This is a genomic window from Micromonospora sp. NPDC049175 (genome assembly GCF_043197345.1).
Taxonomy (GTDB): domain Bacteria; phylum Actinomycetota; class Actinomycetes; order Mycobacteriales; family Micromonosporaceae; genus Micromonospora.
Genome location: NZ_JBICSY010000008.1, coordinates 1 through 56,285 on the forward strand (window position 1 = coordinate 1; position 56,285 = coordinate 56,285).

51 protein-coding genes and 4 tRNA genes (1 of these 55 running past the window's edge) are annotated in these 56,285 nt (G+C 70.2%); 34 read left to right on the forward strand and 21 right to left on the reverse strand.

Translation table 11 applies throughout. From position 1 onward, the window contains the following. Positions 1–387: GDP-mannose 4,6-dehydratase (locus tag ACGFH8_RS27375; RefSeq protein WP_393372455.1), on the forward strand; the 387-nt coding region annotated here is incomplete at its 5' end. A 77-nt stretch (positions 388–464) separates the two neighbouring features. On the opposite strand, the gene ACGFH8_RS27380 is transcribed toward ACGFH8_RS27375, so the two are convergent. Next, positions 465–1,769: a sugar transferase gene (locus tag ACGFH8_RS27380; protein ID WP_393373071.1), complete on the reverse strand. Its 1,305-nt coding sequence runs from the start codon at positions 1,767–1,769 to the stop codon at positions 465–467. A gap of 344 nt (positions 1,770–2,113) precedes the next feature. Next, a complete protein-coding gene (locus ACGFH8_RS27385; RefSeq protein WP_393372457.1) occupies positions 2,114–3,181 on the reverse strand; it encodes an LCP family protein in 1,068 nt (355 codons plus the stop codon). Between the two features lie 251 nt (positions 3,182–3,432). Between ACGFH8_RS27385 and ACGFH8_RS27390 the strand changes: the two genes are divergently transcribed. Then, complete coding sequence (locus ACGFH8_RS27390; protein WP_393372460.1) at positions 3,433–4,251, forward strand: MOSC domain-containing protein; 819 nt, start codon at positions 3,433–3,435, stop codon at positions 4,249–4,251. Positions 4,252–4,366: 115 nt separating this feature from the next. Continuing rightward, entirely contained in the window at positions 4,367–5,353 is a 987-nt protein-coding gene (locus ACGFH8_RS27395) for an expansin EXLX1 family cellulose-binding protein (RefSeq protein ID WP_393372463.1), read from the forward strand. Between the two features lie 4 nt (positions 5,354–5,357). Here ACGFH8_RS27395 and ACGFH8_RS27400 read toward each other — a convergent pair whose 3' ends face one another. The 4 genes from ACGFH8_RS27400 to bcp all read right to left on the reverse strand — a co-directional run bounded on the left by ACGFH8_RS27400 (position 5,358) and on the right by bcp (position 7,474). Further along, a complete protein-coding gene (locus ACGFH8_RS27400; RefSeq protein WP_393372466.1) occupies positions 5,358–5,885 on the reverse strand; it encodes a GNAT family N-acetyltransferase in 528 nt (175 codons plus the stop codon). 91 nt (positions 5,886–5,976) lie between these two features. Beyond that, a tRNA-Leu gene (locus ACGFH8_RS27405) sits at positions 5,977–6,059 on the reverse strand. Continuing rightward, positions 6,045–6,968, reverse strand: coding sequence for a hypothetical protein (locus tag ACGFH8_RS27410; protein ID WP_393372469.1), 924 nt, complete (start codon positions 6,966–6,968; stop codon positions 6,045–6,047). Before ACGFH8_RS27410 ends, ACGFH8_RS27405 begins: the two co-directional genes overlap by 15 nt. A gap of 29 nt (positions 6,969–6,997) precedes the next feature. After that, positions 6,998–7,474 carry a thioredoxin-dependent thiol peroxidase gene (gene bcp / locus ACGFH8_RS27415; RefSeq protein WP_393372471.1) on the reverse strand — a complete coding sequence of 159 codons (477 nt, stop codon included), beginning with the start codon at positions 7,472–7,474 and terminating at the stop codon, positions 6,998–7,000. 414 nt (positions 7,475–7,888) lie between these two features. On the opposite strand from bcp, the gene ACGFH8_RS27420 reads away from it, so the two are divergent. From ACGFH8_RS27420 to ACGFH8_RS27435, 4 genes are read left to right on the forward strand one after another with little or no spacing between them, the layout of a single operon-like run. Beyond that, positions 7,889–8,605, forward strand: a complete 717-nt coding sequence (locus ACGFH8_RS27420) for an energy-coupling factor ABC transporter permease (RefSeq protein ID WP_393372474.1) — start codon at positions 7,889–7,891, stop codon at positions 8,603–8,605. Beyond that, a complete protein-coding gene (locus ACGFH8_RS27425; protein WP_393372477.1) occupies positions 8,602–9,051 on the forward strand; it encodes a PDGLE domain-containing protein in 450 nt (149 codons plus the stop codon). Before ACGFH8_RS27420 ends, ACGFH8_RS27425 begins: the two co-directional genes overlap by 4 nt. A 15-nt stretch (positions 9,052–9,066) precedes the next feature. Beyond that, positions 9,067–9,837 carry a cobalt ECF transporter T component CbiQ gene (cbiQ, locus tag ACGFH8_RS27430; protein WP_393372480.1) on the forward strand — a complete coding sequence of 257 codons (771 nt, stop codon included), beginning with the start codon at positions 9,067–9,069 and terminating at the stop codon, positions 9,835–9,837. Continuing rightward, a complete protein-coding gene (locus ACGFH8_RS27435; RefSeq protein ID WP_393372483.1) occupies positions 9,834–10,592 on the forward strand; it encodes an energy-coupling factor ABC transporter ATP-binding protein in 759 nt (252 codons plus the stop codon). The genes cbiQ and ACGFH8_RS27435 overlap by 4 nt, the downstream gene beginning before the upstream one ends. 83 nt (positions 10,593–10,675) lie before the next feature. On the opposite strand, the gene ACGFH8_RS27440 is transcribed toward ACGFH8_RS27435, so the two are convergent. Genes ACGFH8_RS27440 through ACGFH8_RS27455 form a run of 4 tightly spaced genes read right to left on the reverse strand, consistent with a single transcriptional unit; the run spans position 10,676 to position 13,638 of the window. Then, on the reverse strand, positions 10,676–11,782 hold the full coding sequence (locus tag ACGFH8_RS27440; RefSeq protein ID WP_393372485.1) for a hypothetical protein: 1,107 nt from the start codon (positions 11,780–11,782) through the stop codon (positions 10,676–10,678). Continuing rightward, positions 11,782–12,498, reverse strand: a complete 717-nt coding sequence (locus ACGFH8_RS27445) for a DsbA family protein (RefSeq protein WP_393372488.1) — start codon at positions 12,496–12,498, stop codon at positions 11,782–11,784. Before ACGFH8_RS27445 ends, ACGFH8_RS27440 begins: the two co-directional genes overlap by 1 nt. Then, on the reverse strand, positions 12,491–13,015 hold the full coding sequence (locus ACGFH8_RS27450) for a MauE/DoxX family redox-associated membrane protein (RefSeq protein ID WP_393372491.1): 525 nt from the start codon (positions 13,013–13,015) through the stop codon (positions 12,491–12,493). The genes ACGFH8_RS27445 and ACGFH8_RS27450 overlap by 8 nt, the downstream gene beginning before the upstream one ends. Before the next feature lie 32 nt (positions 13,016–13,047). Further along, a complete protein-coding gene (locus tag ACGFH8_RS27455) occupies positions 13,048–13,638 on the reverse strand; it encodes a sigma-70 family RNA polymerase sigma factor (RefSeq protein ID WP_393372493.1) in 591 nt (196 codons plus the stop codon). A gap of 203 nt (positions 13,639–13,841) precedes the next feature. On the opposite strand from ACGFH8_RS27455, the gene ACGFH8_RS27460 reads away from it, so the two are divergent. The 3 genes from ACGFH8_RS27460 to ACGFH8_RS27470 all read left to right on the forward strand — a co-directional run bounded on the left by ACGFH8_RS27460 (position 13,842) and on the right by ACGFH8_RS27470 (position 17,480). Continuing rightward, positions 13,842–15,509 (forward strand): copper resistance CopC/CopD family protein, encoded by a 1,668-nt coding sequence (locus tag ACGFH8_RS27460; protein ID WP_393372496.1) that lies wholly within the window; start codon positions 13,842–13,844, stop codon positions 15,507–15,509. A gap of 17 nt (positions 15,510–15,526) precedes the next feature. Next, on the forward strand, positions 15,527–16,264 hold the full coding sequence (locus tag ACGFH8_RS27465) for a YcnI family protein (RefSeq protein ID WP_393372499.1): 738 nt from the start codon (positions 15,527–15,529) through the stop codon (positions 16,262–16,264). Positions 16,265–16,415: 151 nt separating this feature from the next. Beyond that, positions 16,416–17,480, forward strand: coding sequence for a hypothetical protein (locus tag ACGFH8_RS27470; RefSeq protein WP_393372502.1), 1,065 nt, complete (start codon positions 16,416–16,418; stop codon positions 17,478–17,480). 32 nt (positions 17,481–17,512) lie between these two features. On the opposite strand, the gene ACGFH8_RS27475 is transcribed toward ACGFH8_RS27470, so the two are convergent. After that, positions 17,513–18,805 carry a glycosyltransferase family 87 protein gene (locus ACGFH8_RS27475; RefSeq protein WP_393372505.1) on the reverse strand — a complete coding sequence of 431 codons (1,293 nt, stop codon included), beginning with the start codon at positions 18,803–18,805 and terminating at the stop codon, positions 17,513–17,515. A gap of 66 nt (positions 18,806–18,871) precedes the next feature. Here ACGFH8_RS27475 and orn point away from each other — a divergent pair, with 66 nt between their 5' ends. Both orn and ACGFH8_RS27485 read left to right on the forward strand, forming a co-directional pair. Further along, the gene (gene orn / locus ACGFH8_RS27480; RefSeq protein ID WP_393372508.1) at positions 18,872–19,468 is read left to right on the forward strand and encodes an oligoribonuclease; all 597 of its coding nucleotides are present in this window, start codon (positions 18,872–18,874) and stop codon (positions 19,466–19,468) included. A gap of 96 nt (positions 19,469–19,564) precedes the next feature. Beyond that, a tRNA-His gene (locus ACGFH8_RS27485) sits at positions 19,565–19,637 on the forward strand. A 116-nt stretch (positions 19,638–19,753) separates the two neighbouring features. On the opposite strand, the gene ACGFH8_RS27490 is transcribed toward ACGFH8_RS27485, so the two are convergent. Together ACGFH8_RS27490 and ACGFH8_RS27495 are read right to left on the reverse strand one after the other, a co-directional pair. Then, positions 19,754–21,043, reverse strand: coding sequence for an Ig-like domain-containing protein (locus ACGFH8_RS27490; protein WP_393373074.1), 1,290 nt, complete (start codon positions 21,041–21,043; stop codon positions 19,754–19,756). A 252-nt stretch (positions 21,044–21,295) separates the two neighbouring features. Next, positions 21,296–22,570 carry an Ig-like domain-containing protein gene (locus ACGFH8_RS27495; RefSeq protein WP_393372511.1) on the reverse strand — a complete coding sequence of 425 codons (1,275 nt, stop codon included), beginning with the start codon at positions 22,568–22,570 and terminating at the stop codon, positions 21,296–21,298. A gap of 188 nt (positions 22,571–22,758) precedes the next feature. On the opposite strand from ACGFH8_RS27495, the gene ACGFH8_RS27500 reads away from it, so the two are divergent. Beyond that, positions 22,759–22,834: transfer RNA gene (locus ACGFH8_RS27500), tRNA-Lys, on the forward strand. 404 nt (positions 22,835–23,238) lie between these two features. After that, positions 23,239–23,919, forward strand: coding sequence for a YdcF family protein (locus ACGFH8_RS27505; protein ID WP_393372514.1), 681 nt, complete (start codon positions 23,239–23,241; stop codon positions 23,917–23,919). Between the two features lie 5 nt (positions 23,920–23,924). Here the strand turns inward: ACGFH8_RS27505 and ACGFH8_RS27510 are convergent, their stop codons facing one another. After that, a complete protein-coding gene (locus ACGFH8_RS27510) occupies positions 23,925–25,151 on the reverse strand; it encodes a helix-turn-helix domain-containing protein (RefSeq protein ID WP_393372517.1) in 1,227 nt (408 codons plus the stop codon). Between the two features lie 369 nt (positions 25,152–25,520). Here ACGFH8_RS27510 and ACGFH8_RS27515 point away from each other — a divergent pair, with 369 nt between their 5' ends. The 6 genes from ACGFH8_RS27515 to ACGFH8_RS27540 all read left to right on the forward strand — a co-directional run bounded on the left by ACGFH8_RS27515 (position 25,521) and on the right by ACGFH8_RS27540 (position 31,875). Continuing rightward, positions 25,521–25,868 carry a hypothetical protein gene (locus ACGFH8_RS27515; protein WP_393372520.1) on the forward strand — a complete coding sequence of 116 codons (348 nt, stop codon included), beginning with the start codon at positions 25,521–25,523 and terminating at the stop codon, positions 25,866–25,868. Continuing rightward, entirely contained in the window at positions 25,865–27,001 is a 1,137-nt protein-coding gene (gene amcB, locus ACGFH8_RS27520; protein ID WP_393372523.1) for a cyclophane-forming radical SAM peptide maturase AmcB, read from the forward strand. The genes ACGFH8_RS27515 and amcB overlap by 4 nt, the downstream gene beginning before the upstream one ends. Then, positions 26,998–27,180 carry a multiple cyclophane-containing RiPP AmcA gene (gene amcA, locus ACGFH8_RS27525; RefSeq protein WP_393372526.1) on the forward strand — a complete coding sequence of 61 codons (183 nt, stop codon included), beginning with the start codon at positions 26,998–27,000 and terminating at the stop codon, positions 27,178–27,180. Before amcB ends, amcA begins: the two co-directional genes overlap by 4 nt. Positions 27,181–27,241: 61 nt before the next feature. Further along, on the forward strand, positions 27,242–27,904 hold the full coding sequence (locus ACGFH8_RS27530) for a pentapeptide repeat-containing protein (protein ID WP_393372529.1): 663 nt from the start codon (positions 27,242–27,244) through the stop codon (positions 27,902–27,904). Positions 27,905–28,392: 488 nt separating this feature from the next. Further along, positions 28,393–28,548 (forward strand): hypothetical protein, encoded by a 156-nt coding sequence (locus ACGFH8_RS27535; RefSeq protein ID WP_393372532.1) that lies wholly within the window; start codon positions 28,393–28,395, stop codon positions 28,546–28,548. Positions 28,549–28,566: 18 nt separating this feature from the next. Continuing rightward, positions 28,567–31,875, forward strand: coding sequence for a type 2 lanthipeptide synthetase LanM family protein (locus ACGFH8_RS27540; RefSeq protein WP_393372535.1), 3,309 nt, complete (start codon positions 28,567–28,569; stop codon positions 31,873–31,875). On the opposite strand, the gene ACGFH8_RS27545 is transcribed toward ACGFH8_RS27540, so the two are convergent. After that, on the reverse strand, positions 31,868–34,534 hold the full coding sequence (locus ACGFH8_RS27545; RefSeq protein ID WP_393372538.1) for an ATP-binding protein: 2,667 nt from the start codon (positions 34,532–34,534) through the stop codon (positions 31,868–31,870). The two genes, ACGFH8_RS27540 and ACGFH8_RS27545, sit on opposite strands and share 8 nt — an antisense overlap. A 522-nt stretch (positions 34,535–35,056) precedes the next feature. Here ACGFH8_RS27545 and ACGFH8_RS27550 point away from each other — a divergent pair. Next, positions 35,057–35,968, forward strand: a complete 912-nt coding sequence (locus tag ACGFH8_RS27550; protein WP_393372545.1) for a BTAD domain-containing putative transcriptional regulator — start codon at positions 35,057–35,059, stop codon at positions 35,966–35,968. Between the two features lie 71 nt (positions 35,969–36,039). Here the strand turns inward: ACGFH8_RS27550 and ACGFH8_RS27555 are convergent, their stop codons facing one another. After that, complete coding sequence (locus ACGFH8_RS27555) at positions 36,040–36,204, reverse strand: hypothetical protein (RefSeq protein ID WP_393372548.1); 165 nt, start codon at positions 36,202–36,204, stop codon at positions 36,040–36,042. 12 nt (positions 36,205–36,216) lie between these two features. Here ACGFH8_RS27555 and ACGFH8_RS27560 point away from each other — a divergent pair, with 12 nt between their 5' ends. Further along, positions 36,217–39,201 carry a glycoside hydrolase family 3 C-terminal domain-containing protein gene (locus ACGFH8_RS27560; protein ID WP_393372551.1) on the forward strand — a complete coding sequence of 995 codons (2,985 nt, stop codon included), beginning with the start codon at positions 36,217–36,219 and terminating at the stop codon, positions 39,199–39,201. Positions 39,202–39,529: 328 nt separating this feature from the next. Beyond that, positions 39,530–39,605: transfer RNA gene (locus ACGFH8_RS27565), tRNA-Lys, on the forward strand. A 14-nt stretch (positions 39,606–39,619) separates the two neighbouring features. Here ACGFH8_RS27565 and ACGFH8_RS27570 read toward each other — a convergent pair. Continuing rightward, positions 39,620–40,720, reverse strand: coding sequence for a hypothetical protein (locus tag ACGFH8_RS27570; RefSeq protein ID WP_393372553.1), 1,101 nt, complete (start codon positions 40,718–40,720; stop codon positions 39,620–39,622). A gap of 250 nt (positions 40,721–40,970) precedes the next feature. On the opposite strand from ACGFH8_RS27570, the gene ACGFH8_RS27575 reads away from it, so the two are divergent. Further along, the gene (locus tag ACGFH8_RS27575; RefSeq protein ID WP_393372555.1) at positions 40,971–41,540 is read left to right on the forward strand and encodes a kinase; all 570 of its coding nucleotides are present in this window, start codon (positions 40,971–40,973) and stop codon (positions 41,538–41,540) included. Positions 41,541–41,556: 16 nt separating this feature from the next. On the opposite strand, the gene ACGFH8_RS27580 is transcribed toward ACGFH8_RS27575, so the two are convergent. Together ACGFH8_RS27580 and ACGFH8_RS27585 are read right to left on the reverse strand one after the other, a co-directional pair. After that, entirely contained in the window at positions 41,557–41,931 is a 375-nt protein-coding gene (locus ACGFH8_RS27580) for a type II toxin-antitoxin system VapC family toxin (protein ID WP_393372557.1), read from the reverse strand. Then, complete coding sequence (locus ACGFH8_RS27585; RefSeq protein WP_393372559.1) at positions 41,928–42,182, reverse strand: type II toxin-antitoxin system Phd/YefM family antitoxin; 255 nt, start codon at positions 42,180–42,182, stop codon at positions 41,928–41,930. Before ACGFH8_RS27585 ends, ACGFH8_RS27580 begins: the two co-directional genes overlap by 4 nt. 176 nt (positions 42,183–42,358) lie before the next feature. Here ACGFH8_RS27585 and ACGFH8_RS27590 point away from each other — a divergent pair, with 176 nt between their 5' ends. Both ACGFH8_RS27590 and ACGFH8_RS27595 read left to right on the forward strand, forming a co-directional pair. Beyond that, on the forward strand, positions 42,359–42,826 hold the full coding sequence (locus ACGFH8_RS27590) for a hypothetical protein (RefSeq protein WP_393372561.1): 468 nt from the start codon (positions 42,359–42,361) through the stop codon (positions 42,824–42,826). After that, entirely contained in the window at positions 42,819–43,733 is a 915-nt protein-coding gene (locus ACGFH8_RS27595) for an alpha/beta fold hydrolase (RefSeq protein ID WP_393372563.1), read from the forward strand. Before ACGFH8_RS27590 ends, ACGFH8_RS27595 begins: the two co-directional genes overlap by 8 nt. Before the next feature lie 44 nt (positions 43,734–43,777). Here ACGFH8_RS27595 and ACGFH8_RS27600 read toward each other — a convergent pair whose 3' ends face one another. Then, positions 43,778–44,647 (reverse strand): hypothetical protein, encoded by an 870-nt coding sequence (locus ACGFH8_RS27600; protein WP_393372565.1) that lies wholly within the window; start codon positions 44,645–44,647, stop codon positions 43,778–43,780. A 351-nt stretch (positions 44,648–44,998) separates the two neighbouring features. Here ACGFH8_RS27600 and ACGFH8_RS27605 point away from each other — a divergent pair, with 351 nt between their 5' ends. The 5 genes from ACGFH8_RS27605 (at position 44,999) to ACGFH8_RS27625 (ending at position 51,113) form a co-directional block, all read left to right on the forward strand. Then, positions 44,999–47,698 carry an RICIN domain-containing protein gene (locus ACGFH8_RS27605; protein ID WP_393372568.1) on the forward strand — a complete coding sequence of 900 codons (2,700 nt, stop codon included), beginning with the start codon at positions 44,999–45,001 and terminating at the stop codon, positions 47,696–47,698. 147 nt (positions 47,699–47,845) lie between these two features. Beyond that, positions 47,846–48,610, forward strand: a complete 765-nt coding sequence (locus tag ACGFH8_RS27610) for an ABC transporter ATP-binding protein (protein WP_393372569.1) — start codon at positions 47,846–47,848, stop codon at positions 48,608–48,610. Then, a complete protein-coding gene (locus tag ACGFH8_RS27615) occupies positions 48,610–49,338 on the forward strand; it encodes an ABC transporter permease (protein WP_393372571.1) in 729 nt (242 codons plus the stop codon). The genes ACGFH8_RS27610 and ACGFH8_RS27615 overlap by 1 nt, the downstream gene beginning before the upstream one ends. A 21-nt stretch (positions 49,339–49,359) precedes the next feature. Further along, positions 49,360–50,511 (forward strand): sensor histidine kinase, encoded by a 1,152-nt coding sequence (locus ACGFH8_RS27620; RefSeq protein WP_393372574.1) that lies wholly within the window; start codon positions 49,360–49,362, stop codon positions 50,509–50,511. Then, on the forward strand, positions 50,508–51,113 hold the full coding sequence (locus tag ACGFH8_RS27625; protein ID WP_393372577.1) for a response regulator: 606 nt from the start codon (positions 50,508–50,510) through the stop codon (positions 51,111–51,113). The genes ACGFH8_RS27620 and ACGFH8_RS27625 overlap by 4 nt, the downstream gene beginning before the upstream one ends. Before the next feature lie 39 nt (positions 51,114–51,152). On the opposite strand, the gene ACGFH8_RS27630 is transcribed toward ACGFH8_RS27625, so the two are convergent. Continuing rightward, complete coding sequence (locus tag ACGFH8_RS27630) at positions 51,153–52,340, reverse strand: DUF1996 domain-containing protein (RefSeq protein WP_393372579.1); 1,188 nt, start codon at positions 52,338–52,340, stop codon at positions 51,153–51,155. Between the two features lie 335 nt (positions 52,341–52,675). Between ACGFH8_RS27630 and ACGFH8_RS27635 the strand changes: the two genes are divergently transcribed. The 3 genes from ACGFH8_RS27635 to ACGFH8_RS27645 form a co-directional block, all read left to right on the forward strand. After that, a complete protein-coding gene (locus tag ACGFH8_RS27635; RefSeq protein ID WP_393372582.1) occupies positions 52,676–54,895 on the forward strand; it encodes a peptidase M6 immune inhibitor A in 2,220 nt (739 codons plus the stop codon). Between the two features lie 125 nt (positions 54,896–55,020). After that, positions 55,021–55,317 carry a DUF6582 domain-containing protein gene (locus ACGFH8_RS27640; protein ID WP_357250826.1) on the forward strand — a complete coding sequence of 99 codons (297 nt, stop codon included), beginning with the start codon at positions 55,021–55,023 and terminating at the stop codon, positions 55,315–55,317. A 63-nt stretch (positions 55,318–55,380) separates the two neighbouring features. After that, positions 55,381–56,285, forward strand: partial view of an aromatic acid exporter family protein gene (locus ACGFH8_RS27645; protein WP_393372586.1) — the 5' portion only. It continues 337 nt past the right edge of the window; only the first 905 of its 1,242 coding nucleotides appear in the window; the start codon lies at positions 55,381–55,383; its stop codon lies beyond the right edge, outside the window.

Sequence of the window (56,285 nt, forward strand, 5' to 3'; positions counted from 1 at the left end):
CTCGACGGCGGCACCGTCCCCCTCTACGGCGACGGCGCCAACATCCGCGACTGGCTGCACGTGCACGACCACTGCCGCGGGATCGCCCTGGTCCAAGACAAGGGCCGCGCCGGCGAGGTCTACAACATCGGCGGCGGCACCGAGCTGACGAACAAGGAACTCACCGGCCGACTCCTCGACGCCTGCGACGCCGACTGGGACCGCGTCATCCCCGTCACCGACCGCAAGGGCCACGACCGCCGCTACTCCCTCGACATCACCAAAATCCACAACGAGCTCGGCTACACCCCCAGCATCACCCTCGACGCCGGCCTCGCCGACACCGTCACCTGGTACCGCGACAACCGCACCTGGTGGGAACCCCTCAAGACCACACCCACCGCATGAACTGACAACGCCGCGGGTGGTGGCGCCGACGATGCGGACTCCGTCGGCGCCGCCACCCGCGGCGTTTCGGCGTCTGGTCAGCGACCGCCGGCGCGGAAGACCTCCGAGACGGTGCGGAGCACCACCTTGACGTCCAACCACAGCGACCAGTTCTCGATGTAGTAGTTGTCGAACCGGGCCCGGTCGGAGATCGGGGTGTCGCCGCGCAGGCCGCTGACCTGGGCAAGGCCGGTGAGCCCGACGGGGACGCGGTGACGTGCCGCATAGTCCGGGTATTCGGCCGAAAACTTCTCCACGAAGTACGGCCGCTCCGGCCGAGGGCCGACCACGCTCATGTCGCCGCGCAGGATGTTCCACAGTTGGGGCAGCTCGTCCAGCGAGGTCCGGCGCATGAACCGGCCGATCGGGCCGACCCGGTTGTCGTGCGCGATGGACCAGTTGGTCTGGGACTCCTGCTCGTTCACAGGACGCATCGAGCGGAACTTGATGACCTTGAACGGCTTGCCGTACCGGCCGATCCGCTCCTGATAGAAGAAGATCCCGGGGCCACCATCGATGAACGTGGCGAGGGCGCAGAGCAGCAGCACCGGGCTCAACAGCAGGAGCGCGAACCCGGCGAAGAACATGTCGGACGCCCGCTTGATGGCCCACCGGGGGCCGCTCAGCGTGATGTCGCCGATCTTGACGATCGGGAACGCGCCGATGTGGTCGGGGTAACCGCCGTGGGAGCGCGAGCCCCACAGGCGCGGCACGGCCCAGAGATCACAGCGCGAGCTGCGGGGCTGCAGCAGGGTCTCCATGAGCGTCGACTCGTCGCAGTCCGGGTCGGCGATGACCAGGACTTCGCACTCCGTCAGCCGGACGAGGTGCTCGAGGTCCGTCATCGTCCCGCTCAGCGCGAGCGCCGCGTTGTTCTGGCGTGACGGAGCGTCGACACAGCCGACGAACCGCAGGCCGTACTGAGGGTAGCGACGCAGCAACCGGGCGATCTCGAGGCCGATCGGCCCGCCGCCGACGACGAGGGCGTTGTGCTCCGCCCACCGACGCTTGCGGGACAGGACGGTGAAGGACCTGCTTGCCGCACGTCCGAGGATCACCAGCAACGCCGACACCGCGACGTCGCGCATGAACCCGCTGACATACGTCACGGAGGCGTGGCGTTCCGCAGCGATGATGGCCACCACCGAGGCGGCGGCCAGCAGCCGTCCGCAGAGGCTCGGCAACTCGTCGAGGATGCTCACGTGACGGCGCGGCCGGTAGAGGCCGCCGGCCGCGAACAGGGCCACGGTCAGGACGGCGTTGGCAAGCGTCCCGCGCCAGTAGCTCTGGCTCAGCAGCAGCGGAGCGATCAGCGCGACGGCGTCGACGGGCGCATTCATCATCCACGCCCGCAGCCACCGGGTGCGCGACGAGGTGCGCGACCTCGCGTACGGCAGGACGGCGGTGGTGCCCAGACCGGGCACCTCGACCTTGGCCTGCGCCCGAACCCCGGGCGCCCTCGTCTGCGGCACGGGTGGGGCGCCCCCGTAGAGGCGGCCCTCGTCGCCCGGCACGTCAAGATCGTCCCCGCCGACGGGCGGCGTGGACGAATGGCTGGTCGCCGGATGGCCTGACACTAGTGGACCTCCCCGTAAAAGCCCTCGGTCATGCGTCCCGACCAGAAGGGCGACCGAACTCTACGATCGACCGGGTCGTGCCACCATAGCCGCCAAGCCAGTTCCTTCTCCTACTTTGCGGCGGCAAGGATTCCCGGAACGTTGTCGTTGCGGACCGCATCGAAGACCTTAGCGGCCTTTTCCTTGTCGGCCAGCACCACGCTCTCGGTGCCCATCATGCCGGTGCCCTTCACCGGGCAGGTGAGGAACGTCAGGTTGCCGCTGCGCAGGTCACGCATCTCGGAAGCAAGGTCCACAAGGTTCAACTTCTTGTCCACGGCGACCGCGTCCGCCGTCGCCTTGACGAAGGAGTTGAGCTTGGCCGGGTTGGCGAGCGTGCCGCCGGACGCCGCCTTGTCCAGGATTGCCTTGATCACCTGCTGCTGGTGCTTGATCCGGGCGAAGTCGCCGTCGGCGAAGGCGTGCCGTTCGCGTGCGTAGTCAAGCGCGGCCGCCCCGTCCATCTTCTGCCGTCCGGCCTTGAACGTCCGGCTGCCGTTGAGCGCGTACAACGTGGTGAAGCCCTTCTCCACGTCCACGTTGATGCCGCCGAGCGCGTCCACGATCTCCTTGAAGCCGCTGAAGTCGACGATCGTCACGTGGTCGATCCGTACGCCGGTGAACTTCTCCACCGTCTGCACGAGCAGCGGCACGCCACCCCACGCGAACGACGCGTTGATCTTCGCGTCCTTGCCACCCCGGCCGCTCGAGGACTTCGGCACGTTGACCCAGGTGTCCCGGGGGATCGAGATGAGCTGGGCGCTGGACCGGTCCTTCGGAAGGTGGGCCACGATGATCGTGTCGGTGCGGGAGCCGGACTCGTTGTCCGGATCGCGCGAGTCGCTGCCGAGGATCATGATGTTCATGGCGCCCTTGGCGTTCTCACCCACCTGCGGGCGATCGGCCTCCGGCACACCGTCGAAGGCGTCGACGCGCTCGATGCCGGAGTTGATCGAACGGAAGTACAAACCGCCCGCGATCATCCCGCCACCGCCGAGCAACGCCAGGACCACGAAAGTGATCAAAGCGACCTTTTGCCACCGGGGGCGTCTCGGACGCGCCTTCTTCGTGGGCTCCGATGGTTGCTGCGCCGCGATGAACTGGGTCTCGGGCTCCGCGTACTCTTGGCGATACTGCATGCCGCGATGCTACTGATTCCCGGTTACGGGGATGTACCCCCGTCCGGGTCGTTGGGTCCCGCATCCCGACCGAAACTCCTCCGGCGATCGTTGCGGTGAACCTGCTGTGAAGCAGCGGTGGACACCACGCAACCGCGCCGAGCCGTCGCCCGCACGCCATTCACCCCGGTCGCCGCCTTGCCGAAGCGGCCGGGAGAGCCCCGCCGACCACTGGTACCCCGGCGACGGGATCGACGTGGCATGGTAGCCAGGTGCGGCTCAGGTCGATACACACGTACCCCGTCAAGGGCTGTCACCGGCTCGACCACGACGGCGCGTTCGTGCAGCCGTGGGGCCTGGCCGGCGACCGGCGCTGGATGGTCGTGGACGCCGACGGCGTCGGCGTCACCCAGCGCGAGGCCACCCGGCTGGTCGGCTTGCACGCCACCGTGCGCCCCGGAGGTCTGTCCCTGCGCGCCGACGGGCAGCCCGACCTCGACGTGCCGGAGCCCCCCGACGGCGCACCGGTCCCGGTGCGGACCTTCCGCCACCGCACGATCCCCGTGCCGGCCCTGCCGGCCGGTCGAGCGGCCGACGACTGGCTCGGCGCGCTGCTCGGCCGACCGGTCCGGCTGGTCTGGCTGGGTCGGCCGACCCGCCACCTGGCCGCCGGGGACCGCGAACACGACACCGGTGACCAGGTCAGCTTCGCCGACGCCTACCCGCTGCTGCTGACGAACACCGCCTCCCTCGACGCCCTCGACACCTGGCTGGCCGAGGCCGGCGAGGAACCGGTGCCGATGACCCGGTTCCGGCCCAACCTGGTGGTCGACGGGGCGTCGGCCTGGGCCGAGGACGACTGGGTCGGCCGCTCGCTGCGCATCGGTGACCTGCGGTTCCGCGCCGCCGGGCCGTGCGGCCGTTGCGTGGTGACCACCACCGACCAGGAAACCGGGGTACGCACGACGGAACCGCTGCGCACCCTCGGACGACACCGCAACGTCCGGCAGAAGCTCCTCTTCGGACTGCACCTGGTGCCGCTCGACACCGGCCACCTGGCGGTGGGCGCCCCGCTCGTCATCGCACCCTGACCAGGCTCGACCGCGATCGGCACGTGGAGCGCGCCGATCACCGTCCGTCACTGCTGTCTTAGCTTTGGCTTAGCCGGCTTGTCCGCCCACGTCCCGTTCCGGCAGCATCGCCGACGTGACGGACGTGAGCGTTGTCGACATCGACCTGGACCATGCTCCCGAGCAGCCGCAGGCGTCGTCGTCCCGCTCGACGCCCTGGCTGGTCGCGGCCGGCGTCACAGTCGTCGCGGCCGCCCTGGGACTGTCCCTGACCCTGCGATCCGGCGCCGCCCCGGCCTGCGCCGCCGGCCGGACCCTCGCCGCCGCGCCGCCCACCGGCACCGCCACGCACAGCGGCAAGGCCACCTTCTACGACTCGAACGGCGCCGGCGGCAACTGCTCGAACCCCGCCGCACCGACCAACAAGCTCTACGTCGCGCTCGGCCCGACCGAATACTCGGCGGGTGCCGCCTGCGGTGGCTTCCTCGACGTGACCGGCCCGAAGGGCACCGTCCGAGTGCTGATCATGGACCAGTGCCCGGAGTGCGCCCCCGGGCATCTCGACCTGTCCCGCGAGGCGTTCGCCCGGATCGCCGAACCGGTCCAGGGCCTCGTTCCGGTCACCTACCGTGCGGTGGTCAACCCGCCGCTGCCCGGTCCGCTCACCTTCCGGATCAAGGAGGGGGCGTCGCAGTTCTGGTTCGCCGTCCGGGTCGGCAACCACGGCAACCCGCTACGGTCCGTCGAGGTCCGGCAGGGTGACAGCGGCCCGTGGCGCTCGGCCGCCCGGCAGGACTACAACTACTGGCTGATCGCCTCCGGCGCCGGCGCCGGCCCGTTCACCCTCCGCATCAGCGACGTGTACGGCAACCGCGCCACCGCCAGCGGCATCCGGATGGCGCCCGGCCAGGTGCAGAACAGCACGGTCCGGATGTACGGGGGCGGCCCGGTCGCCGCCACGCCGCGACCGTCCGCGTCGGCCCGACCGCCCGCCAACCGACCCGCTGCCGGTACGCCGACACCCGCCCGCCGCCCGGTCGAGGTGGCGAAGGCGAGCGCGCCGGCCACCGGCACGCCGAGCGCCCAGCCGGCCGCGGCCAACGCCCGCTGGTGCGGTGCCTGACCGCTCAGTCAGTAGGCGTCAGGTCCAACCACATCAGGATCTCGTCCCGGTCGTCACCGGGCGCCACCCGCAACGCGCCCGGCAACCTGCCGATCTCCCGGTAGCCGAGGCGGCCGTAGAACCTGTCCAACCCCAACCCGTCGCGGACCGTCACGTGCAGCGCCTCGTGGCCGAGTCGCCTGCCCAACCGGGCGGCCTCGACCATCAGCGCCGAACCGTAACCGGTGCCCTGGGCGTCCGGGTGGACCATCACCCGCTTCAACACGCACCAGTGCGCCTTCAGCGGGAAGCGATTGTCGGTGAAAACCAGCAGGGCTACCAGCCGATCGCCGGCGTAGCCGACAAGCAGGCGGTCCGATCCGTCGGCGATGCCGGCGAAGGTCGGATCGGCGAGCACGCGCACGTCGGAGGCGGTCACTGGTGGAACGAAGCCGACCGCGCCGCCGGCGTTGCTGACGTCCGTCCAGAGGGCGACGATCTCGGCGCACAGGCGTGGGGTCAGGTCGGGGTCGAGGACGAAGCGCAGACTCACGCTCGCCATCCTGACCCGCCGGCCAGGCCCGCGACCCTCGACAGTGACACGCCCGACAAGCCCGGGCTGGGGCGGGTGCGTGCCCGACCTGTGCGGGAGAGGGGATTCGAACCCCCACATCCTTCCGGATACAGGTTCCTAAGACCTGCGCGGCTGCCGTTACGCCACTCCCGCCAACGCCCTGAGTCTAGAACGTCTGGCTTCGGCGGTGTTGAGCCCGGCCTCCCGGAGAATGGTCGAGACCGTGCCGTGGCTCACCCTGCATCCGCCGTCGGGCAGGTTGCGGAGAATGCCGGACAGTCTCTTCGGCCCGACCTCTGGATGCGCCAGCGCCTGTTCTATGACCGTGTCACGATGGGCCCTCGAACGCCAACTGCGATGGGGCCGTGGTCTCAGGACGCCGTCCTGCTCAAGTCTCCGCCGAACCTTGTAAAGATAGGCCGAGGGCCAGCCCACCTGCCGTGCCGCCTCCAGGGCCGTCATCTGCTGTGCGTCAATTCGACCGAACAGGTCGACGATCTCCTCCGGCGTGGCCGGTCGGCGATCGGAGTCGGCCGTCTCGGGTGAGCGCTGCTCCCCATCGCCCGGCTCCACGTGGATGGCGAGATCAGGAGTTCGGTTTCGCCGGCCAGCATAGGTCGCGGTCTGACTGTGACAGTTCGGACAGAGAAGGCGAAGGTTCGGCGGCCGATTGTCCAGGAAATCGCCGTTGATGTGATCGACGTGCAGGGTGAGTGAAGCGCCCCGCCACACTGGCCCAATCCCGCACCCCTCGCACTCCTCCGGCACGCCGAGTGTGCGCAGCGCCCACTTCAACCGCACGCCTGGTGTCCGGCGGGACCCTTCTGGCAGCACGACCAGGAGTTGTGCGGATGTGGTGCGCCGCTCACCCCGCCGGCCGATGCTGTGTGCACTGCCGGTGAAATGCGAGGTGTCGATGCCGAACCTCTTCAGCTGACGACTGATGTGCGCGTGCGAGCCGCCGCTGACGCGTACGCCGAGCAGCCGCATCACCTCGGTGATGTTGCGCGCGGCGGCGGCTGCGGCGGCCAGCGCCTCCGGCGTGTATTTGTAGCGAACCATTGACGGACCGTAGCGGCCCGGTGTGACAGTCAGTCCAGGCCGAGGTCGCGGCGGAGCTTGGCGACGTGTCCGGTGGCCTTGACGTTGTAGAGCGCTCGCTCGATCTTGCCGTCGGCGTCGATCACGAACGTCGAGCGGATCACGCCGGTGACGGTCTTGCCGTACAGCTGCTTCTCGCCGTACGCGCCGTAGGCGGTCAGCACCGCCCGGTCCGGGTCGGACACCAGCGGGAAGGTGATCGCGTCGCGCTCGCGGAACTTCGCCAGCTTTGCCGGCTTGTCCGGGGAGATGCCGACGACCTCGTAGCCGGCGGCCTGGAGCGAGGCGAGCGAGTCGCGGAAGTCGCAGGCCTGCTTGGTGCAGCCGGGGGTCATCGCGGCCGGGTAGGCGTACAGGACCACCTTGCGTCCGCGCAGGTCGGTGAGGGAGAGCTGGTCGCCGGTGTCGGTGGCGAGGGTGAACTCGGGCGCGGGGTCACCGGGGGAGAGGCGGTCGGGCGTGGTCATGGCCCGACGATACCGCCGGCCGGGCGGGTGCCGTCGACGGCGACGCGCGGCGGCCACGACCCGCCTGCCGATCGCACGGCCACCTGCGAGCCCTGTCGTCGTCACCGGCTGGTGATCGACTCGTCGTCCGGGAAGCCGGGGCGTCTCGGGGTCGCGGACACCCCGACTTCAAGGAGGGCGAGTCGATCACGTCGTTGACGTCCCGGGTTTCAGGATGGCGGGTTGATCACGTCGTGGACGTCCCGGACTTCAGGATGGCGGGTTGATCATCCGGGTGACCGAGCGCCGCCGGGTTTGGTCGGCCGAAAGGTGATCATCACCTCGCGTTGTTGCCAGGCTCTGGCAACAACGACTCATGGGAAATAGGCTGACGCTCGCTGGCCCGGTCGGGCCCACTGACGTGTGGGAGGTCGCGTGGAAACACGTGCGATGCACATCTCGAACGGGATCATCGACGGTCCCGTGGCGGCGATCTTCGCTGCGCTCGCTCTTGCCGCGCTCACCGTCTGTGTCCTGCGCGGCCGGCGCGACCTGGACGACCGGCTGGCCCCGATGGCGGGCCTGGTGGCCGCGTTCATCTTCGCCGTCCAGATGCTCAACTTCCCGATCTTCACGGCCGGCGTGAGTGGTCACCTGCTCGGCGGCGCGCTCGCCGCCATGCTCGTCGGCCCGTGGGTCGGCGCCCTCTGCGTGTCCGTGGTCCTGGTGGTGCAGGCACTGATCTTCGGTGACGGCGGCGTGGCGATGCTCGGCCTCAACATCACGAACATGGCGCTGCTCGGCACCGCCGCGGCGTACGTGCTGATCGCGGTGCTGCTGCGGGTGCTGCCCCGTACGCGGGCAGGTCTGGCCGTGACCGCGTTCGTCGCCGCGACGCTCAGCGTGGTGGTCGCGTCGCAGGGCTTCGTCCTGCAGTACTGGCTGGGCGGCACCACCGACCTGGGGAGCAACCTGACCGGTCTGGCCGGCACGATGGCCGGCGTCCACCTGCTGATCGGCATCGGCGAGGGCCTGATCACCGCGACCACCGTGCTCACCGTCGCGAAGGTGCGACCCGACCTGGTGTACGCGCTGCGCTCGCTGCGCGCCCCCGCCGCCCCCGCTGTCCCGGTCGCTGGAGGTGTTCGATGAAGAATCGCTCGTGGGTGTTCCTGGCCGGTGGCCTGCTGGTCGCCCTCCTGCTCGCCGGGGTGGTGAGCAACTACGCCTCGTCCCACCCGGACGGGCTGGATTCGTCTCTGCTCAAGGGCTGCACGGTCGACGCCGACGACAACATCGTCGGCGGTAGTTGCCCGGCTCAGCAGGCCCGCGACCACGAGTTCGCCGACAGCCCACTCGCCGACTACGGCGTGCGCGGCGTGTCCAACAGCTTCGTCTCCACGGGCCTCTCCGGGGTGCTCGGGGTGCTTGTCACATTCGCGATCGGCGCTTGTGGGTTCTGGCTGCTGCGCCGCCGAGGCGTCACGCCGTCCAACGGAGCCACGCCCGACGGCACGACGCCGTCCGACGGAGACACGACGACACCCGCCGAGGGCGACGCCGGCGACGTCCGACGCCGCGCCGACGCGACGAGCTGAGCAGGGGTACGCGCGATGGGTGCCGGTCACGGGCACGTGCTGTACCGCGAGTCGGACTCGCCGGTGCACCGGCTCCCGCCCGAAGTCAAGATCGTGGCGATGGTGGTCTTCACCATCGCCGTGGTGGCCACCCCGCGTACGGCGTTCTGGGCCTTCGGCGCGTACGCCGTGCTGGTGGCGGTCGTCGCGGCGCTGGCCCGGGTGGGGCCGCGGTGGCTGCTCAGCCGGGCGCTGATCGAGCTGCCGTTCGTGCTGTTCGCCGTGGCGCTGCCGTTCCTCGGCACTGGCGAGCGGGTCGAGGTGCTGGGCCTGCGGCTGTCCGAGGACGGGCTGCACGGCGCGTGGAACATCCTGGCCAAGGGCACCCTGGGTGTGCTCGCCTCGCTGTTGCTCGCCGCGACCACCACCACCCGGGACCTGATCGTGGGGTTGGACCGGTTGCGCTGCCCGCAGGTGCTCACCCAGATCGCCACGTTCATGCTGCGCTACCTCGACGTGCTTGTCGGTGAGGCGCGGCGGATGCGGGTGGCCCGGATCTCCCGGGGCGACGATCCGCGCTTCCTGTGGCAGTTGCGCGGTTTCGCCGCCGGGATCGGGGCGTTGTTCCTGCGCGCGTTCGAACGTGGTGAGCGGGTCTACCTGGCGATGCTGTCGCGTGGTTACACCGGGCGGATGCCCGCCGTGTGGCAGGGCGACGGTGCCGCGAGCGCCGGTCAGTGGTTGGTCGCGTCGACAGTGCCGGTGTTGGCCGCCTCCATCGCCGCCACCGCCGTCGTGCTGTCATGATCGGTGTCGTGCAGACCGCTCTCTCGCTGGACGTTCGTGGCGTTCGGTACGCGTACCCGGATGGGCACGTCGCCCTGCACGGGGTGGACCTGAGCGTGCCGCGCGGCGAGCGGGTGGCGCTGCTCGGGCCCAACGGCGCCGGCAAGACCACGCTTGTGCTGCACCTCAACGGGATCCTCGCCCCGACCGAGGGCAGCGTGAGCGTCGGTGGCCTGACGGTCACGCCGGACCGGGCCACCCTGGCCGAGGTGCGTCGCCGGGTGGGCATCGTCTTCCAGGACCCGGACGACCAGTTGTTCCTGCCCACGGTGGCGGAGGACGTGGCGTTCGGGCCGGCGAACCTGGGTCTGCGCGGGGCGGAGTTGGCCGCCCGGGTGGACGAGGCGCTCGACGCGGTGGGGATGGGTGCGCACCGCGACCGGGCCCCGCAGCACCTCTCCTTCGGGCAGCGCCGCCGGGTGGCGGTGGCCACCGTGCTCGCCATGCACCCGGAGATCCTGGTGCTCGACGAGCCTTCGTCGAACCTGGACCCGGCCGCCCGTCGTGAGCTGGCCGAGATCCTGCGCGGCCTGCCGGTGACGTTGCTGATGGTCACGCACGACCTGCCGTACGCGGCGGAGCTGTGCGAACGATCGGTGATCCTGGACGGCGGCCGAATCGTCGCCGACGCCCCCACCCCAGCCCTGCTGAACAACGCGCCCCTGCTGGCCCAACACCGCCTAGAACTCCCCCAAGGCTTCACCCCAAACCCCTAACCCCCACCCCACCCCCACCCCGCCTCCGTTGATCATGAGGTTATTGCGCTTCACCCGGCGTGTCGGGGGCAATAACCTCATGATCAACCGGGGCCGGTGGGGCCGGGTGCGGTGGGGCGGGGTGCGGTGGGGGCGGGGGTTCTAGGGGCGGCGTGTAGGCGGAGGACTCCTGCTGCTGTTGCTCCGGTGCCGGTGATCAGCACCAGCGCGACCATCACCCGGGCGACCTCGGCCGGCCAGGGGACCGGGGCGATGGACCGGGCGAACACGGCGGCGTTCGCCGCACCGGCGAACAGTGCCACGCAGGCCCCGGCCAGCGTCACCGCGAAGTCGGCGGCCGGTCGGCGGGCCAGCGCGTACCACCCGGCGGCGATCGCGCCGAGGCCGGTGAGCAGCGACCAGATCTGCCCCGACAGCAGCCCGAGCAGCACCCCGCCCACACCCTGGGCGCCCGCGTCCAGCTCCCGTCCCACCGGGTACCCGACGGCCACCACGCCGCCGACGATCAGCAGCGCCCCGAGCGCGGACAGCGCGCGAGCGCCGGCCGGGGCCGCGGCGGCGACCAGGCCGAGCGCGCCCACCGCGAGCAGCCCGACGATCGTCACCGCCCACCAGGTGTAGGCGTCCGGCGGCGGCACCCAGTCCAGCGTCCCGCCGATCGCCACCGGGTCGGCGCCGTCCCGCAGGGGGATCGTCCAGTCCCGGACCCGGTGCTCCCGGTCCGGTGCGGCGCGGACCGCCGCCGGTGGTGCCGACTCCTGCCACAGCGCGCGCTGGTCGTGCCAGCGCACGGTGGTCCCCTCGGCGATCCGCCGCCAGGTCGGCGGGGCGGCCGGGTCGGCCTCGGCCGGGAGCGCGGTGTCGCCGGCGATGGTGCGGTTGAGGTAGGTGGCGGGGGAGCGGCTGTTCTCGAAGACCCCGTCCGGGGTGACCCGCAGGTACGGTTCGCCGGAGTAGCCGATGACCTCGACGGCCCGACCGGTGTCGTTCGTCAGCTCGAGTCGGGCGCCCGCCTCGACGACGCGTACCTCCAGCCCTGGCCGCTGCGGCGTGACCCCGGTGGTCCGGGTGCGGTAGTCGGTGCCGTCGGGGGCGTCCGCGCCGTGCGCGGCGGCGGGGGCCGCGGTGAGCAGGGTCGCCACGCCGGCGGCGGCGGCGACCAGGCCGGCGCGAGCCAGCAGGGTACGCATCACTTGCCGGCCGCCGCCACGGCCGCGCTGAGGCTTTCCGGGGTGGGGCTGGTGAGTGGCTGACCGTTGACCATGACCGTCGGCGTGCCGGTGACCTTGCTCCGGCCGGCCTCATCGGTGACGTGTTCGGTCCAGGTCTTGTACGTGCCGTCCTTGACGCAACCCCCGAACGAGCCCCGATCGAGGCCCACGCCGGTGCCGATGTCGATCAGCTGGTCGTCGGGGAGCCCGGCGCTGCCCTCCGGCGGCTGCCTGTCGAAGAGCGCCTTGGCGTACTCCCGGAACTTGCCTCCCGCCGCGGCGCAGCCGGAGGCGGCCGAGGACCGGGAGGAGTATTCGGTGGTGGAGAAGCGGTTGAGGAACGCCACCGGGTGGTAGACCACAGTCGCCTTGTTGTCGGCCACCAACTGCTCGAGCGTCGCCCCGGTGGCCTGCTCGAACTGCTTGCAGACCGGGCAGAGGAAGTCCTCGTAGACGTCGACGGTGACCGGGCCGCCACCGGTGACGATGCCGGTCCCGGGGCCGTTGGCGCCGGGTGGTGTGGTGAAGGTGTCGGAGCGCTGGTTGGACCAGGCGACCCAGCCGACGACACCGGCGATGACCAGGACGACGACCGCCGCGGCGGAGACCCAGATCGTGCGGCGACGCCGTCGTTCGCGGGCGAGCTGCTCGCGGACCACCCGGGCGGAGTCCCGCTTGCCCTTGCGACTACTCATCCTCGTCCTCCACAGCGGGTTCGCCGGACAGCCACCCGTCCACCGATACCGGTGTACGTGGCCAGATCAGCAGAAATCCGGCCAATACCAAGAATCCCAGGTCCCGAAGGATCTCCGGGAGGTAACTGGGTGCCTGCCCCTCGCCCAACTGCCCGCCGCTGCCGAAGCAGCCGCAGTCGATGGCCAGCCCTCGCGCCCAGGCCGAGGCGATCCCCACGACGAAGACCACAAGCAGCGCGGCCGACACCCCGGCGACGAGCCGGGTGGCCAGCCCGAGCAGCAACAGCACGCCCAGCGCCAGCTCGACGAAGGGCAGGGCCGCGCCGATCACCGTCGCCACGTCGTACGGCAGCACCTGGTACGCGTTGACGGCACGCCCGGAGGCGGCGAGGTCACCGACCTTCGACGCGCCGGCGACGAGCCAGACGGCGGCGAGGCCGAGCCGTGCCGCCGTGCCGAGCCAGGGCCGGACGACCGGCCAACGGCCGACCCGGGGGGAAGGTGCAGTCACGCTCATTTGTCGTCCCGTCTGCGCCGGAAGTTCCCCGGTCAGCCGGTCAGGGCGTCGCCGACCGCCTCGACCAGCTCGTCGCGGGCCCGGGCGACCCGGGAGCGGATGGTGCCCACCGGCACCCCGACGACGTCGGCCGCCTCGGCGTAGGACAGGCCGAGCAACTGGGTGAGCACGAACGCGGCACGCCGCTCGGCGCTGAGCCGGCGGACCAGGTCCGCCGCGCCGAACTGACCGGCCGGGTCCGGGTGCGGGCGGTCGGTGTACGCGTTCGCGGCCAGCCGCTCGTCGAGCCGCCGGCGGCGGATCACCGTGCGCAGGTGGTCGGCGCAGGCCCGGCGGGCGATGCCGAGCAGCCAGGTGCGGGCGCTGGAACGACCCTCGAACGCGGGCAGGGCCCGAAACGCCCGCAGGTAGGTCTCCTGGGTCAGGTCGTCGGCGCTGTCCGGGTCGACGAGCGCGGCGGCGAACCGCCAGACCTCGGTCTGGGTCAGCCGGACGAACGCCGCCTGGGCGCTCGGGTCACCGTCGCGGGCGATCAGTGCCCACTCGGTCGCCGGGTCCCGGGCGACGTCACCGGCCGGCTCTGCCGGACCGGCGGCACCTGTGTCACGCGGGACGGGGATCACGACAAATCAGGTTACGCGGTACCCGACGCAGCGTCACGGTCCTTCGGCGCCTGGATGGTCTGCACCACGTCGGGAACTTTCTCGGCACCCGGACCGACTACCTGCTCATGACACGCGATCCCCTCCCGCGCGGCGCTGGCGGCTGAGCAGCGTTGAACCCTTTGCCCGACTCGGGTCGCCGAGATCCACACGTGTCGGCGACCATGGCTGGCATGACTGTCGCCCCCCGCCGCTGGATCACCCGGCTGGCTGCCGCCGCAGGCCTGCTGGTCGCCGTCGTCGCCCTGTTGATCGCGCCAGCCACCCCGGCCAGCGCCCACGCGGTGCTGGAAAGCACCAGCCCGGCCACCTCCTCCGTGGTGCCGAGCGCGCCGTCGGAGGTGGTCCTGCGGTTCAGTGAGTCGGTCCGCAAGGTGCCCGGCAAGATCAGGGTCATCGCGCCGGACGGCTCCCGTGCCGACCGGGGTGAGCCGTCCTTCGACGGCGGCGCGGTGCGCATCCCGGTGGACCCGGCCGGCGAGCGCGGCACCTACCTGGTCAGCTTCCGGGTGATCTCCGCCGACAGCCACCCGGTGTCCGGGGCGTTCACCTACTCGGTCGGCGCGCCCTCGACGCCGCCCGTCGACTCCGGCACGGACAGCCGCGCCAACCCGGTGGTGGGTACGGCGGTCAAGGTGGCGCGTTTCCTCGGCTACCTCGGTCTGGTGCTGCTGGTCGGGCCCGCGCTTGTGCTCGCCGCGCTGTGGCCGCGACGGCTCTCCCGGCGGGGGCCGGCGCGGCTGGCCTGGACCGGCCTCGGCCTGGTGACCGTCGCCACCCTCGCCGACCTGTGGTTGCAGGTGCCCTACACGGCCGGCGGTGGTCTCTTCGAGGTGACAGGTGAGGGGTTCGGCAGTGTGTTCGGCAGCACCTTCGGCGCCGCCCACCTGATCCGACTCGGCCTGTTGGCGGCCTCCGTCTTCCTGCTCCGGCCGCTGCTGACCCGGCCGGCCGGCCGCACCGACGCGAGCATCCTGGCCGTGCTCGGCGGCGCCGCCTTGCTGACCTGGCCGCTGGCCGGGCACCCGGCGGCCTCCCCGGCGCCGGCGGTCTCCGTGGTGGTCGACGCGGTCCACCTGGGCAGCATGGCGGTCTGGCTGGGTGGTCTGCTGATGCTCGCCACGTTCCTGCTACGCCAGGCCGACGAGCGGGAGCTGGGCGCGATCCTGCCCATCTGGTCGCGCTGGGCGGCGCTCGCCGTCTCGGCGCTGCTGCTGGCCGGCACCGTCCAGGCGCTGATCGAGGTGGCCACACCGCAGGCGCTGATCGAGACCACGTACGGGCGGCTGCTGCTGGCCAAGATCGGGCTGTTCGCGGTGGTGATCGGCGTGGCCGCGTACTCCCGGCAGTTGGTGCGACGACGCGTCGCGGCGCAGCGTCCGGCGCCGGTCCGCCGGGCGGTCTGGGTGGAGTTGGCCGTCACCGTGGTGGTGCTCGGCCTGTCCGCCACGCTCGTGCAGACCACGCCCGCCCGCACCGCCGTGGCCGGATCGTCGTCCAGCACCGAGGCCGGCCTCTTCAGCACCAAGCTGTCCAGCCCGCTCGGCGACATAGAGATCGAGGTGAGCCCGGCCCAGCGGGGCAACAACACGGTGCACCTGTACGCGTACGACAAGAACAACCTGCCGTTGCCGGTGGTGGAGTGGAAGGCGACCGCGGCGCTGCCCTCGGCCGGGATCGAACCGATCGACGTCCCGCTGCTGCGGTTGACGGACAACCACGCCTACGGCGACGTCAGCCTTCCGGCCGCCGGCGACTGGCAGATCAAGATCACCGCCCGAACGACAGACATCGACCAGGCCACGGTGACCGCCACCGTGCCGACCCGTTAGAGAGGCTCGCGAAACCCATGACCCGATTCCGGCGTACCGCAACCGCCGCTGCCGCCCTGGCGTTCACCGCCGCCGCCACCGCTGTGCTCGGCTTCGCCGGACCGGCGTCCGCGCACGTCACGGTCAACCCGAAGGAGGCGGCCCAGGGCGGGTACGCCCGGGTGGCGTTCCGGGTGCCCAACGAGAGCGACACCGCCTCGACCAACAAGATCGAGGTGACCCTGCCGGAGAACGCCCCGGTCGGCTCGGTGTCGACGATGCCGGTGCCCGGCTGGACGGTCGCGACGGAGAAGCGCAAGGTGGACCCGCCGATCGAGGTGCACGGCAGCCAGCTCACCGAGGCGATTTCCAAGATCACTTGGACGGCCACCGGCGACGCGGCGGTGAAGCCCGGCCAGTTCCAGGAGTTCCCCGTCTCGATGGGACCGCTGCCGAAGGTCGACTCGATGGTCTTCAAGGTCCTGCAGACCTACTCGGACGGCGAGATCTCCCGCTGGATCGACCCGCCCACGCCGGGCGCCGAGGAGCCGGAGCACCCGGCGCCGGTGCTCACCCTGGCCGCCGCCGCGGCGCCGGCAGGCTCGGCCCCGGCCAGCGCCGCCGCCGTGTCGTCGCCCGACGACGACGATGACGACGACGGCAACGGGCTCGCGGTCGGCCTCGGTGTGGCCGGTCTCGTCGCCGGGCTGGCCGGTCTGGTGCTGGGCGGGCTGGCGTTCTCCCGAACCCGTCGGGAGCCGGTCACCACGTCCTGACCCCCGTCCCACCCGCTGGCCCGCCGGAACGTTCCGGCGGGCCAGCGCGCTTTCCGCCGTCGGACCCTGCGGTGCCGTGGATATCCCCTGATCACCGCGCCCACGTCGGTAAGGTCGGCCGAGTATCTGGCTACGGAGGGAGACGGTGCGAATGCGTGTCGTGCGGGCGATCGTCGGTGTGCTGCTGGTGGCCATGGGGATTCCGGCGCTGTTCGCCGGTGGCGCGTTGTGGTTGGTGACACGACACGCCGATCCCGACGGGGCCTTCTCCGCCCGCTTCGAGACGGTCCGCACGCCCGGTCACGCGGTCGTGGTCACCGACCTCGACCGCCTGCTGCGCCAGGAGGCGCCATTCGCGCGTACCGGGCAGACCCGGCTGCGACTGGACGCCCGCACCGCGGACGGCCCGGCCTTCGTGGGGCTCGCGCCCACCGCCGAGGTGCGTAGCTGGCTGGCGCCGGTGCCGCACGCAGTGGTCCGTCGGGTGGCGCTGGCCCGGGGCCCGCTGCCGGTTCGGTTGGACCCGGTCGATCCCGCCGCTGGTGGCCCGGTCGACCCGGCCGCCGTCGTGCCGGTCGGCCCGCCGGCTCGGCCGTCCTGGGTACGCCAGGGTGTCGGCTCGCTGCAGTGGAGCGCGGACGACCTGGCCGGTGAGCCCATGAGCCTGGTGTTGATGCGCCCCGACGGTGCCGCCGACCTGACGCTGGACCTGCGCGCCGAGGTACGGGCGGGCTGGACCGGACCCGCCACCTGGGGTCTGCTGGCCGCTGGCGTCCTGCTGGTGGCGTGCGCCCTGCTGCTCCTGCTGCGACCGTTGCGCCCGCGTGAGGTGATCTTCGTGGTGGAGCCGGATCAGGTCCCGGTGCTCGCCGGCCGGCTCGGGGTCACCTCGCTGAGTGGCCTGGGTGCCCGGGATCCCGCACCGGCCTCGTCGCTTCCGGCCGTGCGGCAGCTCACCATGGTCGGTTCGGGTGTGGGGGAGCGGTCTCGGTCGATCGGCGTCGATCCGGCCCGGTCCGCGACCCGCGCCGACCCGGAGAGGCAGGTCCGGGTGCCCCGACCACCGGCGGTGACGCTGAGTCTCGCGTGGCCGCCGGCCGGAGCGAAGGCCACGGCGCGGCCGGTGGCGGTCGACGAAACGGCGGGTGGCCCTCCGCGCTGCCGACGCGGAGGGCCACCCTCACCGGGGGATCGGTGCTACCCGAGCGACGCTTGAGGTAGATGAGCCCAGATTAGCGCCGGTGGCGGCTACTGGGTAGATCTGTCCATTTGGTGCGATTTTTCCTCAGGGTGTGGTTGCTCGGCGCGTCGACGGCGACCCGCGCGCACCGGCAGGACCGCGAGCAGCAGAAGGCAGATCAGCACGTAGGTGTTCTGCAGGACGAAGTCCGCCGGGTCGTGCGTGCGGATCGCTCCCACGCCCCATTTCTGGAACGTCACCACGCCGTAGACGATCACGGCGGTGATGCCCAGCGCGAGCCCGGCCAGCCACCGACGGCGGCGTGCCTCGTCCGGGCGGTCGGCGCTCAACGCCGCGTCGGCGAGCAACACCACCGCGGGCACGAACCAGTAGATGTGGTGCGTCCAGGTGATCGGGCTCGCCAGCGAACCGACCAACCCGGTCAACGTCAGCCCCGTCAACGGGTCACCGGCCCGCGCCGCGCGGGCGGCCCGCCACAGCCCGTAGGCGGCGACCACGGCCACCAGCAGCAGCCAGACCAGGCGATCCGGCTTCTCCGGCGCGGTGAATCGGCTGAGCAGGCCGAACAGCGACTGGTTGCCGACGATGTCGCTGCGTCCGACCCGATCGGTCGTCCACAGCTCGTGCGTCCAGAACCGCCACGAGTCGCGCGGGGCGATCGCCGCCGCGAACAGGGTCGCCGCCGCCGCGGTCGCGCTCGCCACCGCAGCGGCCCGCCAGCGCCTGGTGGCCAGCAGGTACACGATGAAGATGCCGGGGAAGAGCTTGAGCGCCGTCGCCAGCCCCACGCCGACGCCGGCCCAGCGCCGCGCCTGCGGTACGGCGAACAGGAGGTCGGCCAGGATCAGCACGACCAGCAGCATGTTGATCTGCCCGAAGGTGATCGTCTCGCGGGTGCTCTCCACGGCCAGCACCAGCAGCACGGCGACGATCAGCGTGAACGCCCGGGGCAGGTCGTGCCGGGCGATGACCGGCATCATCAGCCAGTGGGTGGTCAGCACCACGGCCAGCACGGTGAGCACCGTGAAGATCGCCACGGTGGCGTCGAGCCGTAGCAGGCCGAACGGCCACAGCAGCAACGCGCTGAAGGGCGGGTAGGTGAAGTACAACTCGCCCTGCACCCGGTCGGGTTGGACGTAGTCGTAGAGCGGGTGGCCGACGCGCCACCAGTCGACCGCCGACATGTAGATCTTGAGATCGAGGAATTTGTGGTTCAGGCCCGGCAGGTAGAGCGCTGGCAACACGGCGATGAGGGCCACCACCGTGACCAGGCGACGGACCGTACGGCCGCCGGGATCGTCGTCCGTGACGGCGGGCGGTGCTACGGAATCGGCTGGCACCCCGAAACCCTAGCGGTCCGGTCCGCCGAGAGCGCGCAGCCGCGGGGTGTGGGCTGCGCGTAGGCTGTGCCGGTGGCTGATCTCCTTGTCTGGATCGACTGTGAGATGACCGGGCTCGACCTTGGCAGGGACAAACTGATCGAGGTTGCGGCACTGGTCACCGATCCCGATCTCAACGTGCTCGGTGACGGGGTCGACGTGGTGATCCACGCCGACGAGGCGGCGCTGGAGGGGATGCCGGAGATCGTCCAGACGATGCACGCCAAGTCCGGCCTCACCGACGAGGTCCGCCGTTCGACGGTCACCCTCGCCGAGGCGGAGGACCTGGTCCTGGACTACGTGCGCACCTTCGTCAAAGATCCGCGGACGGCGCCGTTGTGCGGCAACTCGATCGCCACCGACCGGGGCTTCATCGCCCGCGACATGCCCCGCCTCGACGCCCACCTGCACTACCGCATGATCGACGTCTCGTCGATCAAGGAGCTGTGCCGGCGCTGGTACCCGCGCGTGTACTTCGGCCAGCCGCAGAAGGGCCTCGCGCACCGGGCGCTGGCCGACGTCCGGGAGAGCATCCGGGAGTTGGAGTACTACCGGCGCACGCTCTTCGTCCCGCTGCCCGGCCCGGACGTCGAGACCGCCAAGGCGATCGCCGCCGAACTCTGACCCCGGCCCGGATACCCGCTGGACGGGGCCGGCCGCGGTGCGGCTATTATTGGTCCGCACCCCGCCCGGGGCGATCGACCGGGCGACGGCGGCATGGTGGCTGTAGCTCAGTTGGCAGAGCACCGGGTTGTGGTCCCGGTTGTCGTGGGTTCAATTCCCATCAGTCACCCAGTTTGGTTGTGCTGCTCAGGCCCCCTCTTCGGAGGGGGCCTGAGTCGTTGTGGGGGCCAGAGAGGGGACCACGGGAAAGCCCCCTCCGAAGAGGGGGCTTTCGCATCGCTCAGGTCAGGCGGTCGGCGTGGGCGACGGGGTGACCGCGCCGCCCGGGGTCGGGGTGGTGGCCGGGTCGGCCGGCGGCTCGTACGGAAGGGCGCTGCCCTTGACGTACTCGTCCCAGCTCATGTTCCAGTCGGTCCAGCCGTTGCCGTTCTGCAGCTTGCGCTCGGTGCCCTTGACCGTGATCGGGTCGCCGACCTGCGTGTTGCTGAACAGCCAGTTGCCGTTGGCCATCGACACGTTCACGCAGCCGTGCGAGACGTTCACGCTGCCCTGCTGCCCCTCGGACCAGGGGGCCGCGTGGATGAACTCCCCGCCCCAGGTGAGACGCTGCGCGAAGTCGATGTCGGTGCGGTAGCCCTCCTCCGGACCCAGCTCCTCGAACGTGTCGAAGACCGTCTTGCGCAGCTTCTCGATCACCACCATGGTGCCGCTCGACGACGGGGTGCTCTTCTTGCCCAGGCTGACCGGGATGGTCTTGATCACGGCGCCGTTGCGGGTCACCGTCATCCGCTTGGTCTTGTTGTCCACCGTCATGATCACCGAAGGGCCGATCTTGACGTCTACCGCCAGGTCGGCGCGGCCGTACCAGCCCTCACCCATCGGCAGGCCGCCGGCCCGCACCCGGTAGGAGACCTTGCTGTTGGCCTTCCAGAACTGCTTCGGCCGGTACCGGACCTCGGTGGGGCTGACCCAGTGCCAGACACCCTCCTGGGCCGGGGTCGAGGTCACCGTCATCCGGCGCTGCACGTCGTCGCGGTAGTCCTCCGGGATGCCCCGGCTGAACTTCACGATCAGCGGCATGGCGACCCCGACCACCTGGTTGTCGCCGAGGAAGCTGCTCACCCGTACCTGGTTGTCGGGCTTGGCCATGGTGGTGAAGGTGTTCGTCGTGGTGGCCGGACGGCCGTCGTCGCCGGTGGCGGTCACGGTCGCGGTGTAGCTCGTGCCGTACGCCAACGTGCCGGCCGGCTGCCACGTCTTGCCGTCCGCGGCGACTGCGCCCTCGACCGCCTTGCCGGCCGCGTCCTTGAGCTCGACCGCGGTCTCCACGGCATCCTTCGTGGTGAAGGTGATGCCGGTCGAGGCGGGGACGTCCTTGGCGTCGGCCGCCGGCTCGCTGATCGTCGCCGCGGCCTTCGGTGGCGGGGCCTCGTCGCCGCCGTGCCACGAGGATGGCTTGCCGCCGTCGCCGTCGGTGCAGGCGGCGGTGAAGGCCAGCGCCACGGCGAGGAACCCCGCCGCGAACACGCGACGTCGTCCACGGCGCCTGATCAACTGATCCTGGCTAGCTCGCATGATTCCCTCACAGTCGTGGTCGCTGCCCCATCGTCTCTTACTGACGCGCCAGAGCTGGCCCCGGTTGCCGAGGGTGAACCGAAACACGCCGATTATGCTGCCGGATTTTTGCTATTATCCGGCGTTTCGTGAGCGTGGCTCGTCTCCATGCGGGGGGCGCTGGGGTCGCCGCGGCATCGTCGCCTCGCCGGAGTGCAAGGGTACGCGCCGACCCTGCCATCGGCAGGGCCGGCGCGAGAAGGCCGACAGGGCTCAGAGCAGAGGGCCGGCCCCACCACTGGGTACGGGCAGCGCGCTGCCCTTGATGAACGCCGACCAGCTCAGGCTCCACGCCGTCCAGCCGTTGCCGGCGGCGATCTTGCGTTCGGTGCCCTTCACCGTGATCGGGTCGCCGATCCGCGTCTTCTCGAACAGCCACCGGGCGTTCGCCGTCGACACGTTCACGCAGCCGTGCGAGACGTTCTGCCGCCCCTGCACGTGCTCCGACCAGGGCGCGGCGTGGATGTACTCGCCACCCCAGGTGAGCCGCTGGGCGAACTGGATGTCGGTGACGTAGCGGTTGGCCGGGTCCGGATCGTCGCGGGTGTCGAAGACCGTGGCCTCCTTCTTCTCCATCACGACCATCGTGCCGCTCGACGACGGGGTGCTCTTCTTGCCCAGGCTCACCGGAATGGTGCGTACTAGCGCGCCGTTCTCGTACACGGTCATCTTCTTGTTGGCGTTGTCGACCTTCATCTGGAGCGACCGGCCGATCTTGGCGGTGGCCTTACGGTCCATGTCGCCGTACTTGCCGTTGCTCAGCGGTATCCCGGCCAGGGCGATCCGTACCGCGATGGTCGTGCCGGGCTTCCAGTACTCCGGGGCCCGGTAGTAGGCCTGCGTACCGTTGTCGACCCAGTGCCAGGCCCCCGGCTGCGGCGGATCGGTGCGGACGAACATCCGCTTCTGCACCGCCGCCCGGTCCTTCTTCGGGATGCCGGGGTGGAACTCGGTGACCACCGGCATGGCCACCCCGTAGCTCTTGTCGTCGAAGAGGTACAGGCCGGATCCGATCGTCGACTTCGGCTTGGCCATCGTGGTGAAGCTGCTGGTGCCCTGGCTGCTCGTCCCGTCGGCCGCGCTCGCTGTCACCGTGGCCGTGTAACGGGTGCCGAACTTCAGCGGGGCGGACGGCACCCAGGCGGAGCCGTCGATGCGCAGCTTGCCCTCCACCGCGCCCCCGCCGTCCGCGGTCAGGGTGACCGCGGACACCTTTCCGCCGTCCGGCAGCTTCGCGCTGATCTCCGTGCTCACCGGTCGGTTGTTCGCGCCGTTGGCCGGGCTCAGCGTGAGTGTCGGCCCGCTCGGCTCGCTCGGTGTGGAAGGTGCCGAGGGCGCGGAGGAACCAGGTGCCGCGCCCGCGTCCGCCACCGGCGTTCCGCCGACGAATGTCGGCTGCTTCTGCTTGTCGCCGCACCCGGTCAGTGCCAGCGACGCCACCAGAGTCAGAGCGCCCACCACTGCCCCGGCTCGCGTGAACCGTGTCATCCCCACCTCTGTTCTCGCGTACCTGGCGGACATCGTGCCGCATAATCGCGCCAACCCACGCCCCCGTCGTGAGCGCGCTGGTAGGTTTGCGGGTTTTTGCCCGCAAAGCTCGACCGAAGGGGGGAGCCGGGTAACCGGATTGGAGCCCGGCTCAGGCGGGTGCTAATGTTTTCTCCGTTGCCGAACGAGCGCCGCTAGCTCAACTGGCAGAGCAGCGGACTCTTAATCCGCGGGTTCGGGGTTCGAGTCCCTGGCGGCGCACCAACGATCAAGACCCTGACCTGGTGGCTCACACCGGGTCAGGGTCTTTTTGTGTACGTGGGCGGTGGCTGGTCCCTCGGTGGGTGCTCGGGAGCCGCCGAACCGGGCTGGCCTTTGCTGGGACACGTCGACGTTCCGTGGACGCCTGCGCTCATCCTGCTGCCGTGCTATGCCTACGCTGGCGGCATGAGGCAACCCAAAGCGGATCGGACCTACGCCACGCCTGACGATCTTCCGCTGCCGGCTGTGCTTTCTGAGCTACTGCAGATCGTGCGTGAGGGCCAGGTTGTCTACCTGAGCGAGCGGGATGAGCCCGTCGCCGCCATCGTGCCTCTGGAGGTGGCGCGGGCGGGATTGGCGGCCCTGGGCAGGTCTGACGAGGACCCCCGAGGACGGCTCTCCGGTAGGTGGTGATGAACCGGCATGCCGCGGCCCCTGCCGAGGCGGTTCCCGACGCTATCCGCGCGCACGTGGAGACGCTCTGGCGCTACCACGACATGCGTCACGAGCTGCGCCCGTGCGACGTGGGGATCGGGTTGGGCAGTCATGACCTCGGCGTGGCCGTCATCGCGACGCGCCTGTTTCACGAGGGCCTGTTCCCAAGGATCGTGTTCACCGGCGCGAACGCCCCGACGACCGTCGAGCGGTTCCCCCGTGGAGAAGCAGTGCACTATCGCGAGTACGCCATCGAGCACGGCGTATCCGCGGAAGCGATTCTCGTGGAGTCGCGTGCCACGAACACCGCCCAGAACCTGCAGTACTCGCGTCAGCTCCTGACCGAACACCGGATCCCGGTGAAGTCGGTGCTGATCATGTCGCGGCCCTACCAACAGCGTCGGGCCTATGCCACCTGCAGGCTGATGTGGCCGGAGGTCGATGTGGTGTGTGCGTCGAACCCTCTCGAACTGGACGACTACGTGCGCAGCATCGGCGACCCACGACGGGTGGTGGACATGCTGGTAGGCGACACGCAGCGGATCGAGGTGTATGCCGAGCGAGGGTTCGCGATCCCGCAAGAGATGCCGGACGAGGTGCGGACGGCCTTCGAGCGACTGGTGGCGGCCGGCTACACGAGTCGGCTGATCTGAGCCATCTACCAGCGTGGCCCTCCCGACCGGACGCCCATCCGGTCGCTGAGTTCGACGGCCACTCGGGGCGGCCGGGGGCGGATGAGGATGTCCCGGACGAGGTCGCGGGAGAGCTGGTGGTAGCGCACCTGGTCAGGGCCGATGACCTCGGCCTCCAGGAGCGCCGCGAGCGCGTCGTCGATGCGGTTCCACCGGGCAAGGGCACGGGCGGTTTCGATGGCGTGCCGAACCTGCCGCTCGACGGGCACGGCGCCGGTGTCGAGTGTGGCGCCGATGGCGATGGCGCGCTGCACGTCGCCGAGTTCCATCGCCACGGTCGTCTTGTGGATCGACACGTTGGTCGGCCCGAAGGCGGTCCAGACGTGGTTGCCATCGGCACCGAGCCGCTGTGCCGCGGCATCGGCCTCGGCGATGTGGGTGTCGGCGGAGGCGCGGTCGTCGTCTCGAGCGGCGGCCAGCGCGCAGACGAGGTGCAGACTTCCGTAGACCGACAGCAGCTGCGGAGTGGGTTTGGCGAGCCGTGGTTCCAGGAACTGCGCCGCCGTGGCGGCGAGGCCACGAGCCTGCGCATATTCGCCGATGGACGCCAGCGAGTGCGCGGCGGAGCGGCTGAGCGAGCCGATGACGACGTGGTCGTGACTGGCATTGGCGGCGGCCAGTCCGCGGCTGGCGGCGGTCCACGCGAGGTCACCTTCGCCGAGCTTGGTGAGGAACAACGCGGCGAGCTGGTGGGCGTAGGCGGTCATGGTGTGCGCTCGCTGGCCATCGTCTCCGTCGTACGCCTCGGTGGCGGTGAGGCAGTCGTGGATGAGGTAGGGCAGCCGGCGGGCGAGGGTGCCGTATCGCGAGTGCTGGTAGGCGGTCCAGATCTCGGCGACGTCGTTCTCGATCTCGCGCAGGGCGGGCGCTTCGACGTCCCCCGTGCTGGCCAGCGTCGGGGCGAGGTGACGATAGTCGTGAAGCGCGGCCCGCAAGGCCGGGATGGTCTCGCGCCCTGAGTCGTCCGACCACTCGAACAGGCTCGGTGTACCGATCAGGTCGCCGAGGGACACGTCGAGGGCTTTGGCGATCGCGCGTATGACTGACAGCCGGTCGAGGTCGGCCCGGTTCGTCTCGACCTTGCGTAACCACTCCTGGGTCTTGCCGACCAGACCGGCTAGCACCTCTTGGGAGAGGCCTCGTCGACGTCGGTAGAAGGCGACGCGCTGGCCGATGGTCATGTCTTCCGTCATCCCTCGCACACCATCACCCTGCCCGCTGAAGGCCGCCGGACCCGGTACGGATTTTCCCGGTCCTCCGTACGGACCGCCCCTACGTTCAGTTGACCCCAGATCACCGGCGGTGTCGATGCCGGTGTCGGGGATGACTAACAGGGAGCTGCAGATGGAGGGATCGATGGGCGGCGCACCACACCAGGGCGTGGTCCGCTGGCTCGGCCCGTCCTGGAACGAACTGTCTCGGCGTTCTCCCCGCCTGCGTACCGCCATGAGGGCTGCGTGGGTGGGTGATCGGCGGCCTGCTCCCAGCCGCCGTGATGCGGCGGCGGGCTCGCCATTCCCCCGGCGAGCCCGCCGCTCATCTTTGCTGGTGGGGATGGCCGAATGACGGGACAGCAGCGCCGTCTGGTGGCGGCTCGGCTCGCGCCAGCGGAGGTGGAACATCTGGCGATGCGCCCGCTGTGGCTGTGCCGCCGGTGCGGGCAGCCGTGGCCCTGCGGCGCGGCGAAGCTCGCGCTCCTCGCCGAGTACTGGGAAGAGCCGGTGAGCCTGTTCCTCTACCTGGCCGGCTGCCTGCACGACGCGATCGACGACCTGCATCGGCTCAACCCGAGCGTCACGGGCAGCGCCGCCGACATGTTCGACCGGTTCCTCGGCTGGCCCGCACGCCACACCCACGCCTACCGCGTCAGTACCACCACGGCCGCCAGCATCGAAGAGGCCTCCTCGTGAACGACATCGGCCTCATCAACGCTACCGGCCAGCCGGCGGTCGCCGGCAGCTTCCACACCCTGGTCGTGCAGCCGACGAGCTTCTGCAACCTCGACTGCACCTACTGCTACCTGCCCGACCGGAGATCCCTCCGCCTGATGAGCGGCGCGGTCGCGCAGGCTTGCGCCGAGTCGATCGCCCAGCAAGACAGCGGTCACCAAGTGAGCGTCGTGTGGCACGGGGGCGAACCCACCGCCACTCCCATCGGGCTGTTCCGGGACCTGCTGGCCCCGTTCGAGGAGCTTCGGCGCGCGGGGATGGTGCGTCACGAGATCCAAACGAACGCGACGTTGATCAACCGACAGTGGTGCGAGCTCTTCACCGCTTATGGGTTCGAGGTCGGGGCCAGCATCGACGGACCGGGCGCGCTGAACCGGAACCGCCTCGACCGGGCCGGCACGTCAACAGACGCCCGCACTCTGCGTGGCATACAGACCCTGGCCGACGCAGGGCTGAGGTACTCGGTGATCTGTGTGGTCACCCCGGAAACCGTCGACCACGCGGAAGCCCTCATCGACTTCTTCACCGGCCTGCGCGGCTGCGAGTCGGTGGGCTTCAACATCGAAGAGCAAGAGGGCGCCGACCGGGCGCCGGTGTCGGAGGACGCCGCGTACCGGTTCTGGCAGCGCCTCATCGCACGTCGCGTGGCCGGCAGCCCGCTGCGGATCCGTGACGTGGACCGGCTGGCCGACTATCTCGCCGCCACTCGCGCCAGACAGGTCGACCACGCGCCGTACGACCCGATCCCGACCGTCTCCTGGGATGGGCAGGTGGTGCTGCTGTCACCGGAACTGCTCGGCATCACGGAGCCGCGATACGGCGACTTCATCGCCGGCAACGTCCTTCATCAGCCCATCACCGCCATGCTTGCCGGCGCCGGCGACCTGGGCTACGTCGCCGAGTTCATTACGGCACTCAACGACTGCGCCGACCACTGCGCCTTCTACGACTTCTGCCGCGGCGCCCAGGCCGGCAACCGCTACTTCGAGCACGCGACGTTCACCGCCCGTGAAACCGCCTACTGCCGGACCACCCGACAGGCCCTCGTCCGCGCCGCCGCAGACCACCTCACCCCTCACGGAGAAGCACCATGACCAACGCTCTCGCGATCCTCGTCAACGCCGCGCCCGAGCAACTCGCTCGCCTCGGCGTCGACCCGCAGCGCTCGGTAGCGTCGATCGACGCGGCGAAATTCGACAACCGCCCCGCCTGGGATAACAAGGGTAAGTTCGACAGCCGACCCGGCTGGGACAACTGGAACAAAAAGAGGTAGCACCCGCCAAGGGACGCGCAGGGTGGCGTGCCCACCCCTGCGCCCACACAGTTGAGGACACATGCGCACCACCACGATCGGCGACGTGAAGGTCCTGTTGCCGGACCTCGAACCGGACGACCTCGACATCACGACGGGCCTGGCCAACGGTCTCACCGAGGCCCTCGTAGAGGGCGCCGCGTGGCACGGCTCGCACCTTGAGGACGCCCGCATCCGCAGCAGCCTGATCACCGGCGTGGATCTGAGCGAAAGCACCTGGGAAGCCGGGAGCCTCTACGGTTGCGAGATCACCCGCACCGACTTCTCCGGCGCGACCCTGACCGGCGTCACCATCGAACGCTGCGCGATCACCGGCTCCCGGTTCACCGGCACCAGACTCACCGACGTACGCCTCAAGGACGTCCTCTTCGACGGCTGCCGCTTCGACTACGCCACCTTCCAACGCGTCACCGCCACCGGTTCGGTCGCGTTCACCGACTGCACTCTCACCAACGGCACGTGGTCCTCCTGCCGACTACCTCGCATCGCGCTGGGGACATGTAACCTCGCCGGACTGGAATTGGACTCCTGCCACCTCGACGGCGCCGACCTGCGGGGCAGCCGACTCCAGGGCCTCAAGACGCCGCTGGACAACCTGCGCGGCGTCACCCTCGGCGAGGACCAACTTCCTGACCTCACCCAGCTGGCCGTCGTCGCCCTCGGCCTCACCATCCGCAACAACTGACGTCGAGGAGGCATCGCGGCTCCACGGACGCTGAAGCTGACGACCCAGCAAGCCACTGACCTGCTCGGCGTGCAGTCGCTCGACGCCGCAGGGGCTTGGCAGAATAGACAAGTATTCGCAGCGCCTTGCTGTGTTCCCGCCGTCGGCGAGCGAGCGCGGTGCCGACGCCCGCCCGCCGCCGGCACCGCTCGTCTCAGTTGGCGTGGGTCAGGCGTGTGGTGACGCGCAGCCCCATGATCGTGTCGTTCATCCAGGGCACCCGTTCGCGGTGCAGCCCGGTGGTCATCTGGTCCGCCCACACCTCGTACCGCTGCAGTAGTGCCGACGCGCGGGAGCGCGCGCTGGTGACGCGGACTTGAGCAGCAATCTGGCCGAAGGCCCGGTCGGTAGGCGCCGCCTGCGGCCATACCGCTGACCTACCGGCGCTGAACCAGTCCTACCTAGCCTCGTGCAGGCACAGGTCGTCCGCAGAGGCAGGAGGAGTGAGAATGAGTAGTACCGACGTACTGGAGATGGATCGGGTTCTGGACCACCCGGCCGGGGATCTCGAGGCCGAGATGCGCGAGCTCGACGGTGCCCTTGCCCCGCAGGAGCCCGACGCGCTCTGGACCTGGTTCTCGGCCGTTCGAATCTGCTGCCTCTAGCCCCAGGCGATCCGACCGATGTCCAAGGTGCCAGTTCTCCCGGTCACCGACCTACCTCGGTCGGTGCTGGGTCTTTGGCAAGCCGCTCCGTTGGTCGAGCGGGTCGCCGCGCCGGCCACGCGGGTGGAGAGCGGGCGGCTTCGCCAAGCCCAGCAGCGGAGGGCGCTTTGGCGTCAGGCAGCGCCGTTCGGCCTGGCTCCGCCGAACGGCGCTGCGGACGCTCCGACCGGTGGCGTGCTGTGGCAACGGCGACTGGCCGCGGCGGGGTTGAGCGAGACCCGCCTGCTGGACATCCTCGCCGGCGATTGTGGCCCGCAGCCGGAATGGGCAGCGGATCTCGCCTCGGCCTATAGGCGGGCCACGGGCGACGGCGCGGGCACGCGGCCGGCGTCGGCGGACCCGACGGGCGACGTCGACCTGCCGTTCCTCGGGTTGGTCGAGCCGCTGCTGCGGTGGCTGCACCAACGACTGACCGCGGCGACCGGGTCGGTGCGGGAGGATCACCTTCCCCCGGCCGCCGTGGTCGCCGAGCTGATGCTGCACCGGCTCGCGCCGCGGCTGCACGGGATGGTCCAGCGGACCTGTCTCCTGGAGTTGGCGGCCTGCCGCCGGGACGGGGTCCTGGCCGGGGACACGGCGGAGGAACGCTTCCTCTCCTTCCGTGGGCGGTTGGACGAGCCCGCCGAGCGGTGGCGCCTGCTGACGCGGTACCCGGTCCTGGCCCGGCAACTCGTCGTGACGGGCCGCGCCTGGGTGCGACAGTCCGGCGTGTTCGTCGAGCGGCTGGCGGCCGATCTGCCCGAGTTGCGGAGAACCTTCTCACCGCACACGGACCCCGGTCCCGTTGTCGACATCGTCGCCGAGCTGGGAGATCCGCACCGGGGCGCGCAGACCGTGTCGATGGTGCGGTTCGCCTCCGGGCTGCGGATCATGTACAAGCCACGGTCGGCGGCCGTCGACGTGCACTTCCAGGATCTGCTCAGGTGGGTGAACGACCGGACCCCAGGCCTCCAACTCCGGGTGCTGCGCTGCCTGGACCGGGGCGACTACGGCTGGATGGAGTACGTCGAGTCGGCCGAGCCGGCCGACCGGGCCGCCACGCAACGGTTGTACCGGCGGCAGGGCCGCCTGCTGGCGCTGCTGTACCTGGTGCACGCCGGGGACTTCCACGCCGACAACGTGATCGTCGCCGGTGAACAGCCCGTGCTCGTCGACCTGGAAACCCTGTTCCAGCCCGAGCTGCCCTCGCTGCGGCCGGCCGGCGAGTCGGAGGCGGAACGCCGGGCGGCGGAGCTGGCGTCGGGTTCGGTGATGCGTGCCGGCTTCCTGCCGGTCCGGCCGACCCCCTGGGGCGGGGACATCTCCGGTCTGCGCACCGCCGAGAGGGCTCGGGCGGAGCCGACGGTACGGGTGGCGACGATCGTCAGTCCCGCGACCGACCAGATGCGGATCCGCCTGGCGCAGCCCGAGGCGGATGCGGTCGGACCTCCGGCGCAGAGCCCGGTTCGGCCCGCCGACCAGGTGCGGTACGTCCTGGACGGCTTCCGCGAGGTCTACCGGTTGCTGATGGCACACCGCGAGGCGCTCACCGCGAGCAGTGGCCCGCTGGCGCCGTTCGCCGGGGACGAGGTCCGGGTCCTGGTCCGGGACACGGCGGCGTACGCCCTGCTGCTCAGCACGTCCTTCCATCCGAGTCTGCTCGTCGACGGGTTGGACCGGGATCAGCACTTCGACCGGCTGTGGAGTGACGCAGTCCGCCGTCCGGGCATCTCGGCGGTCACCGAGGCGGAACGGCGGGATCTCTGGTGCGGCGACATCCCGATCTTCACCACGACGGTGTCAGGTGGGCCGCTGCGCGACAGTCGCGGGCGGGCGGTGCCCGGGGTGACGGTGCGCTCGGGGTTGGAGGTGACCGGAGAGCTCGTCGACCGGCTGGGTGAGGAAGACCTGGCCCGGCAGAGCTGGCTGATCCACGGCAGCATCACGATGAACGGCGTTCGCCGTGAGGGGCGGTTCTCGTTCACGCGCCACGCCACGGGCCCGGCGGACCAGCCCGCCTCGGACACCCGGCTCGTCGACGCGTCGGCGGCGGTCGCGGACCGGCTGGCCGCCCTCGCGATCCGTGCGGACGGCGGGGCGACCTGGATCGGGCCGCACTTCGGGTCGCACCGTGCCTGCGCCGTCGGTGTGCTCGGCCCGAATCTGTACGACGGACTGCTGGGAATGGCACTCTTCCTCGCCCACCACGCCGAACTGGTCGGCGACGACAAGATCAGGAAGCTGGCACGGGACACGACCCGCACGGCCATCGCCCAGCTACGCCGAGGCCTTCCCGGCAGCCTGATCGGGTTCGCCGGTCGAGGCGGCGTGGTGTACGCCCTGAGTCATCTCGGCGTTCTCTGGACGGACCAGGCGTTGCTCGACGAGGCGACCAGGGTCGCCGAGGAGATCGGCGCCCTCGTCGCCGACGATGTGCAGTACGAGGTCATGGAGGGCGCGGCGGGGGCGCTGCTCGGTCTGCTCGCCCGGTATCGGGCGCGGCCGTCCGGGCGGGTGCTCGACCTGCTCAGAACCACCGCCGACCACCTGGTCTCGACCCAACGGGCGTACGGGTGCGGCGCCAGTTGGCTGCCCTCCCGGGCGGTGACCTCCGGCGTCGCCGCCCGCCCGCTGGCCGGCTTCGGCCACGGCACCGCCGGGATCAGCGCAGCCCTGTCGACGGCGGCGGACCTGCTGGGGGAGAACTCCTACCTGGATGCCGCCCGGCGTGGGTTCGACTACGAGCGAGGCCTCTTCGACGCCGACGGCGGTTACTGGCAGGACCTGCGCGACGTCAGCAATGCCGAAGACGAGATCCAGATCGACTTCGACGGAGGTCCGGGCGTCCGCTTCGAACGGCCGGTCGCCTGGTGCCATGGGTCCGCCGGCATCGGGATCGCCCGACTCCGCGCCGGAGCCCAGCTGGACGTGGCAGTCGACCTGGCCGCGGCGATCGAGGACACGGTGCGCGAAGGCTTCGGCAACGGTCACTCCCTCTGCCACGGGGACGCGGGCAGCCTGGACTTCCTCCAACTCGCCGCGGATCGGACCGCGGATCCGGTCCTGCTCCGGCGAGTGCGGTGCCAGGCCACGACGATGCTCGACACGATCGACGAACGGGGGTGGCGCAGCGGTCTGCACGACGACGTCGAGATACCCGGTCTGCTCACCGGCCTCGCCGGTATCGGCTACGGCATGCTGCGACTGCTCGCGCCGCACCGGGTGCCGTCCGTCCTGGCGCAGGAACCGGGGCCCCCGCGACGCTCGGCCCGGAGCCGCCTCACGTGAGACGCAGCGCCGGTCCCTGGCGATCCATTGTGCTCTCGACAAGCACTTTCAGCTCGGTGACCTTGTCGGTGTAGCCGAGCTGGGCGTAGAGGGCCTCGGCGTCGACGAAGGCCTGTCGAGCCGCACGCGCGTCGATGCCGAGGTACGCCTTGCCCAGGGTCGTCAGCGAAGCCGCCTGGAAGGAGTGCCATCCCCGGGTCCGCCAGATGGCGACGGAAGCCTCGAGATGCCGGATCGCGCGGACGGAACGGCCGTCCCGCAGCTCGATCTCACCGAGGATCGCGTACGCCTCGGCGAGATGGTGCCGCATGTGGTACTTGCGGCTGAGCAGCAGGGCGGTCTCGGCCGCCTCGCGCGCCGCGCTGTCGCCGCGTTCCAGGTGCAGGCGCGCCAGTGCGAGGACGGTGAGCACCTCCGGGTAGTGATCGCGGTGCGCGCGGGAGATGGCCAGCGACTCGTTGAGCATCCGCTCGCTGGTGTCGTGGTCACCGAGTTGCCGGTAGGCGATCCCGAGGTACTGCAAACCGGTGGCGACCCAGCGCATGTTGCCCAACGCACGCGCGTTCTCCAGTGCGGCGACACCGTGGCCGATGGCGAGGTCGACGTGCTGCTGCTCGTAGTAGGCCATGGCCAGCGCGAGGTTGCTCCGCGCCTGGCCGCCGAGGTGATCCGACCGTTCGGCCAGGGTCAGCGCGCGGGTCGCCACCGCCACCGCCTCCGCGTAGGCGCCGCCGGCGCTCAGTGCCCACGAGTACATGACGGCGGCGTCGGAGGCGCCGGCATCGTGCTTCAGGGCGGTGAACATCTCCAACAGGCGGCGGGCCTCGATGCTCGAACGTGCCATCACGTCACCGTCCCGGTCATCGGTGATCCAGGTGCTCACGTCGAGCAGACCGCGGAGCATGACCGCCTCACCCAACCGGTTGCCGGCGGCGCGGCAGACCGCCAACACCTCGGTGTTGAGGTTTGTCCACTCGGTATACCTGCCGCGCAGATCGAAGTACTTCTCCAAACTGCCCGCCAGGTCGAACGCCAGGTCGTCAAGGCCGAGCCGGCACGCATGGCGGACTCCCGCCTGGAGCGCGGCGCACTCGGCGTCGAACCAGTCCTCGGGCGAGACGCGCTCGGTGTAATCGTCGGCCCAGTCGAGCGTCGTGTGCGGTGCGGGGCCACCGATGGCCGCATAGCAGGGGCCGGGGATCCACCGGGCCATCCGTCGTGCCAGTGCCAGCCAGCCGCCCAGCCCTCGCTGCACCGCCTGTGCCCGTTCGCCCGGCTCCTCCTCCAACTCGGCGCACCTGGCGGCGAAGAGTCGCGTCAGGTCGTGGAATCGGTACCGGGTCTGCCCGCAGACGTCGAGTGTGTCCACGGCGAGGAGTTGGGCGTCGACGAGGGTTTCGATGTGCTCGATCGCCTGTTCCAGGGAACATCCGAGGACCGCGGCGGCCAGTGTCGCGGCAAAGTCCGGTACCTCGAAGAGGCCGAGCAGTCGGAACAGCCGGCGGGACTCCGGTGCCAGCGCCCGGTAGCTGGAGGTCAGGGAGGCCCGTACCGCCAGGTCTCCGGTCACCAGCCAGTCCAGGCGCCGCTGTTCGTCGCCGAGCAGTCCGACGAGATGCGCGAGTTGCAGGGTGGGCCGCGCGGCCAGGCGTGCCCCGGCGATCCGTACCGCGAGGGGTAGATACCCGCACAGCTCCACCAGGTCGGCCGCCGCCGTCTCCTGCCCCACCACCCGCTCGTCGTCGGCGAGCCGGGTCAGGAACTCGACCGCCTCGGTGGGCGGGAACACGTCGAGGTCGATCCGCCGGATGCCCTCGATCCCGGTCAACCGAGCCCGCCCGGTGATCAGCACGGCACACGGGGCCGCACCGGGCAGCAGGGACCGGACCTGTTCCTCGGAGACCGCGTTGTCCAGCACCACCAACATCCGGCGGTCGGCCGTCCGGGTCCGGTACGCCTCGGCGCGTTCCGCCGGGCTGGCCGGGATGGCGCGGTACGGCATGCCGAGCGCCCGCAGAAACCGACCCAACACCTCTGCCGGGTCCACCGGGCTGGCATCCGCGTTCGTCAGGTTGACCCAGAGTTGACCATCGGGGTACGACGCCCGGACCAGGTGCGCGACGTGCGTCGCGAGTGCGGTCTTACCCACCCCGCCCATTCCCGCGATGGTGGTCACCGGCAGCGCGGCAGGGGCGCAGCCGTCGGCGTGCTCGGCGGTCAGTCGGTCGACAAGCGTCCGCACCTCGACGGCGCGTCCGGTGAAATCGGCGATGTCCGGTGGAAGCATGGCCGGCGCCGGCCAGGCCGGTTCGCCGGGCAGCACGTCGGACCCCTCGTCCCGAACGGCACCGGGACCCGCCTGTGCGGTGTCGACCACGAGCGCGTTGCGCTCCCGTACCCATCGGGCGATCGACGCTTCGTCCAGGCCGCAGGCCCGGACGAACGACGCCACGAACTCCCGCCTCGGCAGGCTGGTCCGGCTCAGCACGGAAGCGATGGTGCCGAACGGGAGGATCTCCCCGGAGGCCGCCGCATTTGCCGCGAGTTGTCGGTAGGTGAGGCCTGACCAGAGGCGCAACTGTCGCAGCGCGCCGACGAACTCCATTGGTGTGGCCGCGCCTTCGGGTGCCGGTGGACTACCGTAAAGGTCGGACTCCATATGCTGATCTTCCCCGAATTATCGACTCAGCGCACCCGCTGCCACCGTGTGGCCGTGTCGCGACGCGCTTTCTGACCAAGCTTCGGAAAAATATTGAAATCGTCAACAAGGAGCCGCGAGGCTTGCTGAAATCTTGAGCCAGGAGAGCGCCGAGGTGGCCGCCGCCGACCGCTGCTCGTTGCTCGAACCCTTGGCGCACAGGCGATCCCGCCGTCGCCCACCCCTGCCACCCGGTCGATGACAGCGTGCCGTCGACGCGGTAACAGCAGGTCAGGTGAATCTCGCACACTCCCGAACATTCGCAAACACTTCCCAGCTTGCCGGGGTCGAGTCTGCCGTCATAACTTCGGCGTGGTGGGGGGTCTCACCGGTTTCGGCTCTGGTCTCCGGACGATATCGAACCCCGGGATCACGGTAATTGGCACGGCTCGGATGCCAATCGGCTTTTCGGTGTCGAGTGAGGGCTGATTGGACTGGACCCGGTGCCGCCGACCGGCGGGGCCATGCAACGGGGAGGAAGCAGTGCGTGACGACCGCACCCTTGATCTCAACTGGGCGCCGCGAGCCAACGGCTACGCGCCGCATGGACCAGCCCATGACGACCCTCCACTGCGGTACCGGATGCTCGGTCCGGTCGAGGTCCGCAGCTCCGGCGGCTGGATCCCACTGCCGCAGGCCAAGTGTCGGGCGGTGCTCGCCGTCCTGCTGGTGAACGCCAACCAGGTCGTCTCGACTGACACACTCCGCCAGCAGCTCTGGCCGCGCGCCGCGCCGCGCACCGCGGTGAAGTTGATCCAGCAGTACGTTCACCAGGTACGCCGGGTCCTGGGCGACCCGGACGGGCGCCAGTTGTGCACGCGCGCGCCGGGCTACCTGCTCACCGCCGACCGGGACGACCTGGACGGGGACCGATTCACCGACCTCGCGGCCCGCGGACAGCGCGCGCTTGCCGACGGCGATGCCGAGACCGCCGCCGATATCCTGCGCCGGGCGCTGGTGTTGTGGCGCGGGCCGGCGCTGGCCGACGTCCCCGACACCCCGGCCACCAGCGCGGAGGCCAGCCGGCTGGAGGGATGCCGGCTGTCCGCGATGGAGGCCTGGATAGAAGCCGAGTTGATCTGCGGGCAGCACGCCCGGCTCACCCCGGTGATCGAGACGCTTGTCGCCGTCCACCCCCTGCGTGAGCAGCTTCGCCTACACCTGATGCTGGCACTCTTCCGTTCCGGCCGGCGTGCCGACGCGCTCGAGGCCTTCCGGGATCTCGATCGCACCCTGGACGACGAACTCGGTCTTCGGCCGAGCACCGAGGCGCAGCAGTTGCATCAGGCGATCCTGCGCGACGAACACCTGTTGGACCGGCCGTCGTCACGTGCCGTCGCGGTCGGCTCGGAGTCGGCGTCGGCTGGCCTGGCCGCCTGGCACGGCTCACCGTAGCCAGCGGACGCGTTCTTCGACCCCGCGGACCGCCCTCCGCCGTGACCGGACCGGTCCGGGTGTTGCCCGCCTCATTGGCGCGCATCTATAGTTGCGCGGATCACAACAATCATGGCCGTGGTGATTGCGGCCGGATTGTCGAAGCGCTTCGACGATCCGTCGTCCAGGCCCGTCAGCCGGGTGTCGAGCCTGGCCACGCCGGTCGGGGCGTCCTTTGGGCGTCTGTCGTACGACATGAGGAGAAGCAAATGGGGAACAAGCGCCTTCGGCGCGGAATCGCCGTGCTCGCGCTCGTCCTGCTGGCCCTACCGGCCGTTCCCGGCACCGCCCTCGCCGAACCCACCTACCCGTTCCGCGACCCGCACCTACCGGTGCAGGCCCGGGTCGACGACCTGCTCGGCCGGCTCACCCTGGACGAGAAGATCTCCTGGCTGCACCAGTACCAGCCGGCCGTTCCCCGGCTGGGCATCGGCCTGTTCAAGACCGGCACCGAAGCCCTGCACGGGGTGGCCTGGTCGACCGACATCGACAACAACGGCGCCGTCGTCAAGGCCCGCGGCACGACATTCCCCCAGCCGGTGGGCATGGCGAGCACCTGGAACACCGACCTGATCAACCGGGTCGGCTCGGCCGTCGGCGACGAGGCGCGCGGCTATCACGCGCAGAACCCCCGGGTGTGGGGTCTCAACCTCTGGGCGCCGGTGGTCAACCTGCTGCGCGACCCCCGCTGGGGCCGCAACGAGGAGGGCTACTCCGAGGACCCGCTGCTCACCGCCGCGATGTCGACCGCGTACGGCTCGGGGATGACCGGCGGCGATCCCGACCACCTGAAGAGCGCACCGACCCTGAAGCACTACCTGGCCTACAACAACGAGATCCGGCGTGACGTGACCTCGTCGAACGTGCCGCCTCGGGTGCTCAACGAGTACGAGCGCGCGGCGTTCGAGCCGGCCATCGCGGCCGACGCGGCGACCGGCGTGATGGCCGCGTACAACCTGATCAACGGACGGCCCGCCACCGTGGATCCGGACCTGGCCACCGTGGTCCGCGGCTGGACGGACCAGCCGCTGATGAACGTCACCGACGCCTGGGCGCCGAACAACCTCGTCGCGTCCCAGGGCTACTACGCCACCCAGCCCGAGGCGAACGCCGCGATCGTCAAGGCCGGCCTCAACAGCTTCATCACCGACGACACGAACGCCCAACCGACGGTCACGGCCATCAAGCAGGCGCTCGCGACAGGTCTGCTGACCGAGGCGGACATCGACGCCCGGATCCGGGAGATCCTGAACGTGCGGTTCCGGCTGGGCGAGTTCGACCCGGGCGGGGGTCGCCACGGCGGCATCACCCCGGACGTCATCAACAGCCCGGAACACCAGCGGCTGGCCCGGCAGGCCGCCGGCGAGGCGATGGTGCTGCTGAAGAACTCCCGGCAGGCTCTTCCGCTGGACCCGGCCCGCACCCGCAAGGTGGCCGTGCTCGGTCCGCTGGCCGACACCCTCTACTCCGACTGGTACGGCGGTGACCTGCCGTACCAGGTGACCGCGCTCGACGGCATCCGCGAGCGGCTGGGCAACTCCGCGAGCGTCGACGGGCTCGACGGGGCGGACCGGATCGCCCTGAAGGACGCGGCGACCGGCCGGTACGTCACGGCCACCGGCACCACCGACGCCGACCCGGTCGCCGCCACCGGCGCCACGGCGACGCCCGCCGCCCAGTTCGACGTGGTGGACTGGGGCCAGGACGTGGTGACGCTGCGCAACGCCGCCAACGGCCGTTACCTCGGCTACAACTGGGGGCCGTTCATCACCCGCGACGAGCAGCCGAACGGCTGGTACGTCCAGCAGCAGTTCAAGCTGGAGCCGCAGGACGACGGCACGGTGGTGCTGCGCTACGCCGGCTACGAGACCAAGGAGAGCTGGTTCGCCGCCGAGAAGTACGTCACGGTCGGCGACGACGGCGCGCTCAAGCTCGGCGCGTCCACCCCGGCCGCGGCGACGCACTTCAGCCGCGAGGTGATCAGCAGCGGAATCGACCGGGCGGTGGCGGCGGCCAAGGCGGCCGACACCGCCGTGCTGGTGGTGGGCAGCAACCCGTTCATCAACGGACGCGAGGCGCACGACCGCTCCTCCACGGCTCTGAGCGCCGGCCAGGAGGCACTCGTCAAGGCCGTCGTCCGGGCCAACCCGCGTACCGTCCTGGTGCTCCAGACCAGCTACCCGGTCACCATGACCTGGGAGCAGGAGCACGTCCCGGCGATCGTGTGGACCACCCACGCGGGCGCCGAGACCGGGCACGCCGTGGCCGACGTCCTGTTCGGCGACCGCAACCCGTCCGGCCGGCTCACCCAGACCTGGTACCGCTCGGACGGGCAACTACCACCGGACCTGCTGGAGTACGACATCATCTCGTCCGGGCAGACCTACCTGTACAGCAACGCGAAGCCGCTCTACCCGTTCGGCCACGGGTTGTCGTACTCGCGGTTCCACTACGGCCCGGCGCGCACCGGCGACCGGTCGGTCGCGGCCGACGGCACCATCACGGTGAGCGTCGACGTGACGAACACCGGCAGCCGGGCCGGGTCCGAGGTGGTCCAGCTCTACACCCACCAGCGCACCTCGCGGGTCAAGACCCCGATCCGTGCGCTCAAGGCGTTCCAGCGGGTGAACCTCCCACCCGGGCAGACCCGGACCGTGACGTTGCGCCTGCCCGCCGCCGACCTGGCGCACTGGGACGTGACCCGGAGCCGGTGGGTGGTCGAGTCGTCCACCTACGAGCTGATGGTGGGGGCGTCCGCCGAGGACATCCGGGCCCGCTCCGCGATTCGGGTACGCGGTGAGACGGTCCCGGCCCGGGACCTGTCCCGGACCACCCGGGCGGAGAACTTCGACAGGTACGCCGGGGTCCGGCTCGTCGACGAGACGAAGGCCAAGGGTACGGCCGTCGGCGCGACCGCGGCGGGCCAGTGGATCTCGTTCGCCGGCTCGGCGCTGCGTCCGGGCGCCGACACCTTCACCGCGACCGTCGCCAAGGCCGGCGCGGACGCCGGCACGATCCAGGTTCGCCTGGGCTCGCCCACCGGTCGGCTGCTCGGCACGGCCACCGTGCCCAGCACCGGCGACGACTACCGGTACGTCAGCGTCACCGCCGAGTTGGCCCGCGCCGCCGGCACCCACGACGTGTACCTGGTGTTCGACTCCCCGCTGCGGCTGGCCGAGTTCTCCATCAGGTGACCGGAACCCGGGCCGGGACGACAGTCGTCCCGGCCCGGCCCGGCCCCCGCCGCCCCACCCGGCCCGGCCCGGCGAACGCCCGCGTCGATCATGGGGTTATAGACACTCGCCCCGGCGTGTCGCGCCGCTAACCTCATGATCAACCAGGGCTCGGCCGTTGGCGCGTTCGGTGAGGCGGGGGGGCAGGGGGGCAGGGGGGCAGGGGGGCAGGGGGGCAGGGGGCCGACGCTGGCGAGTTGCAACTTCGCGCTCGGGTCGGGCGGTCAGACGTGGGGTCGCCGACGCGTCCGCCCGGGGCGGTGTTAACGTCTCTTCCCGTTGCCGGCGAGCGCCGCTAGCTCAACTGGCAGAGCAGCGGACTCTTAATCCGCGGGTTCGGGGTTCGAGTCCCTGGCGGCGCACCAACAAAAGAAGCGTGTCAACGCTGTTCCGGCAACTCGGCGTCGCTGTCCACCGGAGGCCCCTCGTCCTCCAGGAAGTCGAGCGAGTCGGTCGGGCGAACGGCGGCGGCGAGTCGCTCGGCGCACTCCGCGAGGAACGCGACCGCGTCCTCCACCACCTCGGACTCGAGGCGACCAGGGGCGAAGGGCACCGGCAGGGCGCAGCCGTTGCGGCGCTCGACGGTCTGACCAGGGAATGCCCGGCGGGCGACTTCCGCTGGGCCGTTCCACCACCGCAGCCAGAGCGGGCTGGTGCCGTGCTCGGCGAACAGTGGCAGTGACACGACCAGTCCGGTGTAGATGTTCGACAGGCGCATCGCGGGCCCGCCCCACATCGCCCCGGAGGCCTTCGAATTCCTCGTGGCGGTCGCGCGCGTGGCCACGCCATGTTTCTGCGCCACCGACCTGATCGTCATCGCGACGTCGTAGATCGCGACCCACTGCCGCGCGGCATGCTGATCGGTCACGTCGCCCACCGACCACGGGACGAAGCCGTGCCGGTCGACCTCCGCGATCAGGGCGCGGAACTGGCGGACGTCCTCGGCGAGGTTCTTTCCACCTGCCTGTTCGAGGACGTCGCACACGGCGACCCAATCGGTCAGGGCGACCACCTGACCGGACCGGGTGTCGGCGAACCGCCACCGACCAGCGACGGGGCGCGGGTCGGCCTCCGAGGTGTGGCAGACCTCGCGCCACAGCGACTCCACGCGTCGCTGCGGGCACACCCACACCAGAACACCCCGGCACGGGTTGGCGGTGCCGCGGGTCCTGTGCTGGTCCAGCAGGCGCTGAAGGTATCGGTCGTTCGCCTGCGCATCGGTCAGCCCAGCCCAGAATTTGCCCTCGACGTGGACGACTTCGCGATACTCATCCCGCCCGACGACATCCGGCCGACTGTCGCCGTCCGCAGCCTGGGTGAGGTAGCGCAGCGGCCGGGGCAACTCGGCGACACCCGATCCGATCGCCGCCGTGAGGGCAGCCGCCGCATTCGGGTCCGACAGCAGGTGCCCAAGAGCATCCGTCGCCACCGTCTCCCGCAGCGCTCCGAGCTGACCTGCGAGTCGGGCAAGCAACGCCATCGAGAACCTCCGTGTCACGCAGCCGCAACGCCTCTGGCGACTCTATGGCGTCGTATCAATCGGCCTCGAAGTGGGCGGGAACATGTCGATCCAGATGGCCGTTGCCGGCCAGGGGCGCAACTGTCGGGCGGCGGCGAGGTCGGCGACCTGTCCGGCGTTACCCTCGCGGAGGGTCAGGTGCCTGACCTCATCGAGTTGGCCTCTCGGTCTTGGCCCGAGCGTGCGCGCCGACTGTCTGCGAGGGAGCACCGTGGTCGCTGACGCCGTCCCGACCGGCAGCCCGGAGACGATCCTCGTCTGCGTCCGGGGTAACTCCGGCTCGGGTAAGAGCAGCATCGCTCGCGAGCTACGGCGTCGGCACGGCCGGGGCTGTGCGCTTGTCGAGCAGGACTACCTGCGCCGCATCGTGCTCCGGGAGCGGGACAGACCGGGCGGCGCGGCACCGGAGCTGATCGGGCAGACCGTCAGGTTCGCGCTCGACCATGGCTACCACGTGGTGCTGGACGGCATCATGCACGCCGATCGCTATCGGAGCATGCTGACGGGCCTGCGGGACGGTCACCGGGGGCGGTCGCTGTTCTGCTACCTCGACGTTTCCCTGCCGGAGACGCTGCGGCGGCACCTCACGCGTCCGCAGGTGAGTGAGTTCAGTGCCGAGCAGATGAGCGGTTGGTACGCCGGGCACGACGTTCTGGGCTGGTCCGACGAGCTGGTCCTGCCGGAGAGCACCGGGCTGGAGGAGGCCGTTCAGGCCATCGCCGCGGCCGCGGGACTGCCCCAGACCGGCCGTGAAGACGACATCCTCCCGGTCGTTCCGTAGACCCGAGCCTGTCCGATCACACCTTGAGGACGTCCACGTCGTACAGCGCTATCGACGCGTCGCGGGAGGCCAAGGTCAGATTTTCGGTGATTGCTTGGGCCACCAGCATGCGGTCGAAGGGATCGCGGTGATGTGATGGCAGACGACCGGCGGCGATGGCGTGGGTGTAGGTCACCGGGAGTTCCCGGAAGCCCATGTCTCTTACCCGCGCCGCAAGGTCAGGGGGTCCGCCGAGTTTCCCCGCGCTCTGTTTGATGGTGATCTCCCACAGGGTGACCGGGGAGAGGAAAATGTCCGGCTCGTGTCGCAGTCGGTCGAGGAATTCGGTGCCGAGGGTCGGGTCGCCGGTGATGGCCCAGAGCGCGACGTGGGTGTCCAGCAGCAGGGTCATGCGCCGATGCCGAAGTCGGTGGCGATCTCGGCGTTGGTCCGTGGTGAATCCCAGTCGCCGGACAGGTCCAGTTGGCCGGCGAGGGAGCCTACTGCGGTGCGATTGGCCCGCCGGACCAGCGGTACGACCTTCGCCACCGGGGTGCCCGCCCGGTCGATGATGATCTCCTCGCCGTGTTCCACCCGTTCGATGATGCGAGACAGATGGGTCTTGGCGTCATGCATGTTGTAGTGCACGGCCTCAGTCGACATGGCGTGACCCCCTTGCTTAGCTAAGCAATTAGTCTAGCCGGCTTGGCCGCATACGCCAGCGGCTTGGCTGTTCGGGTTCGGACAACGCTCGGTCGGCATTCGGGACGACAACCGCTCACGCTTGACACCAACCGTCAAGCGCTTGACGATGGGTGTCAAGCGAAGGGGGGGTTGGTGTGCCACCGGAGGACGAGGAACTTGTCGCACAGCTCGTCAGATTGATCGACGTTCGGCTGCTCGATCCGCTCGAGATCCTGGTCGACGGTCACCCGGCAGTCGACTCGCTGCGTGTTGTCGTACGTGAGCGGGCGCGCTCCTGGGCCGCCACGCTGGTCGGTGGCGACGAGCAGGCCGCGTACGGCGTGATCGTCCGGGCCATCTCGACGCTCTGTCCCGGCGACGGCCCGTTCAACCCGCCCCTCGACTGGTGGCGCACGCCGCTGGGCCAGATCGTCGCGCGACGGGTGGGCCACCCCACCGCCGAATCGGTGTCGTACGCGGTGGCCGGCGCCATGCTCGGCATCACCCGCCAGGGAGTTCACGACCTGGCCTCCCGTGGCAAGCTCGCCCGCCATCCCGAGGGTGGCGTGCGGTCCGCCGCCGTCCGCGACCGACTGCTCCGGGAAGGAACCCGACGTGCCTGATCCCCTCGTCAGCTCCGGCCGCGTGCCGATCGCGTACCGCGACTTCGGTGGATCGGCCCCCTCGCTGTTGCTGCTGCACGGTGCGGGCGGCAACCTCGCCCAGTTGACGACGCTGGCCGAGGAGTTGCGGCAGGCGTACCGGGTGGTCGCCGTCGACCTGCGCGGCCACGGGCGGTCCGGCGACGGCCCGTGGCGGTGGGACGAGGTGTTGGACGACCTGGCCGTCGTCGCCGACGCCCTCGGTCTCGACCGCCCCGCGGTGGTCGGGGTCTCCCTCGGTGGGATGCTGGCCGCGCTCTGGGCGCAGCGTCACCCGGAGTGTCCCGGCGCGGTCAGCCTGGACGGAAACCCTCCGCCGAGCCGCCCGGAGCAGCTCGCCGGGATGGACCCGGGGCAGGCGGCGACGGCGCTCGCCGAGCTGCGGGCCGTCTTCGACGGGATGGCCGCGGGGATGGCCGAGCCGCTCACCGCCGAACGGCTGGCCGCGGCGCTGGCCGGGCAGCGGGCGACGGCCCGGCGGTACGGTGCCGATCCGGCGGACTGGGTGGCGGCCTTCGAACGGAACCTCGTGCCGTGCGACGACGGCCGTAACCTGCTGCGCCCCGATCCGGAGCTGACCGTGCGGTTGCGGGAGGCGATGGGGTCTCTCGACCTGGTCCCCGCCTATCGGGACGCCCGATGCCCTCTGCTGCTCGTCCTCGCCACCGAGGACCTGCCCGAGCAGGCACCGTTTTCCGAGGTGTACGCGGCCTACCGCCGGGCCGTCAGGGAGCGACTCGACGCCGTGGACAACCCGCGCCTGCGGGTGCTGGAGCTGGCCGGCGCCAGCCACGCGATGGTCGCCGAACGCCCAGCGGAGTTGGCCGCCATCGTCAGCGACTTCCTCACCGAGGCAGCTCACGGCTGAGCCGGTCGCGGACGCGACGGGCTCGCGTCCGACAGCGCTTTCGGTTAACGCGGCGGCGAGACGTACAACCCGGTGTTGCATCCCGTCTCGCCCGGCTGCAGCCACTCCCGGTCGTACCCCGGTGCGGTGATGGCTCCGTCGGGTTTGCGGACCAGGAGGAGGCAGTCTCGCTCGGCGGGCACGGCCAACACGGCGACCAGGGCGTTCTGGTGGGTGGCCGTGTCGACGGTGACGTGCTTCTCCGGAAAGGCGGCCCGCACCGTGGCCGCGAGGGTGTCGGGCGTGGCGGTCCGCAGTGCCGCGGTGAGCCGGGCGACCGCGTCCACGGGCATTGCCGGGTACGGCTTCGCCCTGGGCACCGGGGGGGTCGCCACCGGCGGGCAGCCGATCTCCTCGGATCTCGTGTTGCGATAGAGCTTCAGCCGGTAGCGGTAGCACCGGGTGGCCTCACCGGCGGAGTGGCCGGGGGCGCCGAAGTTTCCGTAGCTCTCCGGCACCGCCACCGTGAACCGGACGTCGATGGTGGCCTGCTCGTCGGCGAAGACGCGCCCCGACCAGGCCAGCGGTTCACGGTGGGTTCCCGACGTGCCGTCGGTGGCCGGTTCGAGGATCTCGGTCGCGGCGATGTACTCGGCGTCCCGCACCCGATCGCGACCACCGAGCTGCTCTTTGAGGTGCTCCGCCTCGGCCGCGGCCTGATCCCGGGCCATCGAGTCGCCGTCGCCGTACTCCGCGCACCCGGCCGTCAGCAGGCAGAGCGCCAGCACCGCGCAGGCCAGCGACGGAGAGCCGGAGCGACGACGGGTGCCGGCAGGCGGTCGCGGCGTTGACCGCCGCCATCCGCCCGTCCGCGTCCGGGGCGCCACCGGGCCCTGGTGTACGTCGTCCGAGGTGGTCCGATGCGGATCAGCCATGGCGTCGAGCCTGCCCGGCGGCGGCAGCGACCGGATGAGTGCCCGTACTCAGCCTGCTGGGCGGGTCGGTCCCGCCGCGCGGATTCATCGGACGATGCCACTGGGGCGTGCGACGGGAGTCGGGCGTTCTGCCCGGTACGAGCGTCTTTGCGCATTGACCACTCTTAATTGGCTGTTGCAGTCGTCACACGTTCGACATACAGTCCCTGGGAGAGCTTCGTAGCGATTGGAAAATGAGTGCGGTCGGGCAACAGCAGCCCTCCGCCAGTCCTTTGTGGCGTCGCTGTTCCGTGCTCGTCGCTCGATACCCGCATTCGGCATCCCGTCGACGGCAAGTGGAAGGAACAGCACGTGAAATCAGCCATATCCACCGCTCGAACGTCATTTTTGGCGCTCGCGGTCTTCGTGTCCGCCGCAGTGCCGGTCGTGCTGACAAATCAGCAGCCGGCCGCGGCGGCGGTCCAGGCGACCTACTATGTCGCCCCGGACGGCAACGACTCCAACGCGGGGACGATCGAATCCCCATTCAAGACCCTGCAACACGCGCGGGATGTCGTCCGCACGGTGAATACGAACATGACCGGCGACATCGACGTGTTGCTGCGCGGTGGGAGTTATCCGATCAGCAGCACCGTCGAATTCGGCACCAGCGATTCGGGCACCAACGGATTCCGGATCAGCTACGGCGCCTACCCCGGTGAGAAGCCGGTCCTCGACGGTGGTGTCCAGGTGACCGGGTGGACCCAGCACAGCGGCAATATCTGGAAGGCGCCGCTGGACCGCGCCAACAAGCTGCGTGCGCTGTATGTCAACGACAAGCGTGCCTTCATGGCGTCGAAGACCATCAGCTCGGGGGGCTGTTACGGGACGTACAACATCACGGCCAACCAGGCCGCGTGGGCCTGGGAGTCGGGATCGCAGTGCGACGGCGCCAAATACAACCTGAATGATTTCCCCGCCGTCGCCCGCAACCAGGACGACATCGAGATCGAGACGGGCACGACCTGGACCACGGCCATCGTGGGCGTCCGCCAGGTGACCACGAGTTCCGACGGCGCGAACCGGGTCGCCCTGTTCCAGCAGCCGGGTGCGGCGATCGCCCAGGGCTCGTTCAACGGCAACGCCCAGGTGGGTGGCACCCACAAGCTCATGAACGCCTACGAGTTCCTGGACGCACCGGGCGAGTTCTTCTTCGACAAGGGCACCAAGACGGTCTACTACTACAAGGCCAGTGCCGAGAACATGTCGACCGCGTCGGTCTACGCGCCCAACAACCTCACCACCGTGCTGCGGGTCGCCGGCACCTCGACCAGCAGCCACGCGCGCAACATCACGTTCTCCGGGCTGACGGTGCAGCACTCCGACTGGAACCTGTTCAACGTCGCCGGCTCGTCCTTCAAGCAGGCGCAGCAGGGCAACCTCGGTGCCCAGGTGTACGCGAAGGGCAACTTCCACGTCTACTACTACCGCAACGTGGACGTCACTCCCGGCATTCTCCAGGTGCAGAACGCCGACGGGATCCTCCTGCAACGCAACCGGATCCAGCACACCGGTGCCGACGGGATCAGCATGGTCAACGACGTGCAGGGCTCGCAGTTGATCGGCAACTCCACCAACGACATCGCGGGCTCCGCGATCCTGGTGGGCCATCCCCAGCACGTCTACATCGGTGACGGCACGTCGACGAACCGCGAGAAGTACTCCGCGCAGGTCGAGGGGCTGCCGAAGAACATCGACATCAAGAACAACTATCTGTACGACAGTGCCGTCCTGTTCAACGGGCACAGCGCCATCTCGGCCTACTTCGCGGACACCCTCACCATCCAGCACAACCGGATCGAGAAGACTCCGTGGTCGGGCATCACCCTCGGCTGGGGCTGGTGGAACTTCGACGGGTCATCGGGCTCGATCGTGCCCAACCGACCCACCACGACGGCCCGAAACAACAACATCAGCTACAACCACATCATCGACACGGTGCAGCGCCTCAGTGACACGGCCCCCATCTACACGCTCGGCAGTCAGCCGGGGACGATGATCACCAACAACTATCTCCAGGGCGTGCCGTCGGGACACAAGTACGGGCTGCACCCGGACGAGGGATCGGCGTTCATCACGTTCCGCGACAACGTCCTGAGCATCGACAAGAACGTCACATGGATGATCAACTCGGACGACTTCGGCCGGAAACACGATCTGAGCATCACGCAGATCTACGGCCCGATCAACAAGGTCTCGAACAAGAACCTGCCGAACAGCACCGTCGCCGACATCCTCGTCTCCTCCGACTATGTCTGGCCGGCTGCGGCGTACAGCATCGCCGCGAACTCCGGCCTTGAGGACGCGTACCGGGACATCGTCCCGGCGAGCACCTTCTCCGCGCCGAACTACGTGCTGCCGGCCAGCACGTTCGTCGCAGGCGCCACGGCGTCGATCCCGATCCGGAGCACCGGCGACGCCACCAGGTCGGTCTGGCTGGCACCGTCCGGCACGACCACCTTCACCGCCGGGGCGACGATGACCAGGGCGGCCGGCAACGCCACGTCCATCGCCGTGCCGACGACCCAGGGCGAGTACCGGCTCTACGTCGTCGACGCACAGGGCAACCGGTCGGCGGAGTCGACGTTCCTCGTCCGGCAACAGCAGGGTGGCGGCGGCACGGGGGCCGGGCAGCTCGTGGGTGGCCAGTCCGGCCGCTGTGTCGAGGTGCCCAACTCCTCGACCACGAACGGCACCCAGACACAACTCTGGGACTGCTCCACCGGCGCCAACCAGCGCTGGACCCAGACCGCCAGCAAGCAGCTGACCGTGTACGGCAACAAGTGCCTGGACGCGTCCGGGGCCGGCACGGCCAACGGCACCGCGGTCATCATCTGGGACTGCCACGGCGGCACGAACCAGCAGTGGAACGTCAACAGCAACGGCACCATCACGAACGCCCAGTCCGGGCTCTGCCTCGATGCCAACGGCGCCGCCACCGCCAATGGCACCAAGGTGATCCTCTGGTCGTGCAACGGCGGCGCGAACCAGCGGTGGACGCTGCGTAGCTGACCGACCAGACCCCGGGGCCAGGCCGACACGGGCCTGGCCCCGGGCTATTTCTGGCCCCGCGCGGGATGGTCCGCAGGACTTTTGTCACTGCCGACCGCGTATCGGCGGCTCTACTCGCATCCGCCCCGCGTTTCTAGCGTGGACGGCATGGAAGCCCTCGCGGTACGTCTGTCCGGAATCACCCGGCGCTTCGGTGCCGTCCGCGCCGTCGACGACCTCGACCTCACGATCGAGGCAGGTACCGTCGTCGCCCTGCTCGGCCCCAACGGCGCCGGCAAGACCACCACCATCTCGATCATGCTGGGTCTGGCCCCGCCCGACACGGGCACCGTGACCCTGTTCGGCGAGCCGGCCGCCGACGCCGTCCGCGCCGGGCGGGTCGCCGCGATGCTGCAGGACGCCGGATTTGTGCCCGGTGCCACCGTCCGCGACGTGGTCGAACTGGCTCGCGCCCTGTACCCGCACCCGCTCGACACCGACCGGATCCTCGCGACAGCCGGCATGGCCGACCTCGCGAACCGGCGCGTCGACCGGCTCTCCGCCGGTGAGACGCAACGCGCCCGGGTCACGTTCGCGCTCGCCGGTAACCCCGACCTGCTCGTGCTGGACGAGCCCACCACGGCCATGGACGTCGCCGCCCGACAGCAGTTCTGGACCGCCATCCGCGCCTACGCGGCCGACGGCCACACGGTGCTGTTCAGCACCCACCAGTTGCACGAGGCGGACGACGTCGCCGACCGCATCGTGGTGCTCGCCGCCGGCCGCATCGTCGCCGACGGCACGCCCGCACAGATCCGGGCGCTGGCCGGCGTCGACACGTCGGCCAGGTTGGATGCCGCGTTCCTCGCCCTGACCGCCGACCGCCCGGCCACTGCTGGGCCGGCGACCACGACCACCGAGACGGAGCACTGATGCGCGCCTACCTGCGATTCGAACTACGCCGTCTGGTCCGCGACCCCCGGCTGATGTTCTTCTCCGTCATCGGACCCGTCGCCACGTACCTGATCTTCTCGGGTTGGTCCGCCGGCGACCGCCTCGAAGGCCTCGCCGCGCCGGTCGCCATCATGATCGGCCTGGCCGGGTACGGCGCCGTGGCCGGCGTGCTCATGGTCGGATCGGCGGTCTCCCAGGAGCGCGCCGCCGGCTGGTTGCACCAGTTGCGCGTCACCCCGTTGCCACCCGCGCAGGTCGTCGCCGTGAAAGCTCTGCTCGGCTCGACGACGGCCATCCCACCGGTGATCGCGGTAGGCATCGCCGCGGCGATCCAGCACCACGTCGAGCTCAGCCCCAGCCGGTGGATCGCGCTGCTGCTACTGATGTGGATCGGCACCGTGCCGTTCGCCCTGCTCGGGCTCGCCATCGGCTACGGCCTGTCCCCGCAGGCCGCCGTCCCGGTCAACTTCCTGATCTTCCTGGCCCTGTCGGTGCTCGGCGGCCTGCTCGCGCCCGCCACCTACTTCCCCGACGCCCTGCGACACCTGGCACACGCGCTGCCGACCTACCGGTACGCCGAACTCGGCTGGCGCTCCGCCGCAGGACACCTGCCCACCCCGGCCGGGCTGGCCGTCCTCGCGGCATGGACCCTGCTGTTCGCCGCGGTCGCGGCCTGGGCCTACCGGCGCTCCACCGCGCGCCGCTGACAGTCGAATACAGTGGCGATCGTGCCCGGTTCGCTCCCTGAGCCCGTCCACCGCAGCAGGCGACGCCGCGGATTCGTGCTCCTGGCCGCCCACGCCGCATGGCTGTGGCTCCTACTGCCGGCCGCCGTTGCGATCGCGGACGGCCGGGTGCACCCGGCGCTGCCCGCCGCCGCCGGGCTCACCGTCTTCGTGCTGCTCTACCTCACGCTCGTGGCCGTACCCGTCGCGAAGCTGCCCGTCCCGCCGGCGCCGCACCACGCCGGGCTGGCCCTGCTCGCCCTGCTCGGCATCGGCCTCGCCGCCGGCTACGCCGCGGACTCCGACGGCTGGCTGACCCTGCTGCTGTACGTGTGCGCCGCCGGCTCGGTAGGCATCACCCGACCGACCCAGGCGTTCGCCTGGGCCGCAGGCAACGTCGCCGCCGTCCTGCTGATCGGTGCCGCCCATCGGTTACCCGCCGGCGACGTCATCTCCACCGCGCTGATCACGGCTCTTGCCGGCGCCTCGGCCATCGCGTTCGTGCACGTCGTCAGGCTGGTCGAGGAACTTCGCGAAACCCAGCGTCAACTCGCCAGGACAGTCGTGGAAGGCGAACGGCTCCGCTTCGCCCAGGACCTGCACGACCTGCTCGGCCACACCCTGTCGTTGATCGTGGTGAAAGCCGAGGTCGTACGCCGGCTCACTCCGACCGACCCGCGGCGGGCCGCCGCTGAGGCCGCCGACATCGAACGCATCGGCCGCACCGCCCTCGCCGAGGTCCGCGAAGCCGTCACCGGCTACCGCGGTCACAACTTCAGCCGTGAGCTGACAAACGCCCGCACCGTCCTGGCCGACGTCGGCATCGACGTCGCGGTGACCGAGAGCGGACACCCGCTCGGCGTCGAAGCCGACAACGCATTCCGCTGGGTGCTCCGCGAAGCGGTGACAAACGTCCTGCGTCACAGCCACGCTACCCGCTGCGACATTACGGTCAGCACGGACGTGAGCGGATCGGCATTGACCATCAGCGACAACGGCGTGGGTGGCGACCCGAGCCCCGGCACCGGCCTGCGCGGTCTCACCGAACGACTCGAACGGACCGGCGGCACCCTGCACATCGGCGCCGCACCCGACGGCGGCCTGCAACTCACCGCCCGCATCCCCGCCACCCGGCTGGAAGCGGTGCACGGATGATCCGGCTGCTGCTCGCCGAGGACCAGGGCATGATGCGAAGCGCCCTCGCTCTGCTGCTGAACCTCGAACCCGACATCGATGTGGTTGCCGAAACCGGCACCACCGCCGAAGCCCTCGACGCCGCCCTGCGCCTTCACCCCGACATCGCACTGCTCGACATCGAGATGCCCGACGGCAGCGGCCTCGACACTGCGGCAACGCTGCGTGACAAGCTGCCCGGCTGCCGCGTGCTGATCCTCACCACCTTCGGCCGGCCCGGCTACCTGCGTCGGGCCATGGAAGCCGGGGCCAACGGTTTCCTGGTCAAGGACGGCCCGGTCGAGCAGTTGGCCGCAGCGATCCGCCGCGTGCTTGCCGGCGAGAAGGTCATCGACCCGGCGCTGGCGGCGGCGGCCCTGTCCGTCGGCCCCAACCCGCTCAGCGACCGCGAACGCGACGTCCTGCACTCCGCTGTGGAAGGCGCCACGGTCGCGGACATCGCCGCCCGCCTGCACCTGTCCGAAAACACGGTCCGCAACTATCTCTCCGCCGCGATCGGCAAGACGAACACCCGCAACCGCATCGAGGCAGCGCACCGCGCCAGATCAAACGGCTGGATCTGAGAGGACGTCTGCTCCGGCGTCACGCACACCACGGGTACGTCACTTCTGGTAGCCGTAGTTGTCGCAGGTCCGGCGGCCGAGGACGCAGTTCTTGGTGCGCTTGTTCATGGTGGCGACGTCCCACATCACGAACGCGTCGCCGTGCATCGACGAGGCGCTCTTGCCCTCCTTGTCGGAGGAGAGGTAGTAGCCCGCCGGGGTGCCCTTCGCCGGGTACTGGATGTCGAAGGTGATCGCCGGAATCCGGACCGGATGGCTGGGCGGGCAGGCGTCGCCGCTGCCGTACGCCACATGGTCCTTGTGGTTGGGGCTGTCCAGGTGCTTGCCGTCCCAGCAGTCGGGGAACTGCATCATGAAGTGCAGCGTCGCGTCCCCTCCGCAGATGGGCCAGTTGCCGTTGGTGCTGCGGGCCACGCCGTCGAGATCCCCCGGGCCGTAGAAGGCGCAGTAGAACTGCCCGGTCGCGCCGCGCGGTGTCGGCTTCTTCTTCTTGGCGTCGCCGGAGATCATGCGGAGGCCGTTGGGCAGCGGCATCTGGCCTGTCGAGTTCTTGGCGAGCGATCGGTAGTAGACCCGGAAGCCCGTGGTCTCGACCGGCTTGCCCGTCGCGTTGTCGTAGAGCGTGGGCACCCAGTAGGCGGAGTGGTCCTGCGCCGGCTTGCAGGAGGTGGCCGTGAACGTCGTCAGGTCACCGGCGACGGTGTTCGCGTCGACTGCCTTGTTGCCGACGAAGGAGTGCATGTGTGAGGCGCCCGGTAGGCCGGGAGCGACGATCGGGTCATCCGGCAACCGGTGGCTGTACTGGCAGTCCGCACGAAACTCCGGCAGGTTGCCCACACCGGCCGGGACCGGGTCGATCGTCAACGCCTGGTATGCGTCGGCCTGCGCCGTCCAGGCCGCGCGGTCGACGGGAATCCAACCGGTAGTGGGGATCTTCGGCGCGACGGCGGTGGACGGGGTCGCGGCGATCGACGGGGTCGTGGAGGCCAACGGCGTCGCGACGGCCGACGCTGCCGCAGGGGACTCGGTGGGTCGGGCCGACGGAGACGGGTAATCCACGGCGTTGGCCGCGTTCGACGGCTCGGGCGGCACCCCGCCGTTGCCCAGGTACACGCCCCCGGCGGCGACGACGAGCAGCACCGCCGCTCCGGCGGCCACGCCGAGTTTGGTGCGGGCCGGCCACCCCGGCAGGCGATGACGTGACGGCGGCGGGCTCTCGTACGACACCTGTCACTCCCAACGAGCCGACATGAGGCTGACCCGAACGGCCACGGCCGCCGAATGGTAGGTGCCCGCCGCCCGTACTCGACAGTTCCTTAAACCTTCCTTAAAGTACGGTTGCCTCGGTGTCCACACAGGTCGGTGCGTCGCCCCTGGCCACGGCCGCAGCACAGCCGAAAGTCGTGGATTACCGTTCCCCGGGGTGATATGTATCGCTTTCCCAACCCGTCGAAGGCGAAGGTTGCCTCGGGCTACCGTGTCCCCGGTTCAAGTGATCAACGTGAGCGGTCGACACCCGACCGGACTCACGGGAACCGGGTTGCACACCCGAAGGAGGTTCCATGGCTCGCACCCGCATGGTTGGGGCGTTCGCCGCTGTCCTCGTCCTACCGGCTCTCACCGTCGTGGCCGTGACGTCACCGGCGTCGGCGGAAGCCGTCGCGCAAAAGGCCGCCCCGCCGAGTGACATGCGTGAGCTCACCCGGAAGGACTTCACGCTGGACGGGCGGCCGATCGAGACGCCCGCGCGGTACCAGCCGCGCACCGGCGCGCGGCGGCAGGCGCAGTCGGTCGAGACGCCGGCGGTCGGCACCGTCCGCCAGTGGCTCGGCCTCGACGACGTCCAGGGCTCGGTCTACCGCAAGGACTACACGCTGCGGGCCGTCGGTGAGCACATCGAGGTCTGGGTCGCCAACGACCTGGCGTTCCCGGCCGGTGACTGCCGGGCGCAGGTGCCGTCGTCGACGCAGATCACCGACGCGCAGGTGAAGCACCTGGTCGACGAGTTCGACACGAACATGTACCCGAAGGAGACGAACGCCTTCAGCACCCCACCGGACCGGGACGGCACCAACGCCCAGATCGGGCCGGACGCCAACGGCGACGGCGGGGTCTACACCGGTGCCGGCAACAAGACCGTCACGCTCGTGGACAACGTGCGGGACGACAACTACTACACGTTCCCGGCCGCGCCGACGTACATCGCCGGGTTCTTCTCCGCGCAGTTCAACGAGTTGCTCGACCGCAACGTGATGACCGTCGACGCGTTCGACTGGCTGCACCGCATGACGCCGAACCCGCCGGACGAGCCGACGAGCGACCTGTGCACCAGCCGGGGTGCCCGGCCGAACAGCTACGAGGGCACGTTCGCGCACGAGTGGCAGCACCTCGCGCACTACTACGCGGACCCGTTCGAGGGTAACTGGATCAACGAGGGTCTCTCCGACTTCGCCATGTCGTTGACCCGGTACAGCGACTCGAAGGCCACGGTCTTCGACCGCGGCGCCGACAGTCACCTCTACTGCTACCAGGGGTTCGGCACGGTCCAGACGCCGTACAACACCAACCCGCGCGACTGCGGCGGACCGGAGAACTCCCTCACCCTGTGGGACGAGAGCCCCAACCCGAACGCGGTCCTCGCCGACTACGGCAGCGCGTACTCGTTCATGCTCTTCCTGTACGACCGCTACGGCGCCGCCTTCATGTCCCGGCTGCACCGCGACGGTGCCCGGCAGGGCCTGGCGAGCCTGGACGCCGAGCTGGAGACGGTCGGGGTCCACGACGTCTACCAGGTCATCCACGACTTCCAGTCGATGACGCTGCTCGACAAGCTCGTCGGCGAGTCGAAGTTCGGCATCACCCTCGGCGTCGCCAAGAGCCGGGTCACCACGCCGAGCCTGCGCTCCACGGTCAACCTGGCCAGCACGACGGCCAACGGTACGCCGGGCGCTGCCCCGAACGGAGCCGACTACGTGCCGCTGGGCACGGCCAAGGGCAAGGTGCTCAGCGGTCGCGACCTGCGGTCGGTGAAGTTCCAGGGCGCGAAGACCCTGCCCGCGCTCCCGCTGTCGTGGACGACCACCACCCAGGACCCGGACCGGCCGGGCAACGCGGTGCTCTTCTCCGGCAACGCGAACAGCCTCGACTCGGCGGCGGTCACCTCGGTCGCCGTGCCGACCACCGACCCGACGCTGCGGTTTGAGGCCAAGTACGGGGCCGAGCTCGGCTACGACTACGGCTACGTCACCGTGTCGACGGACGGCGGCGCCACGTACACGGCGATCCCCGGTGACAAGACCGTCGACGGGCCGCGCGGTCCGGCTCTCAACGGCACGACGAGCGGCTTCGAGGCACGCTCGTACGACCTGTCGGCGTACGCCGGGAAGACCGTGCTGCTCGGCTTCGAGTACGTCAGCGATGGTGGCACCAACGAGGGTGGCCTGCTGCTCGACGACATCACCGTCGGCGGGAAGCTGCTCAGCGACGGCACCAGCCTGGCGCCGTTCGACTCGCCGACGGAGATCCGGCCGACCCCGGTCGGCAACTGGAACCTGCGGCTCGTCGGCATCGACGAGAAGCACTCGATCGCCTGGCAGTTCGAGTCCAACGGCCGCTCCGAGGTGACCATCGGCAAGCTTGAGCTGGCCGTGCTGGACGCCTTCCCGAAGGTCGTCGCCGTGGTGGCGTACGACGAGCCGACCGAGCAGGTGCGGCAGTACGCGCCGTACCAGCTCACCGTGAACGGTGTGGTGCAGCCCGGGGGCAGCAGCTCGCTGAGCTGATCCGCACCCCAGGTCGCGGGGCACCCGCCGTCGAGGTCGACGGTGGGTGCCCCGCCCGCTCTGGCGGGGTCGGAAAATGTCGGCCGGAGAGGTGCTGGCGGACAGCGTGCGGGTAATGCGGGGTGATGAAGTCGACCTGGAAGCCCCACGAGAAGCACGGCGGGCTGTCGAGCAAGGACAAGCGCGAACTGCCGGAGACCGTCTTCGCGTTCCCCCGTGAACGCAAGGAACCGATGACCGACGCGGGTCACGTCCGCAACGCCATCGCCCGGTTCGATCAGGTGCAGGGCGTCACCGACGAGGACCGGGACCTGGCCTTCCAGAACATCCTCGCCGCCGCCAAGCACTACGGCGTCGAGGTCGCCGAGACCAACTGGCGTCAGCTCGGCAAACTCCCGCACACGCCGAACCCCGCCCACTGAGGCAACCCACCAAGTGTGGCGCTACCACCGGATAGGTTCGGCTTCGGCGGGTAAGCGGCGCGAATGCCCGCGAAACAGGAGCCGGCAGATCATTCCGACCCGGTACCGGGCGGGGCATCCCGGACCGACCGGGTGGTGGCCGGCCTGCGCGCGCGGCTACGACACGCGGTAGGTGCCCGCGTCTGGCGGTTCCGCCTCTTTGGTCTGCTCGCCGTGCAGGCCGGCGTCGCGGCGTCGCTCGCCTGGTTCGTGGGAGCCCAGTTGCTGGACAATCCGGCCCCGGTCCTCGCGCCCACCACCGCGGTCGGCATCGTGGCCGCCTCGATGGGCACACGCCTGCGCCGCACCATCGAGCTGCTGGTCGGGGTGGTCCTCGGCCTCGCCGTCGGTGACGCGCTCATGCCGCTGTTCGGCATCGGAGCCTGGCAGACCGGCGTGGTGGTCGTGCTGGCAATCATCGTCGCCGTGCTGCTCAAGGGCGGTGGATCCCTGCTCACCCAGGCCGGCGGCACCGCGGTGCTCATCGCCACCCTGGAACCGCCCGTGCGTGAGCTGTCCGTCCCCCGCTTCGTCGACGCCGCGGTCGGTGGGCTCATCGGTCTGGCGGTCGGCCTGTTGTTGGTGCCCATCCACCCGCAGCGGACGGTGCAGCGGCTGGCCGAACCGGTCCTCGATCCGGCCATCGCCGCCCTGCACGACCTGGCCGCGGCGCTGCGTCGTCGAGACCTTGGCGGCACCGAGCAGAGTCTGAACGATTTGCGGGCTCTCGGATCACGGATGACCGCGCTTGACGAGGGGCTCGCGGCGGCCCAGGAGGTGGTGCGACTGGCGCCACTGCGGTGGCGCGAACGCAGGTCTCTGGCCCGCTACACCCAGGCCGTCCACCATCTTGAACGCAGCCTCTACGGCTGCCGGGCCGTCGCACGGAGACTTACCAAGGCGCTCCGGGACGACGAGCCGATACCGGC

Excerpts from the sequence above, each read along its gene's own strand:
- ACGFH8_RS27380 (WP_393373071.1), bottom strand. The coding sequence starts at position 1,769 with ATGATGAATGCGCCCGTCGACGCCGTCGCGCTGATCGCTCCGCTGCTG.
- ACGFH8_RS27385 (WP_393372457.1), bottom strand. The coding sequence starts at position 3,181 with ATGCAGTATCGCCAAGAGTACGCGGAGCCCGAGACCCAGTTCATCGCG.
- ACGFH8_RS27410 (WP_393372469.1), bottom strand. The coding sequence starts at position 6,968 with ATGGTTCGCTACAAATACACGCCGGAGGCGCTGGCCGCCGCAGCCGCC.
- bcp (WP_393372471.1), bottom strand. The coding sequence starts at position 7,474 with ATGACCACGCCCGACCGCCTCTCCCCCGGTGACCCCGCGCCCGAGTTC.
- ACGFH8_RS27425 (WP_393372477.1), top strand. The coding sequence starts at position 8,602 with ATGAAGAATCGCTCGTGGGTGTTCCTGGCCGGTGGCCTGCTGGTCGCC.
- cbiQ (WP_393372480.1), top strand. The coding sequence starts at position 9,067 with ATGGGTGCCGGTCACGGGCACGTGCTGTACCGCGAGTCGGACTCGCCG.
- ACGFH8_RS27435 (WP_393372483.1), top strand. The coding sequence starts at position 9,834 with ATGATCGGTGTCGTGCAGACCGCTCTCTCGCTGGACGTTCGTGGCGTT.
- ACGFH8_RS27440 (WP_393372485.1), bottom strand. The coding sequence starts at position 11,782 with ATGCGTACCCTGCTGGCTCGCGCCGGCCTGGTCGCCGCCGCCGCCGGC.
- ACGFH8_RS27445 (WP_393372488.1), bottom strand. The coding sequence starts at position 12,498 with ATGAGTAGTCGCAAGGGCAAGCGGGACTCCGCCCGGGTGGTCCGCGAG.
- ACGFH8_RS27450 (WP_393372491.1), bottom strand. The coding sequence starts at position 13,015 with ATGAGCGTGACTGCACCTTCCCCCCGGGTCGGCCGTTGGCCGGTCGTC.
- ACGFH8_RS27460 (WP_393372496.1), top strand. The coding sequence starts at position 13,842 with ATGGCTGGCATGACTGTCGCCCCCCGCCGCTGGATCACCCGGCTGGCT.
- ACGFH8_RS27465 (WP_393372499.1), top strand. The coding sequence starts at position 15,527 with ATGACCCGATTCCGGCGTACCGCAACCGCCGCTGCCGCCCTGGCGTTC.
- ACGFH8_RS27470 (WP_393372502.1), top strand. The coding sequence starts at position 16,416 with ATGCGTGTCGTGCGGGCGATCGTCGGTGTGCTGCTGGTGGCCATGGGG.
- ACGFH8_RS27490 (WP_393373074.1), bottom strand. The coding sequence starts at position 21,043 with ATGCGAGCTAGCCAGGATCAGTTGATCAGGCGCCGTGGACGACGTCGC.
- ACGFH8_RS27495 (WP_393372511.1), bottom strand. The coding sequence starts at position 22,570 with ATGACACGGTTCACGCGAGCCGGGGCAGTGGTGGGCGCTCTGACTCTG.
- ACGFH8_RS27510 (WP_393372517.1), bottom strand. The coding sequence starts at position 25,151 with ATGACGGAAGACATGACCATCGGCCAGCGCGTCGCCTTCTACCGACGT.
- ACGFH8_RS27515 (WP_393372520.1), top strand. The coding sequence starts at position 25,521 with ATGACGGGACAGCAGCGCCGTCTGGTGGCGGCTCGGCTCGCGCCAGCG.
- amcA (WP_393372526.1), top strand. The coding sequence starts at position 26,998 with ATGACCAACGCTCTCGCGATCCTCGTCAACGCCGCGCCCGAGCAACTC.
- ACGFH8_RS27530 (WP_393372529.1), top strand. The coding sequence starts at position 27,242 with ATGCGCACCACCACGATCGGCGACGTGAAGGTCCTGTTGCCGGACCTC.
- ACGFH8_RS27535 (WP_393372532.1), top strand. The coding sequence starts at position 28,393 with ATGAGTAGTACCGACGTACTGGAGATGGATCGGGTTCTGGACCACCCG.
- ACGFH8_RS27540 (WP_393372535.1), top strand. The coding sequence starts at position 28,567 with ATGTCCAAGGTGCCAGTTCTCCCGGTCACCGACCTACCTCGGTCGGTG.
- ACGFH8_RS27545 (WP_393372538.1), bottom strand. The coding sequence starts at position 34,534 with ATGGAGTCCGACCTTTACGGTAGTCCACCGGCACCCGAAGGCGCGGCC.
- ACGFH8_RS27555 (WP_393372548.1), bottom strand. The coding sequence starts at position 36,204 with ATGTCGTACGACAGACGCCCAAAGGACGCCCCGACCGGCGTGGCCAGG.
- ACGFH8_RS27560 (WP_393372551.1), top strand. The coding sequence starts at position 36,217 with ATGGGGAACAAGCGCCTTCGGCGCGGAATCGCCGTGCTCGCGCTCGTC.
- ACGFH8_RS27570 (WP_393372553.1), bottom strand. The coding sequence starts at position 40,720 with ATGGCGTTGCTTGCCCGACTCGCAGGTCAGCTCGGAGCGCTGCGGGAG.
- ACGFH8_RS27580 (WP_393372557.1), bottom strand. The coding sequence starts at position 41,931 with ATGACCCTGCTGCTGGACACCCACGTCGCGCTCTGGGCCATCACCGGC.
- ACGFH8_RS27585 (WP_393372559.1), bottom strand. The coding sequence starts at position 42,182 with ATGTCGACTGAGGCCGTGCACTACAACATGCATGACGCCAAGACCCAT.
- ACGFH8_RS27600 (WP_393372565.1), bottom strand. The coding sequence starts at position 44,647 with ATGGCTGATCCGCATCGGACCACCTCGGACGACGTACACCAGGGCCCG.
- ACGFH8_RS27610 (WP_393372569.1), top strand. The coding sequence starts at position 47,846 with ATGGAAGCCCTCGCGGTACGTCTGTCCGGAATCACCCGGCGCTTCGGT.
- ACGFH8_RS27615 (WP_393372571.1), top strand. The coding sequence starts at position 48,610 with ATGCGCGCCTACCTGCGATTCGAACTACGCCGTCTGGTCCGCGACCCC.
- ACGFH8_RS27625 (WP_393372577.1), top strand. The coding sequence starts at position 50,508 with ATGATCCGGCTGCTGCTCGCCGAGGACCAGGGCATGATGCGAAGCGCC.
- ACGFH8_RS27635 (WP_393372582.1), top strand. The coding sequence starts at position 52,676 with ATGGCTCGCACCCGCATGGTTGGGGCGTTCGCCGCTGTCCTCGTCCTA.
- ACGFH8_RS27640 (WP_357250826.1), top strand. The coding sequence starts at position 55,021 with ATGAAGTCGACCTGGAAGCCCCACGAGAAGCACGGCGGGCTGTCGAGC.